The following is a 57,671-nucleotide window of genomic DNA, read 5'->3' as shown; positions in this document are numbered from 1 at the left end:
ACGTTTACAGATATTGAAGATTATTCATATATGCGCATACTCCGTGCACTGCCGCAAAAAATGAAAAAAGTAAAGCAGTTATATTATGAAGTGCAGAAAAAAACAAATTTTGAACAAGAGTATACATGGGAGATGAGAGAGAGAAAACCAACAAGAAAAAGCATCATTACACATGAGAAAAAGCCATATGCAAAATGGTATAATCGCTGCTTTAGGGAGCAAAAGCATAGTAAAGAAAATGGCTATGTGAAATATAAAACGAATCAATTTTATAATAAGTTATTAGAAATTGATTCATTTTTACGCGAAACCATTCAGAAACTAGAGAGTGCACAACAAACGCGGAGAGAAGAGAAAAAAGCAGTGCATACTATTTTACAAACGATTGAACGAAATGGATCTGTGACCGAACGAGATAAACAAAAATATCGCAACATCCACTTGTTAAAAGACACTGACCTACGCAAAATGGCAATGAAAATCCAAGAATATAAAGTGCTCTATACAATTTTGCAAAGTACACTCACATATTTTTCATATCTTCTATATACGCCGTTTTGGAGAGGGATTCGGGAAGAAGTTACACTTACAACACATTCGCTGCCTCCTGTATATCATCAATTATTACATCAACTTGAGTTCTCACTGCATCGCAATGAATTAGAACCATCGTTTTTATTTGTTTATAAGCCGACATTTTTAATTTATGAGTACTTTGCGTATTTTACTGTTATTGCAATTTTACAAGAGATTGGTTTTGTTGATTCCCTGTCAATTGCAGAGCAAATTCAATCTTATTTTTATTTAGACGGTTTACAAGATGGAACAACAATTGTGTTAGACAATAAAGATTTGCAGCTGCATGTGGCTTTTAATGATTTAATTGAAACACATCCGCTTATTGCGCTTAGTAAAAATAGTCATTTTTATAATGGAGAAGACACAAAAAAGCCGGATATCCGTATTGATTGTTATAAAAGAGGAGAAACTGCTTATGAATATCAATCATCTATTATTATTGAAGTGAAGTATAGTCCGATGTATAACATTTTTCAACCAGTTGGAAATACGAAAGCAACCGAACAGATGTACAAATATTGGTCAATTAAATATGTAGAAAAGCAGAATGGAAAACGATTATTTCATCGCCGTGCGATTTATGAAGTCATATGTGTATATCCAGGAAGCAATATGCATGCGAAAAAAATTGAAGCAGGTTGTGGTGTGTTTTTACAATTGTATCCGTATAAAACGAAAAAGGGAGAAGAGAGGCTAGCAGGGAAAAAAGAACTATTAAATATTTTTCAGCATTGGTTAGCGGAGATAAGGGAATAAAGTGAAACTTTTATTAGTAGGGACCTTATCTCCACTCATTTTTTGCTTCCTCTGAATATTGAGGTGAGGATGTCATTCCCGGTCTGTAACATGTTTCCTTTTTTTTAATATTGTCATGTCTTTTGTAAATTTTTTATATAAATATAAAAGTAATACAGGAATGATGATTCATATATGGAAACTATAAATAAAGAAATAGTTTTTCTTGCATAGCATGTTTCCTTTTTATATGATATATGGTGAAAGCGCTAACAAAAAAGTAAAGGGTGATGAGAAAGGCGGGGGAGTATGTTCCAACGTGTTCAAACAAAGGAAGAACATTTTTGGTTCGAGCAATTATGGGGAGATTTTTGTGAAGAACGAAACTTAATGTTTGTAGAACGAAATTTAACACCTTCAAGATTTTTATTGGTAGAAGAAAATCATTACATCGGAACTGTTGAATGTATAAATTATACAGTACCTGAGCAATCAAATTCTGAGTTTTTTTACCCGTTTTCTAAAAATAAATATATAAAAGATTTAAAAAACGTGTACGAAATTGGGAAATTAAGTATTGCAAAAACATCTCGCGGTCGTGGACAATTTAAACAACTTGCGACGATTTTATTTATACATGCATTAGAAGTAAAAGCAGAGTGGTATATTGCGGTTGTAACAAAGCGGATGTATATGTACTTACGTTCATTAGGATTTCCAATCGAGCCAATTGATGATTCGTTTGCTGTTAATGATAAACTGCAAGGTGTACCGGTTCGCATTCATGTTATGAAAGGATTAACTCATATGTACTCTTTAAAAGAGTTTCGTGATGTGATTCAAGGAAATGCACATGCACAAGTTTTAATCCAAGAGAACAGTAAAAAAATTATGTTAACAAGATGAAGATTGTCACAAAATTGCATCATTCCATGTGATTATCATCACATCTTCCAATAGCGATGTGTATTACGCTTACATTGTAAAGATTGCTAGAGAGGGGATGGGAATGATGTTTTGTCATCAATGTGAACAAACGCCTACCGGTGGATGTAAAGTGATTGGAGTTTGTGGTAAAGACGAAACAATTGCAAGCTTGCAAGATATTATCGTCTTTGCTTTAAAAGGAATTGCCGCATATCGCACTCATGCAGCGCAACTAGGGTACACAGATCCGTTTGTAGATGCAGTAACACATGAAGCGTTATACATGACGTTAACAAATTCAAACTTTAATGAACAAGAACATTTAGATATGGCAATGAAAGTCGGAAAAGCTGCTATTCGCGTGATGGAACTACTTGATAAGGCACATACTGAACATTTTGGAGTGCCGGAACCAGTACAAATTACACAAAATCGTGCCTATGGAAAAGCGATTGTTGTTACAGGGCATAATTTATTTGCCCTAGAAGAGTTATTAAAGCAAACAGAAGGAAAAAATATCAATATTTATACACATTCTGAAATGCTGCCAGCACACGGTTATCCACAGTTGAAAAAATATGCACATTTAAAAGGAAATATCGGAAAGGCTTGGTATGATCAGCGTCGCTTATTCGAAAAATTTTCAGGAGCTATATTAGCAACGACAAATTGTATTATGCCAATTAAAGGCACATATGCAGATCGCTTCTTTTCCTATGACGTTGCAGGGTTAGAAGGGGTACGTAAAATTGAAAATGATGATTTTACACCACTTATTGAAACGGCATTGAAGCTTTCAGATGTACAAATGGAATCAGAAGAACAATTAATAACAGGATTTCATCATGAGACGGTATTATCGCTCGCACCAGAAATTATTGATGCTGTGAAAGCTGGTAAGATTCAACGTTTCTTTGTAATTGCTGGCTGTGATGCGCCGGGAAAAGGTGGAGAATATTATCGTGAATTAGCAACATCATTACCAGCAGAAACAGTTATTTTAACGACATCTTGCGGGAAATTTCGTTTTAATGATGTAGATTATGGCGTTGTACCTGAAACGAATATACCGCGTTTTATTGATTTGGGACAATGTAATAATTCAATTTCAACAGTGAAAATTGCAGTAGCTTTAGCGGAAGCGTTCCAATGTGAAGTGAATGAGCTACCAGTCAGCATTGTACTGTCTTGGTTTGAGCAAAAGGCTGTAGCGATTTTACTTGGGTTATTTAGCCTTGGTATTCAAGATATTCGTATTGGTCCGAAAGCGCCGGAGTTTATATCACCAGGTGTACTGCAAGTGTTGCAAGAGGCATTTCGCTTAAAACTAATTACAACAGCAGAAGAAGATATGAAAGCTATGTTATCATAATAAAAAAGACGATGTTTATAAAGAACATCGTCTTTTTTATTATGATATATTAAAATCCAAAAATGCTTAAAAGCATTTTACGACGCTTCGGTTTTTCTTCCTGTTTTGCTGCTGCTACTTCTGGCGTCATATAAATTGATTCTTTTTGCTTAAGTGTCATTTCTAATTGCTCAATTCTTGCGTGCATTTCTTCCATTTCATTACGGTGTTGTAATAATTGATAATTCACCACATCATCTGCTTTTTCTTGTAATTTTTCTTCTAGCCGATCTAAGCGCAAGGAAATGTCTTTTAATTGCGTTATAAATTGTTGCATTTCATTGGATGGTGCTGCTTCAGCAGCATGATAGGAAGATGGTTCATGTTCTTGGTTTGGTACAGAGCGTTGAAATTCGAGCATTTGTTGTAAATCTTGTTCGTAAAAAACATAGTGTCCAAATTTATTCTTTTTTAATTCTAATCCAATTTGCTGTGCAAGACGGATGACAGCTTTTGGACTAGTACCTAATTTTTTTGCAATCATCGGCGTTTTATATTCCACAATAATCCCTCCCAAATCTTGTTGTTAGAAGGTTTCGTGATAGTTTGTTCGTTCCCTGCATGCTTGACAAAAGAAGTGAGAAATCGGCAAAGAAAGTGCTTTTTCACAAAAATAAAATTGTAAGAAAGAAAACATCTCGAAAATGAACAAAAGTTGTCTAATTTCAGTTGTTTCTCTTATTTGACGGAGAGTATAAGTTTCGTTATCATAAACGTAAATATCTTTATTATGTATGCATATAATGTATACAAGGAGATTGCTAGTGTAGAAACTTGTAAGATTGTTAGAGAAGTCCTTTCTTTAGAATAAAACTATTAGGAGGTGGCTTCCTTACTTACACAGTGAGTAAGGAAACGTATTTGGACATATTTAGTATAAGTATGGTGATTGTTTTAATTGCCTTAACTGCCTTCTTCGTTGCGTCTGAATTTGCAATTGTCAAAGTTAGGAGCTCACGTATCGATTATTTAATTGCAGAAGGAAATAAACGTGCAACTGCTGCAAAAACAGTCATTACAAACTTAGACGAGTATTTATCAGCGTGTCAGTTGGGAATTACAGTGACAGCACTTGGCCTTGGATGGCTAGGAGAACCGACGGTTAAACGTATGCTTGATCCGATTTTTGCAAGATTGGAAGTGCCTCCCTCGGTGGAATCCGTCTTATCTGTTTTTCTATCTTTGATGTTTATTACTTTTTTTCACGTCGTAGTAGGTGAGTTAGCTCCAAAAACATTGGCAATTCAAAAGGCGGAAGGGATTAGTTTAGCAGTTGCAAGACCGCTTATCTTTTTCTACCGACTGGCGTATCCATTTATTTGGACATTAAATGGTTCAGCACGTATTGTTACGAGAATGTTTGGACTAAAACCAATGCATAAACATGAGGTAGCACACTCTGAAGAAGAGTTACGTATGCTTGTATCAGAGAGTTATAAAAATGGTGAAATTAATCAATCAGAATATAAATATGTAAATAAGATTTTCGAATTTGATGATCGACTTGCGAAGGAAATTATGGTTCCACGCACAGAAATGGTAATTTTAGGAAAAGGGCAATCTGTTAAGGAAGCAATGAAATTGATGTCAAATGAGAAGTATACAAGATATCCTATCATTGACGGCGATAAAGATCATGTTATTGGTTTTGTAAATTTTAAAGATATTTTTACAGATTTTGTGAAACATGATGGTACAAATAAAGAAACCGTTGCACAGTATGCCCGTCCGATTATTCAAATTATTGAATCAATTGCTATTCATGATTTGTTTGTGAAAATGCAGCGTGAACGCACACATATGGCAATTTTAGTGGATGAATACGGCGGAACATCTGGACTTGTAACAGTTGAAGATATATTAGAAGAAATCGTTGGTGATATACAGGATGAATTTGATACGGATGAAAAGCCGGAGATTCAGCGCATTAGCGAAACGAAAACAATTTTAGAAGGAAAAGTGCTTGTTAGTGAAGTCAACGCATTATTAGGGCTTTCAATTGACGATGGAGACGTCGATACAATTGGCGGCTGGATTTTAACAGAACATCTTGAAATTAAACAAGGTGATATTGTCGACATTGAAAATTATAAATTTCGTATTGTTGAATTAGATGGTCATTACATTAAACAAATTGAAGTGACGAAGCAAATTGCGCCGCAGCCTGTAGAAGTAACAGAACAACATGTTTCACTCCAAGAACAAGTAAGTTCATAACCTTGCCTATATGGTGAGGTTTTTTATTTACGGTAAAGTATTTTATCCCGCTATTCGCGGGTAGTAAGACCACCACTTCAAGATTTAAAGGATAGGTGGGGGATAACTGCTGGCATGTGCCCACTGATGGAAGTTTCACTTTATAAAAATGCACCCGACTTCTAGTCAGGTGCATTTTTGTTAGTTCATCTCTTGCTTGTAAATTTCATCTTCTACATAAATATGCTCTTTCTCAACTGCTGTATCATGCGCGAGTACAAGGCCAATTGGTGTGTTTGTATCTTTATTTTGTACAATTGTAAACGGTACTTGTTTTTCATTTGCTAATTTAATGTATTTAGATAAATGTGGGTAAGCGATGCTACCGTTCACATACAATGTTAATCCTTGAGAAGAACCCATGCTTTCTTTTACTGCTGTATATACGTTTGTTTGCATGACTTGCCCAATCGTTAACGCAATTTCCACACGCTCACGCAATGTGCTTAAAAACATGTTGCGTTCTTCAGGTTTGTTTTGTTTTTGTCCATGAATGCCTTCTTGAAGATAATCTTCCACATTTTTATTTCCCATTTTTTTCACACCTTTCCTATTTCTATTGTACGAAAGAAATGAAAAGGATGCAAAAAATAATTTCACGTACTGAATTTTAAAATTTTATCAACATGAAATAACAAAATGTGACATTACTCTCTTAACGAAATTTGTTTTTTGTGTTAATATTCAAAATATATAGGGTATTTTTCGTATGGAGATGGAGGGAATGGGGGTTTTTCCAATCGATAAGGATATTAGTAAAATGTTTTGTACGTACTTAAAAAAGAATAGTCAACAATTCATAGAGAACTGGAAAACCAAAATTATTATTTCAGCAAATGATCCATTTAAAAAAGAAATCATTGAAAATGGAGAAAATTTATTAACATTAATGATGGAACTCATTATGCAAGAGAAAGAAATTGAACATATTAGATTGTTATGCGAGAAAATCGCCATTGAGCGTGCGGAGGCAGATGCAAATATTGGAGATTTTGTCTATAATGCGAATGTAGGACGGAATGAATTGTTTGAGGCAATGTGTGAATTAGATGTGAGTGCTCGTGAATTGAAACCAATCATGGGGAAAATACATACTTGTTTTGACCGTCTAATCTATTATACAGTTTTGAAATACTCAGAAATTATATCGAAAAATTTGGAAGAAAAGCAACAATTCATTAACGAAACACATAAAGAGAGATTGACAATTTTGGGACAAATGTCAGCAAGTTTCGTTCATGAGTTTCGCAATCCGCTAACTTCTATTATGGGGTTTGTGAAACTGTTACAATCAGATCAACCGCATCTTCCATATTTAGATATTATTTCGCATGAGCTTGACCAACTAAATTTTAGAATTTCTCAATTTTTACTTGTTTCCAAAAAAGAAATTTGGAATGAAGCAGAGCGGTTTTGGCTGAATGATTTATTTCATGATATTATCCAGTTCTTATATCCAAGCTTAGTGAATGCAAATGTTTCTATTGAGAAAAATCTGCCGTATCCAATACCATTTATCGGGTATCGAAGTGAAGTTAGGCAAGTGCTTTTAAATATTTTAATGAACTCCATTGACGCTCTTGAAGGAATGGAAGAAAGTAAGAAAATTGTTATTGATGTGTGTGAAGATGAAGAACTAATACATATTTTTATTAAAAATAATGGACCGATGATTCCGCCAAAAAATATTGAAACAATATTTGAACCATTTGTAACGACAAAAAAGTTAGGAACTGGAATTGGCCTATTTGTTTGTAAGCAAATTGTAGAAAAACATAAAGGGTCTATTACATGTAAGTCAACAGAAGAATGGACAGAATTTCATATTTCTTTTGAAAAATCGATATAGAATAAAGTGAAACTTCCATCAGTGGGGGAGGGGGGATTTCCCACTGATGGAAAGCCCGTTAATGCGGGATAAAAAGAAAAGTCTACACGGCGATAGCGGTGTAGACTTTTTAATTTGTTAAAAATACTGTTTCTAACTTTGGTGATTTATTTGCATAACCAAGTGCAACAATTGTATAAATTTTATTTCCCTCAATTTTCACTTCGGGAATTGTTAATACAACGTTTTTTGTTCCCGCAACTGATACTTCTATATCTGCTACGCCAGGACTTACTTGCAAGAAATCTGTTACCTGTTTAAAAGCAGCCTTTTCGAACAGTTTTTCTCCATCTTTTAAAGCTACATCTACTTCGGGGGTATCAGGAGATAAATGGACGAATCGTATTTTTGCTTGACCATATGGTAGAGGCGTATTATCAATGAGAGGTAACAGTTGAAGTTTATCAACATTACCAGCTACCGCAAGGGTATATACATGGTTTCCCATTACAGGAACGAGAGCTGAAAAGATTGGAGTTTCATCACCGGCAGGTACGATATCAATGCGGTATTGTCCTTGTGTAAGTGAAAGGTATGGACTATGCTGCTTAAACGAAATGTTTTTCACCACTTTTTGTCCATTTATGACAATATCAACAGTGGGTGCATCAGGAGAAGCGTGTAAGATTCGAACTTGAGATGGTAATGACTGTTCGCTTGAATGTGGTAGTGATATCCGGCTTTGCTCGTAAGCCTGTACAAATTGTTTCATAGCGTTATAGTGTTTCAAATATAATTCCATATATTTTTGTGGATTTATATATTTGTAATAACAGGCAAGTTGCTCATACATTGCAGCTTGCTGTGCATACTTTTCTACTTCAGATGGATTCATTTATTTTCCCTCCTCTAGTATCATTATTACAACTATATGCATGTACAAATGTCATAAGTACTTGATAACTGCTGATTATTTCTTTGAAGAGAGAGGGAAAAGTTTTGTTACAATTGATTTTTTTGGTAAAAGTTAACGAATATTTTGTGCAAAATTAGCATTTGTAAACATTAAGTTTTTGGAAATAAATGATTTATGAATGCTTTAACTGCGTTTTTCCACTGTTATTAATTTTGTCTCTTCATTAGAAAAGCTGATTGAGTGTAGTACTTGAACAATTATCGTTGAACATTGCTGAATTTATGTCAGAAGAATGTTCGGAATTTGTCTATAAGAAAATGAAAGCAATCAACAACAGTTGGGTGCACAAACTGAATTTAACTCATTTTTCACACTATCTTTTTTATCCCGCATTAACGGGCAGTAAGACCCCACCTCAAGATTCAGAGAAAATCGAAGCGCTGCCCGTAAAAGCCCGATTGGTTCAACTAACCATCAGTGGGGGATGAAAAAACCCCCACTGATGGAAGTTTCACTTTATCTTTACCAGTAATCCTATATTTAAAAATGACAGTAAACGGAATCTCTAGCTAAGCTGGAGATTTTTTTTATTTCTAGGCAAACACACATACAAAGTGAGGTTTGTCCTACATATTTTGTCAATGTAAACTATTTTAAATGGATGTAAGGAGTGAAAAATTATGTGGGGTTATGGTGGAGGATATCCAGGTTTTGGATGTGGCTACGGTGGATATGGCTACGGCGGTTGTGGCGTTGGAGGCTGTGGTTATGGCTTTGCAATCGTGGTTGTGTTATTTATTTTACTAATTATTATTGGAGCTACTTGCGTGCGCTTCTAGTTATTTAGAAAGAGCGTCATGGTGAACCGATTAATTATACATTAATCGGTTCTTTCTTTTGTAAAATCCTTATTTAACCAAAAAACATAGGGGAAATAGTTTTTTTACGAACATTAACGTTGTTATCTTGTGGATAATTCGTTAAATCCGTTGACATTCCAAATAGAACATGGTACTTTTAGTAAGGGTTTTCTAAGGAATGCAATGGGGGAATGAATACATGAATACGAACTATGATGTAATTGTTGTAGGTGCAGGTCCTGCTGGAATTTTTACTTGCTATGAAACAATTGTTAAAATGCCAGATGCAAAAGTGCTGTTAATTGATAAAGGACATGATATTTATCGTCGTAATTGTCCGATTCTTCAGAAGAAAATAACAAAATGTCCACCTGCTGCTGGAAAGAAAGATCATGCAGGATGTTTACCAGCATGCTCAATCACAAATGGTTTTGGCGGTGCAGGAGCATATTCAGATGGGAAATTTAACATTACAAGTGAATTCGGTGGTTGGATGACAGACTATTTATCTACATCGACTGTAATGGATTTAATCAAATATGTGGATGAAATTAACTTAGCACACGGTGCAACTACTTCAATTACAGATCCATTAACAGATGAAGTTCGTGATATCGAAAAACGCGCTTACGCAGCTGGATTAAAACTATTGCGTGCACAAGTTCGTCACTTAGGTACAGAGCAAAATTTAGAAATTTTAAAAAGTATTTTCGAATATTTAAAAGAGAAAATCGATATGAAATTTAAAATAGAAGTAGACGACATTATAACTGAAAAAGTGGAGAATGAACATGTCGTACGCGGCATTGTTTTAAAAGACGGAACAATGCTATCTGCGAAAAAAGTAGTAATTGTACCAGGACGTGACGGATCTGCTTGGTTAACAAAAATTATGAAAAAGCGCCGTTTAAAAATGAACGCGAACCAAGTTGATATTGGTGTTCGTGTTGAAACTTCAAACATTGTGATGGAGGAAATCAACAAGCATCTCTATGAAGGGAAATTCGTATTCAATACATCTGTCGGAACGCGAGTACGTACATTCTGTAGTAACCCATCTGGTCACGTTGTTGTTGAAAACCACTCCGGTATTATGACAGCGAATGGTCATGCGTACAAAGATCCTGCGCTTGGCAGTGATAACACGAACTTTGCGCTCTTAGTATCACATCAATTTTCAGAGCCATTCGATCAACCGAACGAATACGCACATGAAGTATCACGTCTAGCAAACCGTATTTCAATGGGCGGAGTGACGGTACAAAAGTACGGAGACATTCTAAAAGGTCGTCGTTCTACACCGAAGCGTATTCAAGAAGGTTTCCTTGAGCCGACATTAAAAGAAGCAGTACCAGGTGACTTAGGTCTTGTATTGCCATACAATACAATGAAAAGTTTAATTGAAATGACAGAAGCATTGAATCACGTCACACCAGGTATTGCATCTGAACATACATTATTTTACGGCGTAGAAGCAAAATTCTACTCCGCAAGACCAAAACTAACCGAACATTTCGAATCTGAAATTTCCGGCTTATACTTAGGCGGAGACGGTGCTGGCGTAACACGCGGATTAGCACAAGCAAGCGCTTGCGGCGTTCACATCGCTCGTCACATTATAGAACATTTAACGAGTAAAACAGAAAAAAGAGAAGAAGTTGTAGTGGGGTAATATATAATAGAAGAAAAACGATCTTATGATAGAATGAGATCGTTTTTTTATTAGTATTTCACCAACTTAACGAAATGACATGGCTGTAAAAAAGAATCAAATTAATAGAAGTCATGTGTTTGTAAGAAAGTCGCACCGTTTTGAAAAAAGTTCAATCGTTTATAAAAAAGATGAACCGAAATAACTTATTCTAAGTAGGTAGAAGGGAGTTCAGTTTCTTATTAAACAAGTGAGGTCATGTTAGTTTAAAAGAAGCATGCAATTCAATTGCTGTGAAATTAATATTTAGTTGTGTTTTGAAAGGAGGGGTATTAATGGATTCCATTCAAGAGAAATTGGATTTGCTACATAATGAAATAAAGGAAATGGGTGACATAATCGACTTAGATTGGTGTGGCAAATTGTTGTACACCTATTATGAACACTTTAATGATAATGACTTGAGATATAGAGCGGGTTCACTTATTGCTTTTTGGGGACTTCTCCTTGAGTGGAAAGATGAAAGTGGATTCCCGTTCTATACAGGTACTGAAGAATACGATTGTCACCATTTTGATAAATACCTAAAAGAGTTTCTGAAGTATTCTTCTGACATTAAGAAGCAATTCCCAAATATTTATCTTGTTACTATTGAATCGCTAATTCAGTTGGATAAAAGAGAGAATTGGGAAAGTGAATTTCCTAACATCCCAAGTGGTCTATTCGATACCGTTAGAAAAAATTTGTTTCGAAATGATGTTAAAAAGCTAAATGATGAGACTTATCAAAAGGCATTGAAAGAAGCAGGCATGCTTTATTAAACTAAAGAGGGTAATGTTCAAAAAAACTTATCCTAAGGGGAAACTTTATCGTATTTTGTAGTCGTTACAGCAAAATGAAGGTGCTATGAAAAAGAAAAACCCCGGGTTAGGGGATTAACACAAATCTGGGCTCTTTAATCGGTTCAGTATTACTGCGATGAAAAAGAAAAACCCGAATTAGGGGATTAAATGTGATTGCTATACCACCCTATGGTTCTTTGCCATAGAGTTTTTTATATTTTTTCCTAAGAAGCAATACGATTTCTATTTCAAGAATTAAAGGAAGAAATCGTTGTCTGCTGGAAGAATTTTCTTTATCGAATTTTGTCTAAATTTATTTGAAAGTATACGATATAAAGTGAAGAAGAAGGAAGGAGATTTACTAGAGGAATGTCGAAGTTTACACATTAGCAGCATGTTTTCACTTCGAATGTTATTTTAGAAGAGAGGAGTAAGAGGGATTTTTTAGTTGTTGGTTGTGTTTGTGTAGGAGGGGGATGTAGAGAGAATATTGTTTACTTACATTTTTTTGTTTCTGAAATTTCTTTCTATTTAATTTTTATGCATTTATTTTTATATTCTATAATAATGACTTTTTAATAGATTCACTGCATAGGCAGAGAGTTCTTTTTTTATGAGAGAAAAGTCGATTTTTTTCACATTTACATATGAGTCGAAGAAACGGGGGAAGCGTCATGCGCGATTACTTAATTAAACCACTTGTTGGTCAACCTTATCCGATGATTTCGCATGGAGAAGGTGTATATTTATATGATCAAAACGGTAATAAATATTTTGATGGTTCGTCAGGGGCAATTACGGCAAGTATCGGACATGGCGTAAAAGAGATCGCAGAAGTTATTAAGCAGCAAGCAGAGGAGATTGCATTTGTATATCGCTCGCAGTTTACGAGTGAGCCGGCAGAGAAGCTTGCGAAGAAGCTTAGCGATTTAAATATGGGGGATTTGAATTGGAGCTTTTTCGTTAATAGCGGTACAGAGGCAAATGAAACGGCAATGAAGATTGCGATTCAACATTTTCAAGAGCGCGGTATTCAAGGGAAAAATAAAATTTTGTCACGCTGGATGAGTTATCACGGAATTACGATGGGAGCATTATCATTGTCTGGACATCCGCTGCGTAGGCAACGCTTTGTTTCCATTTTGGAAGATTATCCGACATTGCCAGCACCGTATTGTTTCCGCTGTCCGGTACAAAAGGTGTATCCGACATGTCAACTTGCATGTGCAACAGAGTTAGAGAGAGCCATTGAACGTATTGGGGCGGAGCATATTGCGGCATTTATTGCTGAGCCGATTATCGGTGCAGCTGGCGGAGCAATTGTACCACCAAAGGATTATTATAAGGTGATTAAGGATATTTGTGAGCATTATGATATTTTATTTATTGCTGATGAAGTCATGACAGGACTTGGCCGTACTGGTACGTGGTTTGCAATGGAACATTGGGGTGTTCAGCCGGATATTATGACGCTAGGTAAAGGATTAGGAGCTGGCTATACACCGATGGCAGCAACTATGGTAAGTGATCGCGTGATGGAACCAATTCTGCGCGGTTCTCGTTCTGTAATGAGTGGGCATACATTGAGTGCAAATCCACTTTCCGCTGCGACAGCTTTAGCGGTGATTGAATATACGGAGAAGCATCGTTTACCAGAAGCGGCTGCTGAAAAAGGAGAGTATTTAATCGCAGGACTGCAAAAGGTGCAGCAAGAATCGACAATTATTGCTGATGTACGCGGGAAAGGTTTGATGATTGGAGTAGAATTGCAACCGTTTACAAAAGCATCTGAACTTATTTCTGTTGCGGCGAAAAATGGCCTTCTTTTATATCAAGCTGTATCAGGACAAGCAGGCAAGGAAGATAGTGCATTGTTAGTTGCGCCGCCGCTTACTACTACATATGAAGAGCTTGACGAATTACTTCATATTTTTGCGAAAAGTGTAGAGGAAATAGTTCAAAAAGGAGGGCATAGTATCGTATGACAACTATTACAAATACATTTGGGAAATTAAAAACAATACAAGATGTTATGCCATATTTTCATGATGAGATGACACTTATGTTTGGAGGGTTTGGAGGTATTGGTTCTCCTCCCTCTTTAATTCAAGCAATTTTAGATAAAGGAATTTCCGATTTACATTTAATCGGTAATGATACTGGTTTTCCTGATGTGGGAATTGGCCGCCTTGTGACAAATGAGCGTGTAAAGTCGTTAATTACGTCGCATATCGGTTCAAATCCAAATGCAGGACGACAATTAAATGAAGGAAGACTGCATATTGAATTTTCTCCTCAAGGTACATTAGCAGAACGAATTCGAGCTGGCGGTGTCGGGCTTGGTGGTGTTCTTGTTGATGTTGGGATGGATACGATTGTAGAAGAAGGGAAACGAACTGTTGAAATAAATGGGAAGACATATTTAATTGAGACAGCATTAACAGCTGAAGTATCCATCGTGTTTGCGAAACAAGCAGATCCTTTTGGTAATCTTGTGTTTGATAAAAGCGCACGCAATATGAATCCACACGTTGCAATGGCTGGGGATATTACGATTGTGGAGGCTGAAGAAATTGTTCCGCTTGGGGCACTGAACCCAGAAGAGATTATAACGCCTGGTGTATTTGTTGATTATATTGTTCCATCGGGAGGAGTGAATTGGAAATGGGCATGGGAGTAGAGGTTCGCAATAAAATTGCAAAGCGCGCTGCAAAGGAAATTCAAAACGGAATGATTGTTAATTTAGGGATTGGCATTCCATCTCTTGTTCCGAATCATTTGCCAGATGATATGCATGTTATGTTTCATGCGGAAAATGGCATTGTTGGTATGGGGCCGACACCAGTAAAGGGCGAAGAGGATGAAAATTTATGTAATGCGGCTGGATTGCCAACGTCGATTATTGACGGGGCTAGTTATTTTGACAGCAGCATGGCATTTGGGATGATTCGAAAAGGGTTGCTTGATATTACAATTCTCGGGTCATTGCAAGTAAGTGAAAACGGAGATTTAGCAAACTGGATTGTACCAGGTAAGCGTGTACCAGGTATTGGCGGGGCGATGGATTTAGCACAAAAGGCAAAGCGTGTTGTCGTTGTGATGAATCACGTTGATAAATATGGGAATGCGAAAATTGTTTCAGAGTGTACACTTCCGCTTACGTCAAAACGATGTGTGGATGTAATTATTACAGACATGGCAGTAATGGAAGTAACGCCAGAAGGTTTAGTGCTGCAAGAATTGATGAGTCCATACACAGTAGAAGATGTAAAAAAATGCACAGAAGCTGCTTTTCATGTGAGTCCATCTTTACTAGTAATTGAATGAAAGGGGATGTAATAATTGGAGCAATATAAAAAACAAGTGTGTGAATATATTGAAACTCATGAAAATATGAGTGTGAAATTATTAAAACGTTTAATTCAAGAGAAAAGTACGAGCGGGGATGAAAGCGGCGCGCAGGCAGTTGTGATTGAAAAATTGCGTGAACTTGGTTTAGATTTGGATATTTGGGAACCTTCATTTACGAAAATGAAAGATCATCCATATTTCGTTTCACCGCGTACAAACTTTACTGATAGTCCGAATATAGTGGCAACATTAAAGGGAAGCGGCGGCGGAAAGTCAATGATTTTAAATGGGCATATTGATGTTGTACCTGAAGGAGATTTGAACCAGTGGGAGCACCATCCATATGCAGGAGAAAAAATTGGGAATCGTATATATGGACGCGGCACAACAGATATGAAAGGCGGAAATGTTGCGCTCATGCTGGCGATGGAAGCAATTGTAGAAACGGGGATTCATTTAAAAGGAGATGTATATTTTCAAAGTGTAATAGAAGAAGAAAGCGGCGGCGCAGGTACGCTTGCGGCAATTTTACGAGGTTACGAGGCGGATGGTGTAATTATCCCAGAGCCGACAAACATGAAATTTTTCCCGAAACAACAAGGTTCAATGTGGTTTCGTTTATTCGTAAAAGGGAAAGCTGCTCATGGTGGTACGCGCTATGAAGGTGTGAGTGCCATTGAGAAAAGTATGCTTGTTGTAGAGCATATGAGAAAGCTAGAAGCAAAACGAAATGAAAGGATTACAGATCCGTTATATAAAGGAATTCCAATTCCGATTCCGATTAATATTGGAAAAATTGAAGGTGGCAGTTGGCCGAGTTCTGTTCCTGATTTCCTTACTTTAGAAGGCAGATACGGTGTTGCACCGAATGAAAGTATGGAGAGTGCAAAAATAGAGTTTGAAAATTGGGTAGAACAATTAAATAAAGTAGATCCATGGTTCATAGAGCACCCAGTAGAAGTAGAATGGTTTGGCGCACGCTGGGTTCCAGGTGAATTAGAGGAAAAGCATCCACTTATTACAACTCTGAAGGACAATTTTGTGCATATTGAAGGCACAGAGCCGATTGTTGAGGCATCGCCATGGGGAACAGATGGTGGTTTATTTACACAAATTGCGAATATTCCAACTATCGTGTTTGGTCCAGGTGAAACGAAAGTTGCCCATTATCCAGATGAATATATTGAAATTGACAAAATGATTGCAGCGGCAAAGATTATTGCATGTACATTACTAGACTGGTGCGAGGTGGACGAATGAAATATTATGAAGAATTTGCAGAGCAGACGAAGGACTATACATTAGAATGTTCGTTAGATTATTTTAATAAGCGTATTCGTGTTGATCATTATAAAGGAAATGTTGAGCAAGTAATGCGTAAAGTGGAAGAACTCGCAAACTCTCATTCTTTCACTAAATTAATTATAAAAGGAAAAAGAGAGCACGTTCCTGCGTGGCTCTCTCTTGGCTTTATGCTTGAAGCTAGTATTCCGCAATACTTCCAAGGGCATGATGCATATTTTATGGTGAAATATCGTGATGATGAACGCCGTAATAGTGTGCAGTGGGTGAAGGAAGATGAAATTATAAGTGGTGTAATTGCGAAGAGAGTAATCGAAAAGGAAATACCAGCACAGTTTGTTTTGCGAAAAGCGACGGAACAAGATGCAGAGCAGCTTGCGGACGTATTTGGAAAAGTATTCGAGGTTTATCCAACACCTTTGAACGAAGCAGACTATATCGTGAAAACGATGAAGGAAGATACGATTTATTACGTGTATGAAATGGAAGGGAAGATTATTAGCACAGCTTCAGCAGAAATGAATCTAAAAGAAGGAAATGCAGAGTTGACAAATTGCGCAACATTACCAGAGTATCGAAAGCACGGATTCATGAAAAGCTTACTTATGAAGTTAGAAGAAGAGCTGCGAGATAGATCTATTTTTTGTTCGTATACAATTGCACGGTCGCTTTCTTTTGGTATGAATGCAGCGTTTTATCAGCTTGGATATACGTACACTGGCAGATTGGCGAATAACTGTTATATTTTCGATAAGTTAGAGGATATGAACGTTTGGGTAAAAGATTTATCCCGCATTAACGGGCAGTAGAACCCCCCACCTCAAGATTGTGAGGAATCCGAAGAAGCTAGGTGGGAGATAACTGCCCGTAAAAGCCCGATTGGTTCAACTAACCATCGGTGGGGGATGAAAAAAACCCCCACCGATGGAAGTTTCACTTTATCTCGTATTTAATAGACATTACAGAATAGAAATAAAGGTTCATAAAGAATCAATTTATTCAACTTCCATAAGTTAGGGATGAAAAGCCCTTGCTGATGGGAGTTTCATTTTACCGGTAGGTGCTAAAAATTCGGCACGATATTGCTGATTTTTTAGCAAAGGAGGGAAATGCGTTGCTGGCGATTTCAACACAAGAAGTGATTGAAGCGATTTTAAGTAGTATTGATGAAGCTATTCATGCAGTAGATGAAAATGGGGTTACGATTTTTTATAACACAGTAGCAGCAAAACATGACGGATCAAATGTAGAAGATGTACTTGGTAAGTATTTATTGGAAGCGTTTCCTTCATTAACGCCAGAAACGAGTACATTACTAAAGGTACTGCAAATGAAAAAGCCAATCCTACATCAAGTGCAGCGATATCAAAATCAAGGTGGGAAAGATGTTTATACGGTAAATACAACGCTTCCGATTTTTATAGAAGGGCGCATTGCTGGCGCTGTTGAGATTGCAAAAGATTACTCTACCATTCAAAAGCTGACAGAAAGTATTGCTGATTTGCAGTCAAAAATGAGGCGATCACCAGAGAAAAAAACACAGCAGAGGCATGTAGCATTTGATACGATTATAACGAATGATAAGCGCTTTTTGCAGACGAAACAGCTTGCACACAAGGTTGCTACCACTAATGCGAACGTACTCATTTATGGTGAAACAGGAACGGGAAAAGAGCTGTTTGTTCAAGCGATACATGAAGCTTCGAAAAGAAGAAATAATCCATTTATCGCTCAAAACTGCGCTGCTTTGCCAGAATCATTACTTGAAAGTTTACTGTTTGGAACAACAAAAGGTAGTTATACAGGTGCCATAGAACGCGCAGGTTTATTTGAGCTTGCGGATGGTGGTACGTTATTTTTAGATGAATTAAATTCGATGCCTTTAGATTTACAAGCAAAAATGCTTCGGATATTGGAAGATGGTGTCATTCGCCGCATCGGTGATAACAAAACAAGAAAGGTTGATGTACGCGTTATTACAGCAATGAATCAGCCGCCGGATGAGTGCCTTCGTGAAAATAAAATTCGTACGGATTTATATTATCGATTAAATGTGTTTTCTTTATTTATTCCACCGCTTCGCGAGAGAAAAGAAGATATTTTATTGTTAGTCCCGCACTTTCTGAAGGCTTATAACATGGAATATACAAAGCATGTGATCGATATAGATGAAGATGCGAAAAAGCAATTGCTTCAGTATCATTGGCCAGGTAATGTGCGTGAATTAAAGCATATGATAGAACATGCGGTCATTGTTACAGAAGGAAAAACACTCACGTTATCTTGTTTACCACGTTCGTTTCGACAAGTGCCGCATCCGCAGAAAAAGCCGATATTACCACTGCGGGAGGCGCTTCATGAAACGGAAAAAGAATTAATTGAACAAGCAATGTTAGAAACGAAAGGAAATGTTCTGCAAGCTGCAAAGTTGTTAGGTATTCCAAGACAAACTTTGCAGTATAAATTAAATAAAAATGCGAAAGCTGCCGAATAATTGGCAGCTTTTGTGCATTTGCACCAATAAATGAGTGCTTACATATATAGAAAGTAAAGAAAATTCTGTTTTTTCTGCTAATTATTTTTATTTTGTTTTTGTATAAAATAATATTTTTATAATAAAGAAACGTGTAATAGCAAGGTTGTACTAGTAGAGATAAATAGAAATTTAGATTTAATAGTTATAATTGGCATGATTATTGCTTTAATAAATAGCGAGCGTTTGAAAAAAAGGGGGAATTGCAATGTTACACGACGTATATAAACCAGAACGTCATTGGAAAGAGATTGAATTATGGAAAGATGTTACAGAGGAGCAATGGAATGATTGGATTTGGCAATTAACAAATACAATTAAAACATTAGATGATTTAAAGAAAGTCATCAATTTAACACCGGAAGAAGAAGAAGGCGTTAAAATTTCAACAAAAACAATCCCGTTAAACATTACACCATACTATGCATCTCTTATGAATCCAGATGATCCACGTTGTCCGATTCGTATGCAATCTGTACCGATTTCAGAGGAGTTATATAAAACGAAGTATGATTTAGAAGATCCGCTTCATGAAGATGAAGATTCACCAGTTCCAGGATTAACACATCGTTATCCAGACCGTGTTCTTTTCTTAGTAACAAACCAATGTTCTATGTATTGTCGCTATTGTACACGCCGTCGTTTTAGTGGACAAATTGGAATGGGTGTTCCGAAGAAGCAATTAGACGATGCAATTGCGTATATTCGCGAAACGCCGCAAGTACGCGACGTCTTAATTTCTGGCGGTGATGGTCTTCTTATTAACGATAATATTGTAGAGTATATTTTAAAGAATTTACGTGCAATTCCGCATGTGGAAATTATCCGTATTGGAACGAGAGCTCCTGTTGTGTTTCCGCAGCGTATTACAGAAAATCTTTGCAATATTCTTAAGAAATATCATCCAGTTTGGTTAAATACACACTTTAATACTTCTATTGAGATCACGGAAGAATCAAAACTTGCTTGTGAAATGCTTGCAAATGCAGGTGTGCCACTTGGTAATCAAGCTGTTATTTTAGCAGGTATTAATGATAGCGTACCGATTATGAAAAAATTGATGCATGATTTAGTAAAAATTCGCGTGCGTCCTTACTATATTTATCAATGTGACTTATCAGAAGGAATTGGTCATTTCCGCGCACCAGTTTCCAAAGGTCTTGAAATTATTGAAGGGTTACGTGGACATACGTCTGGTTATGCAGTTCCAACATTTGTTGTAGATGCACCGGGCGGCGGTGGTAAAATTGCCGTTCAGCCAAACTACATTATTTCACAAAGTGCTGATAAAGTTGTTCTTCGTAACTTTGAAGGTGTAATTACAACGTATCCAGAGCCAGAGAATTATGTGGCAGGCAGAGCGGAAGGATACTTTAAAGAAATTTATCCAACTTACGAAGAAAAACGTTCTGATGTTGGAATCGCAGGGCTGATGAGCGATAAGAAGTTTAACCTTGTACCAGAAGGCTTGCAGCGTATGAATCGCCGTAAAGATTACGAAACAAGTACAGAACATGCTTCATTAAAAGATAAACGTGACAAGCGTGACCAGTTGAAGGATAAAAAATATCAAGCGCAAATGGCAAAACTAGATGAGAGCACGAAAACTGAGGGAGATGCAGTATGAGATGTATGTGGTGTGAAGGTGAGGAAGCAATTGAGAGTGTAAACACTGTATACTGGGAATTACCAGACGGAACAAAAACAGTTGCAATTGAAGAAACACCTTGTATCGCATGTCAAAATTGCGGAATGCATTATCAATCAGAGGATACTGTGAAAGAAATTGAAGATCAGCTCTTTTTGATTTATACGAAAGATTTGCCAAAACAAGTCACATATACAGAGCTCATGGAGCGTCCACGTTTACTAAAGCGAAATTATTTTGATTTTTAACCAGCATTTTTATGCTGGTTTTTTTCTTGTTTGCCTTGTATAATGTAGCCAAGTTAGAAAGGCAGGGAATATTGTTGAAAAAGTCATTTTATCACTATATGATGAAGCACCGTGCTTCTTTACTGAAAGATGAACTATCAGACTTGGCAGAAACAATGTATGAGGATCATAGTTTTCCAAAACAATCGGAGGATTATGATGAGATTAGTTCATATTTGGAATTAAGCGGTTCACTAGAAAGCATGGCCATTTTTGATCGTGCATGGGAATTATATATGCAAGAACGATAGAGTGAAATGTCTATCCATAGGCCGTTTTATCACTAATCATTTTCAATTTGTGTTATGTACACTCCAATAGCGGAGTGTATTTTTTTTATCCCGCATTAATGGGCAATAAGACCCCCACCTAAAGGAAGTAAAGTGAATTTTAGGAATTTTAAATATTATATTTTGGGTATACTACTTAATTAAGTAATCATCTAACTTCTAACGAACCTTCCCCTTTTAACGAAAAATGCAATTGTATATAATAAAGCCTAAAATTAATAAACCTGTACCTTTCCAACCCATACCACCAGATAAATCAACTAAATTACCATTTTCCTCTCTTTTTAATCCTTCATTAAGAGAACCTGTAGGGTTATTTTTTAATTCGTTTTGTCTTAAGCGTTCTCTTTTTTCTTTTGGTGTTTCTTTTGAACCCATGTAATAATCACCTCTAAAATTAATTCATACTTTACTTATTTATACCACTATTATACAGAGAAATAGGAAAATAGAATTTATGGATTCAAATTCTAATCCAACACCATCGTTTTAAATGATTTTATTATTCGTGAAATGTATGCCTCTTTTTTGAGGGAGCTATTTATTCTTAAAAATCCTACATATGTTACATCATCCTTTTGTCAGAAAATAAAAAATGACCTTTTACGGATAAAGGAAGAGGCCATTTTAATCAAACTTTATTATAAAACAATAGTAGGTGGAGGATAACTACCCGTAAAAGCCCGATTGGTGAGAGCTTTCCATCAGTGGGGGATGGAGAACCCCCACTGATGGAAGTTTCACTTTATAAAAAAATATTCAATTATACAAACTCATGTGATAAGCGTTTTCGTAGTGAGCCGCATATACTGTTAGCGTCACATACTTAAAATCACGACTTTAAAAGGAGAGAGAAAAATGACGAGAAAAAAGCAGCCCAAATATAATATAGGAGATATAGTCGTGATTACGTTATATGGTACAGTCGGTAAAGTCACAAATATAAAAATGCTAGATGGTGTTTATGTATATGAAGTGAATAATCACGATGGATTTTACGTAGAACATACATTGCAGCTTGTGACAGAACAAGAGGTGAAAGATGGCGAATTAGAATGGATTGAACTGCGCTATAAATTTACATTTGGCGATCTTGTTCAAGTAACAGGCTATGAAAAAGATGTATTCCGCGTTGTTGGATACCGGACGGAAGTATGGCGTTATAAAAATGATGCTTGGGAAGACACGATTTATGAATTATCACGTATTACTGATGGTGAGTGGCTAGAAGCGGATGAATCAGATTTGACGCTTATTGCGAATGCACAAACAGCAAATGCAATTTTAAAGAGGTTAAAGCAAGATAAGGCGGGAATGAATAAGCTTGATCTAGGTAAATTAAAGTCTATTAATAACTCGAAAAAAGTAAGTATAAAAACGAATCGAAAAGAAATTATCGACGGTTTATTAGATATTTTTAATGATTACAGAACATTATATGAAACATTTCAAGATGAAGAATATAAGATTGTGATGGAAGTTGTACGTAACTATTTAATCAAATTATCTGAGAAAAAATAATCTAGAAAGAGAGAAGGAATTGAAAGAGAATATAAGCTGTATATGGTATGCCTACAATCGTTAAAAATATAATAAATATAGAAATAAGCTTGTCCACCCATTCATCATCATGTATGAACTCTTCTTTTGCATGCGTCATTTCTTCTTTATATTTCATTGTGTTTTCCTCCTTTATATAGCTTGTACTACATCCTATGCAAAAGTTTCTTTGCATATAACCTACATATCTAGTATGAAAAGAAAAATGTTTTTCTATTCTTATACATAATTTCTATTTTTCTTCATAAAACAGAATTAAAGGGGTGGTGCTCATGAAGGAAATAGAAGTCGTGATTGATACGGAAGAAATTGCGGAATTTTTTTATGAGCAATTAATTGTGAGAGGGTATGTACCAAAGCGCGAAGAAATTGAAGATCTTGCAGATATTGCGTTCGATTATTTGTTAGAAAAATGTATGATTGATGAAATATTTGATGAAGATGATGAATGAAAGTAACGACGGGACAGACTCGTCGTTTTTTATATCGTATATGGCTTGTCCATGTTTATCCCGCTATTCGTGGGCAGTAAGACCCTCACCTTAAGATTCTGAGAAAAGTGAAGACGATAGGTGGGGGATGAAAAAAATCCCCACTGATGGAAGTTTCACTTTATAAAACAGCTATAACTATATCGTGTTGTATTTGGTATAATAAAAGTGAAAATTTTTTGAAGAGGTGAAGAGATGATCAAAAAAATTATTGATTCTTTGCTAGGAAATAAGCATAAGCATCGCTCTTACTCCAGTAGTGATTATCATCATAGACATCGTTCTTATTCTAGTAGCGATTATCACAAGCGTCGCCCATCTCATGAATATGGACATCACCATTATAAAAGAAAACATAAAAGCCATAGTTTTTTCTCTAGTAGCTGATGACTTTTCGTAAAATATTGACATGGTTTGATCGACCGCTGTCCATTGATACTGTCGTTGCACAGCGGTACCAAATTAAGAGTACTCTTGGTATGGGAAGTTATGGTTTTACATATCTTGTTACTGACATGCTGTCTGGTGAGAACAAAGTATTAAAACAGCTTCGAAAAAGTAAACAGAGGTATGCATCAGGAAGGGAATCGTTCACATACGAACAAGCCATTTTACAGCAGTTAGAGCACCATGCGATTCCTCGTTTCTTTCATAGTTTTATATGGAGAAAAGAATCATTTCTTGTGATGGAGGAAATGTGTGGGAAAACATTTGAGGATTTTATTTTTCGAGATGGAGAAATGTATACAGAGAAAGAAACTTTTCTTATTTTATATAAAGTGCTTCATATTGTTTCCTATTTTCATAGTCAAGGTATCGTTCATCGTGATTTACGAATTCCTAACATTTTAATGAGAGATGATGATATATCTATCATTGATTTTGGATTAGCTCGATTTATTGGTGAACATGATGAACGTGCTCAATCTTATAAAGGTGAACAAGCGTATATGCGTGAAATTCATTATCGTAGTGATTTTTATGCCTTAGGTCATTTTGTTTTGTTTTTGTTGTATTCTAGTTATGAATCTTCAAAAGAAGAGCAGCCTTGGTATAAAGAATTAACATTATCAGTAGATAGTTGTGATGTAATCATGCGGATGTTGCAAATGAAAGAACCGTATTATGAAAATGTACAAGAATTAATAGAAGATGTACGTTGTATTATAGAAAGGATGGGGAATACATGTTCCAAAAGTTTTTAGCAAGCGTTGGTATTGGTAGTGCAAAAGTTGATACTGTGTTAACACAAGAGGAGTGGCTCATTGGGGAAGAAATTACAGGGGTTGTACATATTACTGGTGGATCGGTAGAACAAGAAATTGATAGTATTTATTTAACGTTATCGACTACATATATTCGTGAAGTGGATGATAAAAAAATGAGTTCAACATATGATTTAAAGAAAGTTCGTTTAACAACTCCAATTACAATTGGAATAAACGAAAAACGAGAAATCCCATTTTCTTTTCCAATGCCGATTGAAGTACCGTTAACATTTGGTATGAAAACCGTTTGGGTACATACTGGTCTAGATATTAAACGCAGTATTGACCCGAGTGACCGTGATTATATTCAAGTACTTCCAAATATATTGTTAAAAAGTGTGTTAGATGCAGTCCAAAATCTTGGATTTCGTCTTCGTCAAGCGGAATGTGAAGAACTTCCATATCGTTTACGTGATCACGTACCATTTGCACAAGAATTTGAATTTGTTCCTGTATCTGGACAATATTACGGAAAGCTCGATGAATTAGAGATGCTTATCATACCGCGCTCGTACGATAGTCTAGAAATTGTGATGGAAGTAGATCGAAAAGCACGAGGCCTTGCTGGATTATTTGCTGAAGCTCTAGAGATGGACGAAAAAGTTTTACGTTTCACAGTGAAGCGTGAAGACATTCCAACAATGCAGCAAAAAATTAACAATTATATTTCTCGATAATGCATGCATAAAAAAGAAGTGGAGGGGGAAAATAAAACATCCCCTCCATTTCTATATAGTGAGGTTATGCAGATGAAGAGATATCGACATTTATATACGTTACTATTTGTTTTGCTCATTTGTTTTATCGTGTTGTCTTTTTCTTATCAAACACCTTTCATTGATCAGTTTGATAATGCAGTGAGTAATTATATACAAAGCTTTCGTAATGAATATCTTACTTCTTACTTTATATGGATGTCTTATATTGGATCGAAAAAGGTATATTTTCCTGTATTGTTTATTCTGCTTATGTATTTCTTGATTCGAAGACGATATATGACAGCGATCTTGTTAATGATAAATTTTTACGGTTCGCGCTATATGAACTATATGTTAAAACTATGGTATGAACGACCAAGGCCTGATATATCACAACTTGTTACTGCGACAGGTTACAGCTTTCCGAGCGGACATTCGATGAATGCTGTTGCATTTCTTGGGTTTATTGCATATATTACGATTACCGAACACCGCCTACAATTGCATCAAAAAATATTACTTATTTTCATTTCCTGTTTTCTTATTTTTTCAATTTCTATCAGTCGTATATATCTAGGTGTACATTATCCTTCTGATATTTTAGCAGGTTGGGCTGCTGGGGGAAGTTGGCTTGTTTTGTGTATCATGTTTCATCAAACATTTATCCCGCACTCAGCGGATAGCAAACCTTCTGTATCAAGATAGTAAGCAATCGCAGGAGGGAATGATGAAAGCTTCACTTTATGCAAAAAGAACCTATGTGAGCATAGGTTCTTTTTGCATTGGTTCCACATGAATATGTGTGTACCAAATATTGTGATTGTGTTGCAACTTTTCTTCAATTTCATCGGTAATACGATGACTTTCACTTACATCCATGTGTGCATCTACTTCAATTGTAATATCAACATAAGTTTGATTTCCATACATTCGTGCTCGAATGTCCACAATGTGTTCGACGCCTGCAATTGTTTTTACTGTTTCAACGTATTTTTCCATTTTGTCTGGGTCAATACCATCTGTTAGCATATGCGATGCTTCTTTAAAGATGTCCCATGCAGTTTTACAAATAATCATACCAACGATAAGTGCTGCAATTGGATCAAGAAGTGGCATTTGAAACTGTGACCCCAAAATACCAACAACTGTCCCAAGACTTACGAGAACATCAGATAAATTATCCTTCGCTGCAGCCTCTAGAGCTTTACTTTTTGTTTGCTTTGCAATTTTGCGATTATATATGTATACGCTATACATAACAGCAGCACAAAATAAAGCAACCCAAGCTGCAAGTAAATTTGGTATCATTTGTTCTTCGTTGAAAAAGGATTGAACAGCATTCACAATAACTTCTAATCCGACAGTCATCATGATAAAGGACGCGACGAGTGAAGCGATTTGTTCAGCTCGTGAATGACCATATGGGTGATCAAGATCGCGAGGCTTTCGAGAAATTTTTAATCCAATTAAAACAGCTAGTGATGCTCCAATATCGGTTAAATTATTAAGACCATCTGCACGTAGTGCGCTAGAAACAGCTATGTAGCTTATTACAATTTTAATGGTTGACAAAAAAATATATGCAGCAATGCTTAGCATTGCCCCTTTATCAGCAGCTTTGTTAGAAAGTGAATCCATGTTTTTCACTCACCTTTCTTTCAAAGATTCTCTATGTATAAGCGTACCAAATGAAAGTCGTGTGGGTCTATACAAACATTGTTGTGTACTTTTAGCTTTTTAAGGAAGAGAGAACATTGTTTCGTGAGGGCAAAAAAAGTTCGCTCATAAAAAAGACAAAAAAAAGCGCTTAGATATACCTAAGCGCTTTTTGTATGCTATTTATACCATTTTAATATACTTCTAAAAACTCAGTAACTTGCTCTTCTGTCTTTGCATTTGCACTATGTAAATGTCCAAGTTTTTCACCGTTTTGATACACTAATAAACTTGGGATTCCCATTACTTGATATTCCTCAGCGATACTTGGGAACTCATCTTTATTAATGGAATACCATTCAAATTTATTGAACTCTTCCATTACATCATCGATAAAGTTATCCATACGTACACAATCTGGGCACCATGTTGTAAAGAACTTAACTACTACCGGATTTTCTTTTACGATAAGATCGCGAAACTCTTGTTCAGACTTGATTTCTTTCATGTTTTTGACTCCTTTCAATGTAAGACGAATTTGCTAGTATTTTTATGCAAAACTCGTATTTGCAAACATTAGTGTTTTTGAAATAGATTGTTTGCAAAATCTTCTACAGCTTTTTCTTGAATACCTGGTACAACGTGAGAGTAGGTATCCAATGTGATGCCTATTCTTTTATGTCCTAATCGCTCACTGACAATCTTCGGATGAATACCTTGTTTTAGCATGAATGTTATGTGAGTGTGCCGAAGATTATTGAAGCGAATATCAGGGACTTCACTTTTCTTTATAAGCTTTTTCTACAAATGTGTCAAACTTTTGAAATTGCAGGGATGCTTGTTAGATGTGAAACAGATTAATTCGAAGTCATTATATTCCACTACTATAGCGTTCTTTGTCCGTATTAATTCGGCCAAGTTGTTCTTCTAGAGCATGTAATGTAATTTCAGGAAGAACAATTAATCGTTTTCCGGAAGAAGTCTTAGGTTCATGAAATTCTTTTATAACATGAGAAAGAGTTGGTTGCAGAAACAAAACTTCGTCTGTAGGTAGAAGAATATACAGAATTTTATCAGAAGCAATTCCGTGATCTCGAGGAAGATTACAATTCCTTGAAAAATGAGTTTAACGCCATCACTGAAACAGATTTTGAACAGCGGGCGGAAATCAAGAAGTTACACGAGCAGATTCAAATATCACATACCGAACTGGAAAATGAGCGCTCAATCCGTCTTGAATTTCAAGGTAAGTCACAAGCATTAGGGATGGCTCTCAAAGCTGTCTTGTAGGTGACCATCATGAAACTGACAAAAGAGGAACGTACAAAACTCACATACGAAATTGGAGACATTATTGAGCAGGAATGTAGACGATGCGTATATAACAAATCATCTGAAGAAAGTTTTAATGTCACTGTTTGTCCTACTTGCCCAACTGGCGTGGAATTACTCCAGTTGGGGCGGTATTCGACGTGGCCTAAAGAAGAATACGCCAGCAGGATTGACGCCGGAATTTGTTCGGAAGTTGAATGAGCAAGGCATTCCAGATATAGAGATTATCATTATGTTTGACCGTAGCGGCTCGTATGTTTCGAAATTAAAGCGGCAATGGCAGAAGGAAGGTCTTTGGGTGGGAACGACAGCTCTTGTTATTGGATACGAGTGTTAAGTTTTATAACAAAAGCGTTATTTGGTAGGGAGGTAACGAATTAGATAATTCGTTTTACTTAACACTTTCCAAAATTAATCTTCATAACATATTTTGTAGTCACTTATACGAAAGTGAGTTGAATAATAATGTTTTATCCTTATCTTAACAACCAAATGAGAATTCCTGCTGGGTATGGTGCTAGTGTAACGTCTAGTGGAGCGCAAAGTACAATTCAAGCTGTTCAACAAACATTACAAGCACAGCAACAGGCGCAACAAATGCAACAAAGTATGCAACCTTATTATCCATTGCAATATTATTACCCAATGCATATTACACAATATGGAATATCTTTTTCAACGATTCCGTATGGAACTGAATACAATTTATAGTAAATAATAATAAAAAATAATAGCTGTTAATGGAAACTTATTCATGTTAGTAAAATTTGATCCGTTTGAGGATTATCGTAATGAAGGAAAACGAAAGTGGTACAAGTTCAATAAAAAGAGTAGCTAGCAAAAGCTAACTGCTCTACAAAAGAAATATGGGGTCGCTTCGCTAAAATTAGCTGAAACTAGCTGTAGTATAAAAGGGATTTGAAATATTTTGCAGTGGAGAGAAAAGGATAAATAATTTTAGGCTGTTCCAATTTGATTTTGATCAGCTACATCTGAATCAAATGTATTCGTACCGCTTATACCGTTAAAGGTATTAAGAACAAAAGCAACGTTAGATGAACCGGATCCGTTATAAGCTTTCGTATTTTCTTTCGGAGATACATTATAGAAGTCTCCTAAGTTAAAAGAACCGTTACTATTTTGAACGACTAAGTTCCCAACAACAGACGGCATATTTTCACCTACTTTATCAGGGATTGCTTAAATCACTATATGATTCATTCTTCGAAAGGGTTCGACTGTAATTTATTCATGGAATTGCGAAGGGATTAAAACAAAAATTTCATTTGGTAGTGAAGTAAGGGGAAAGTACTGGACAAATAAATAAAGACACTCGAATTGAGCGCCTTCTCTTAGCATCAGCAGCCAAATCCACCTCCAAAACAACTACAACCGATTATGATTAATAAGATAAATAACACAATCAGTAAGGCGAAGCCGCCGCCGAAGCCACCACAACCAGCAAAACCCATGATCTATTCCTCCTTTTGGTGAGGAAAAAAACTATGAGGGCTGTTGTTATAGATATTCCAGCGGATTTACATTACATTATGTGACGTGGATCTAAAGAGTGCATGTATGTAAAGAAAGTTAATTTAGCAGCTCTAATTACAATTTGAAGAAGTTACATTGAAAAGAGCAGCTAGCAAAAGCTAACTGCTCTCAATGGAAAAGTGGCAATAGCTGCAAATACGGAGTCGCCTGTTTGTACTATGTACAGATGGAGAGATGTTATGCAGGAGGGGAAGCGTATCGTATGGAACAAATGTCATTTTTCGAGGACATCGATGAAAGAGAGATGCGTAGGTTAGTAGTAAAGGAATTGAAAAACTACAAAGCGCTACGAGTTCAGATGCAGAATAGACAGGAACGGAATGCAGCAGGATACGCTGTTCTTTTTCCAAAAATGAAAGATGATCAAATTCATGAGATTAAATTTAAACAAATTGAACGGGCATGGGCGGTAGGAACCCGCGATTAAGGTGGTAAGATTCCCTTACTTGAATTATTGAAGTTAATTAAAACAAATTAAGACATATTCTAGTGTGGCGAGTGTGAAAATAATCGCATTCGTCATACTGTTTTACATCTCATTAAGCATAGTTACATCAATGCGATGTTTAAAAGATGTAAAACCACCATCTCGGAATGACTTGCAACATTTCCTTTCGTTCTGATGAATATTTCTTTTAGTCGAAATGCAAATTAAATTAATGAAAGGAGTGGGATGGATGATTAAACAACAAGGTTATGATGAGTTAAAACTTCATGAAGGAGAAACATTGACTAAAGCTTTATTGAAGTTGAATGAGGATACTCGTCGAGAGTCTGAAGCGCAATACGTTGAGATTCATCAAGTTGTACCTCATGGAAATCATCGTTTTACAGTAATACTTAATATATATAAGTGATGGAATAAAAAAGGCATCCATAACGGGTGCTTTTTTATTTTGTCTTGTAATTCTTACTTTTAATGTCTATTGCACTAGATGCCCAAACGTAAAGGCATGCTAATGTTAATAGTGCACGTATTCAGCTAAAGTCATTGTCTATAATAATCTTTGAAATGAATAGAACTGCATTAAAAACAAACAAAGGAAAAAAGAGAATTATATCTCGTTTTAAAGATTTTAAACTTTGCATAATATTTACCTCTAATATGATATTACATTGAGGGATATAGAACAGCAAAATTGTTTTACCAAATTATAGCGTGGCGTTTTATATATATAAAGAACTGCAATTGAAGTAGAAAAGTAGTGTGAAAGGAGGAGAAATATATTGAATGGAACAACTTACAAAGTATGATGTGTCCTGATGAAAAAAGAAGAACAAAATTAAGCGGGATATACTGAGATAGTGATAAAACGGGAAGGGTTTGCTGTTATTTTAAGTGTTCATACAGATTATGAGACAAGCTATCGAATACAATAATGTAAAAGGAGAAAATAAATCATGGGATATATCATAGATATTTCAAAATGGAATAAAAATATAAATTGGGATATAGCTGCCCAGCACATTGATTTAGCAATCTGCCGTGTGCAGTATGGTTCCCGAAAAATAGACGAGATATATACAGACCATGTGGAACATTTAGAAGCACGAGGTATTCCCCATGCAGCTTATGCTTACGGATGCTATGTATCTGTGGCAGATGCTATTGTAGAGGCGAAAGATTTTATGAACCGAGTAAGCCCTAATGCTAAATTTCTTGTTCTAGATGTTGAGAATGATACTTTAACAAGCTGCGGAGCTGCTAATCTAGCAGAAGCGTCGCAGACATTTATTGATACATGTAAAGAGGATGGATGGAAAGTAGGGTTATATGTATCGCACTATATGTACGGATCTTACGGATTGCAAAATGTGAGTGCAGATTTCATATGGTTACCCCGTTATGGAACAAATGACGGAACACCACAGGTAAAACCTGATTATGCGAGTGACTTGTGGCAATACAGTGATAATGGTTATGTTGAAGGGATTGGGAAAGTTGATGTGAACCTATTAACAGGGGACAAGCTGTTAGAATGGTTTATAGGCACAGAGTCCTATCGTATTTATGTAGGGGATTTCAATTCTATTGAGTGGACTGCAGATGTATTGAGAAAAATTAAAGAAACATTACCAGGATATGGTGTTTGGGTGCAGTGTCTAGATGATGGAAATCACCGCATTGTAGTTGGTGATTTTAATTCAAAAACATGGTGCGATGAGACATTTTCGAAGTTGAAGGCAGTGTATCCGAGGTATGGAATGTGGATTTCAGAAATGTAATGAGAAAAGCTGGCTCATGAGAGTCAGCTTTTCTCATTACATTATTATTGTGCTTATAAAAACTATAAAGAAATTGGACAACTAACAGTTAAGTATGGTGTGTTTGTAAAAGCATCCATCATAAATGAGCTTTAAAGGTAGTTTTTCATATCAATATCCTCAATATTGATATGGGATTTGTGATTGATAATAATATGATGGATGTTGGGGATGTGTTTGATTTTGGTTGGGTATATGATGTATTGTATTTCGATGTTGACTTTGATGACAGTCTTTTGGAGGGCCAATTACAGTAGTAGATTGAATAGGAGCTACTGCTTGTTTCCATTGTTGTTCATCAAGACAATAAGTATGAGCCATTACGTTTGATGGAGTTAATCTTAAAATAATCCGATCCAAAAATAACTTCTGGAGTAGGAGCATTAAAAATGGCTAATAAATGTGTATTGTCTACAGTGGCAATTTCATAATGCCACCAACCTTGCGGTACATTAGTAACTTGACCTGGTTTTATTGGGAAATTAAGAATTTGATTCGTAAATGGATTAAGTAAGGAAACGACAGCTGCACCAGAAATACAATAAACGAGTTCAGCAGCATTTTGGTGTACATGAGGCTCTACAATATTATTCGCACTTAAAAAAATGTCTAGTAAAGAAGTATTATCTAATGTATTTAATTGTTTAATCCCTAACACGTTAGACAATGATGCGATCCCCACTTACGGTGAGGAAAACATTCCTGTATTCAGTGGAAAATGGATCACACGTGGATTGTATCGTACGAAAGAGAATCTTCTACTAAACGCAGATGTGAATGGTTCTTATAACATCTTAAAAAAAGCAGTTCCAAAGGCGTTTGCCGATGGAATAGAGGGGTTGTGCCATCAGGCAGCTGTGTCAACTTCACTCGTGTTAAGCATCTCTTGAAGGTGATACACGAGAAACCCCCACTTCAAGATCCGAAGGAGATAAGTGGCGGGAGTTTTCATTGTGCAGCAGTCTGTGTATCTTTACATTTAAAACAAGGAACAAAATTAAAGCGCTCTTTAGAATTGTGAATATAAAGGAGAAACAAAATAGCGGAAAAATTGATTAAAGTGAAATGATTAGTAGGTATTGATGTATATATGGTAAGTTGTTATTATCGGAATTTTCTGTTTGGTAAAGCGTAAATAATATGAGGTTAGGAGAATTAATTTGAGACAATTTAGCTTGTGTTCTGAAACTGAGAGATTAGTATTGATACCTTATCGGAAAGAAGACTTTAACAATTGGCTTATACAATTTGCAAAGTCAGTTCCTAGGAAAGGTGGCCTAAGTGATGCTGCAGAAAGTTGATGATTCAAAAGCTTTAGAAAATCAACCGGCTTGGTTACAAAGTTACATTGATTCTCCAAAAAAACAACGACAGTTATATCAACGGACGTTGATTATAGTTGTCATTTCACAAATTTTCGGTGGTGCAGGACTTGCAGCGGGCGTAACCGTCGGTGCACTTCTTGCACAAGACATGCTAGGTACAGATAGTTTTGCAGGGGTTCCGGCTGCGTTGTTCACTTTGGGTTCTGCTGGGGCAGCGCTACTTGTAGGGCGACTCTCTCAGCGTTTTGGACGACGTTTCGGACTCGCGACAGGATTTTTGACTGGCGGTATCGGCGCAATCGGAGTGGTGATTTCAGCATTAACTAATAATCTTGTACTTCTTTTTGCTTCACTACTAATCTATGGTGCTGGAACTGCTACAAATTTACAAGCACGCTATGCAGGTACAGACCTAGCAAATTCTACACAGCGAGCAACAGCAATCAGCATTGCAATGGTGTCAACCACTTTAGGTGCTGTCGCAGGGCCAAATTTGGTTGATGTAATGGGTCGATTCGCAATAATGATTAAAGTTCCTGCTCTAGCCGGTCCGTTCATTCTAGCAGCTGCAGCCTATATCCTTGCCGGTTTGGTACTTCTAGCTCTACTTCGCCCAGACCCTCTCGTTGTTGCGAAAGCAATTGCAGATGTGCAGAGAACGGACGGGAGTAATCTTTCAGATGAAAAATCAAGTAAATTAGCAATAAAAAAACGAGGAATCGTTGTTGGTGCCACAATCATGGTCTTAACTCAAATTGTCATGGTTTCAATTATGACAATGACACCTGTACATATGGGACATCATGGACATAGTTTGAAAGAGGTAGGACTGGTAATTGGTTTTCATATAGGTGCAATGTACTTACCATCTCTTATGACTGGTATCCTCGTAGATAAGATTGGACGTACTGCAATGGCAATCGCTTCTGGTGCCACTCTACTTGCTGCCGGTGTTTTGGCAGCTGTTGCACCTGCTGATTCCATGTTAGTACTCATCATCGCGCTCGCTTTGCTTGGGCTTGGTTGGAACTTTGGCTTGATTAGCGGCACTGCGCTCATCGTGGATGCAACTACTCCGTCCAATCGCGCAAAGACGCAAGGATCTGTTGATGTCTTGATTGCTTTGGCGGGGGCATCAGGGGGAGCACTATCGGGCATGGTCGTAGCTCATTCCAGTTACGCAACACTTTCATTTGCCGGAGGTATCCTTTCATTACTGCTTATCCCAGTCATTGTCTGGTCTCGTGGTAATCAAAAGAGGGCTAATAGAAGCTAATATCGGTTTAAAGTCAGAGTAAATTATCCAACTTTTGAATGAATATAAATCAGTCTCAAGATTCATTCACATATTATAGAATAAAATGTAAAATATTACATAATAAAGAAAATGCGAATGAAAAGGAGTAATTTTTAAATGGAGAATAAAGGACTGAAAATATTCATTCATGCTAGTACTTGGTTTGCACCTGTATTAGTTCCGTTTATTATATTTCTTGTTAGTTCAGATCGAGAAATTAAAAGTTTATCATTACAAGCAGTCATATTTCATTTTGTAATAGGTGTATTAATTGCTATTTCAGTATTTTTTTCTTGGGTATTAATTGGAATTCCGTTCTTAATTATTTTTGGATTAGTAGCTTTAATCACTCCAATCATCGGAATCGTTCGTGCGCTAAAAGATCGACCTTTTCAATATCCGATTGTTGGAGCATGGTTGAAATAGAATTAATAAGTATAAATGTGTGAAAAGGATAGCTTGTTGCTATCTTTTTTTTTATTGAAAATCATCTTGTGGGAGGGGAGTGACGCCGCTACTGAAAATTTAAATTCATTATCATAAAAAACAGAATAAAAATGATAATAAGTATATTAATAAAATTAATAGTTAGAATATTTAAAAATACTGAAAGTAAAATAAATTGTAATTATTAGAAGAGTCTGATATATTTAAGTAGAAAAAGCAATAGATGTAAAACTGGTGAGGATATAGTGTTCGTTCTAGCTTCTTAAAAGGGAAGTTGCGCTATTTGGATGCTATGAGGCCCTTGCCTGGTTTAGTACACATCAAAGTCTATGTGAATAGGAGGTGTTAAGTGCGAAGCTAGATACATTGTCTCTTCGAATTGTAGGAGTTTCTTCGGTGGTTGTTTGTATTGTTATGATTCAGTAATAGATTATCAAGTTTATGAGAAATTCTTTGTTTGGAACATTTCCTAATTTATCAACTCTTTTAAAACTATTAGATATGAACAATCTAAACATAGAAAACCTTGTACGCTGCTTATAAGTATTCTTTATTAGCGGATGAAATAACTAGAAGAGAATATAAGAGAAATATATTTGCGCAATATTGGAAAGGCTTACAGAAATGTAAACGAAGATCTATTTGGATGGGAGGAAGATAAAATGGGAGCTGAAAAAAATTTTTTTCCAGGACTTGATGGGGTAGTTGCAGCAGAGACGAAGATTTCTTTTCTTGATACACAAAAAGGAGAAATTGTTATTCAAGGGTATGATCTGATTGAGTTATCTAAAACGAAAAGTTATTTAGATATTGTTCATCTTTTATTAGAGGAGAAACTTCCTAATTCAGATGAAAAAGCGGCATTAGAAGAAACACTAAAGCATGAATATGAAGTTCCTACTGGTGTTTTTGATGTTTTAAAAGCATTGCCAAAACAAACGCATCCGATGGATGGGTTACGCACGGGAATTTCAGCGCTCTCTGGCTATGACAATGAAATTGATGATCGCTCATTAGATGTAAATAAAAAACGTGCTTATAAATTGTTAAGTAAAGTGCCGAATATAGTAGCTAACAGTTATCGAATTTTGAATAATGAAGAGCCAATTGAACCAATTCAAGAGTTATCTTATAGTGCGAACTTCTTCCATATGCTTACGGGCAAGAAGCCTTCTGAATTAGAAGAAAAAATATTTGATAAATCACTTGTTCTGTATAGTGAACATGAGATGCCTAATTCTACTTTTACGGCTAGAGTAATTGCGTCGACACAATCAGATTTATACGGTGCCTTAACCGGAGCAGTTGCTTCTTTAAAAGGTAATTTACATGGAGGCGCAAATGAGGCAGTAATGTACATGCTGCTAGAAGCGGGTACTGTTGAGAAATTTGAAGAATTACTGCAAAAGAAACTGTATAACAAAGAAAAAATCATGGGATTTGGACATCGCGTCTACATGAAAAAGATAGATCCTAGAGCGCTTATGATGAAAGAAGCATTAAAACAGTTATGTGATGTGAAAGGCGATTATACATTATATGAAATGTGTGAAGCTGGAGAAAAGATTATGGAGAAGGAAAAAGGAATCTATCCAAACTTAGATTATTATGCTGCTCCAGTCTATTGGATGTTAGGTATTCCAATTCAACTGTATACACCAATCTTTTTCAGTTCAAGAACGGTAGGCTTATGTGCGCATGTGATTGAGCAACATACAAATAATCGATTGTTCCGCCCACGTGTAAATTATATCGGCGAGCGACATGTGCTTAGCAAATAAAAACAACTGGGGAGTTGTTAAGGCCGCCCGCCATGTGGGTGTTTGACCGACACCCATTCTTAATAATAACGAATTTTCGACAGAAAGGGAAGAATAGCGTGATTAAAACAAATGAAATTAAACAAAAAGATGCAATTTTAGAAGAGATTACGGATTATGTATTAAATGATGAGATTACAAGTTCAGAAGCATTCAGTACAGCGCGCTATGTGTTACTTGATACGCTTGGATGTGGAATTTTAGCACTGCAATATCCAGAGTGTACGAAATTACTAGGACCAGTTGTACCAGGAACAGTTGTACCAAATGGTACACGTGTGCCGGGAACATCATTTGTACTTGATCCAGTACGTGGTGCTTTTAATATCGGATGTATGATTCGCTGGTTAGATTATAACGATACATGGCTTGCAGCAGAATGGGGACATCCGTCTGATAATTTAGGTGGTATTTTAGCTGTTGCAGATTATGTGAGCCGCGTTCGTATTTCGGAAGGAAAAGAACCATTAAAAGTAAGAGATGTACTTGAAATGATGATTAAAGCACATGAAATTCAAGGTGTACTTGCATTAGAAAATAGTTTAAACCGTGTTGGTCTTGACCATGTGTTATACGTAAAAGTAGCGACGACAGCAGTTGTTACTAAAATGCTTGGTGGCACGCGTGAAGAAATCTTTAACGCATTGTCTCATGCATGGATTGATAACTCTAGTCTTCGTACATATCGTCATGCTCCAAATACAGGTTCACGTAAGTCATGGGCAGCTGGGGATGCAACAAGCCGTGGTGTTCATCTTGCACTTACTGCATTAAAAGGTGAAATGGGTTACCCAACAGCATTATCTGCACCAGGATGGGGCTTCCAAGATGTATTGTTTAACAAGCAAGAACTAAAATTAGCAAGACCTTTAGATTCTTATGTAATGGAAAATGTATTGTTTAAAGTATCATATCCAGCAGAATTCCATGCTCAAACAGCTGCAGAATGTGCAGTGAAATTACATCCAGAAGTGAAAGAACGATTAGATGAAATTGACCGTATTACAATTACGACACATGAATCAGCGGTTCGTATTATTGATAAAGAGGGTCCATTAAATAACCCAGCTGACCGCGATCATTGCTTGCAATACATTACTGCAATCGGTTTATTAAAAGGTGACATTGTTGCAGATGATTATGAGGATGAAGTAGCTTCTGACCCTCGCGTAGATGAATTACGAAATAAGATGGTTGTTGTTGAAAATAAACAATACAGTTTAGATTACCTTGATCCGAACAAGCGCTCAATCGCCAACGCTGTTCAAATTCATTTTAAAGATGGTACAGTAACAGAAAACGTAGAATGTGAATATCCATTAGGTCACCGTTTCCGTAGAGATGAAGCAATTCCAAAAGTTGTTCAAAAGTTCTCTGCAAATATGGCTGTTCATTATTCTAATAAACAACAAGAAAAAATTCATGAAGCTTGTTTGAATGAAGAAAAATTAGAAAATATGAATGTAAATGAATTTGTAGATCTTTTCTTAATTTAAGTATAGGGGGAATAAGAATGGCTTGGGTTGTGAATAAACTGTCAACACAAGAAGAACTTGCCAATCGATTCCGAGCTTTAGTAGAAGCACCTGAAATCTTGCAAATTCCTGGTGCACATGATGCGATGGCTGCTCTTGTTGCAAAAAATACTGGATTTTCAGCTCTTTATTTATCGGGAGCTGCTTATACAGCAAGTAAGGGTTTACCAGATTTAGGTATTGTAACATCTACTGAAGTAGCTGAAAGAGCAAGAGATCTTGTTAGAGCAACGGATTTACCTCTTCTTGTCGATATTGATACAGGATTTGGTGGAGTGTTAAATGTAGCGAGAACTGCTGTAGAAATGGTGGAAGCAAATGTAGCCGCTGTCCAAATTGAAGATCAGCAACTCCCTAAAAAGTGTGGACATCTCAATGGGAAAAAACTTGTTTCCATTGAAGAAATGCAACAAAAAATTAAAGTTATAAAAGAAGTAGCACCATCGATGGTTGTTGTAGCTCGTACGGATGCTCGTGCAGTTGAAGGGTTAGATGCGTCGATTGAGAGAGCAATTGCTTACATAGAAGCAGGTGCAGATGCTATTTTCCCAGAAGCTTTGCAATCAGAAGAAGAGTTTCGTTTATTTACAAAGAAAGTAACAGTACCTTTACTTGCTAATATGACCGAATTTGGAAAAACACCGTATTATACTGCTGAAGAGTTTGCCAATATCGGTTATCAAATGGTCATATATCCAGTGACGTCTCTTCGCGTAGCAGCAAAAGCTTATGAGCGTATTTTTCATCTCATAAAAGAGGAAGGATCGCAAAAAGAAGGGCTTTCTGATATGCAAACAAGAAGTGAATTGTATGAAACAATTTCGTACCATGATTTTGAAGAGTTAGATAAGGGAATTGCAAAAACCGTCTTATCTGATGGGCAATAAATAAAATAAGAAAGCGATGATACACATCTTTAGCAAAAACACCTGCTTGATGTGAAATGAATCATCGCTTTTTTTTCATATTAAAGGGCAGTAAGAATGAGATTGATAAAAGTTTTTGGACGAAAAAGAAACGAAATCCTCGTTTATGTAGTTGCATTTTATCATAATATTTTTTCCACGGTAGAAAAGCATTAGCGTGTTAACCAGATAGGAAAAGAGGAGTATAGACATTCTAAAGGAAGGGAAATTCAGTTATGATGGCCGCAAAATATGAATCTGTTCGAAATTGGATGAAGCAGGACCCGTACTTTTTGAGGAAAGATGATACAATTCGAGAAGCATTACGACTACTAGCTGAATCAGAGAGCGCAGAACTCCCTGTTTTAGAAAATAATCATGTGATTGGGGTTGTTAAACTAATCGATTGTGTAAAGTGGTTAGAGGATCATTCAGAGTGGGATGAACCGATTGTTACTATACTGAGACATTCTTTCTATAACGTAAGGGAAGAGTTTTCATTAAGCGAGTTAGAGAATATTCCACTTTACGTTACCTGTGAGGAAAACAAAGAGCTTAAAGGAGTGTTCAGTAATAAGGAATTATTAGCCTTTCATAAAGATTTGGTTCAAGAAATCAAATGTGCACATCAAACGATAGAGTGGTTTAAACTTTGTTTTGATACTGCATACGAAGGTATTGCAATTGTGGATGAAAATGGAGTTATCCAAATGTTTAATGACACGTATAGTCGCTTTGTTGGTGTAACGAAAGAAGAAGCAATTGGGCAGCGCGCTGAAAATGTAATTGAGAATACGCGGCTTCCAGTTGTATTAAAAACAGGAGTACCAGAAAGAAATCAAGTGCACTGTCTGCAAGGACAGAATCTAGTTGTGCACCGGATGCCAATTTGGAAGCAGGGAAGAGTGATAGGTGCTGTAGGGATGCTTATTCATGAAGGGATTTCAGATATTTATAAAATACTAGAACGATTTGATCAAAAGGATAGGACAATCAAACCAACGTTTTCTAAACCGAAAAAGAAACAGATTCGATTTGAAGATATTCTTGGAGAAAGCCAAACAATTTCTGAAACGAAAAAAATGGCTCGAAAAGCAGCTGGATCAAAAGCATCAGTATTAATTACTGGGGAAAGCGGTGTTGGTAAAGAGCAATTTGCACGTGCTATACATGATACCGGTATAACAAAAGACGGTCCATTTATTAGTGTGAACTGTGCTGCTATTCCTGATAATTTACTAGAATCTGAATTGTTTGGTTATGCAGAAGGTGCTTTTACAGGTGCGAAAAAGAATGGGAAGGCAGGGAAGTTTGAACTTGCAAATCATGGAACATTATTTTTAGACGAGATTGGCGATATGTCTCTATTAACGCAAGTAAAAATTTTGCGTGTTTTACAAGAAAGGGAAATAGAAAGAATAGGTGGTACACATCCAATTCCTGTTGATTTCAGGCTAATCGCAGCGACAAATAAAGATTTAAAACAAATGGTTAGAGAAGGAACTTTTAGGGAGGATTTATATCATCGTCTTCATGTTATTCCGATTCATATTCCACCGCTTCGCTTTCGAAAACAAGATATACCACTCATTGTCGAAGAACATTTACAAAAGTTATGTCAAATGTATGGTGCCGAAGAAAAGACACTTGATAAAGAAGTATTACGCCTTATGTTCCATTATAATTGGCCGGGTAATGTCAGGGAATTAATCAATGTGTTAGAAAGGCTATTTGCACTATCAGATGATGCACATATACGGGCTAAGGATTTACCAGAAGAATTTTATTATCGGGATATGGAGCAAAAGAAATTAGTACCTATGATTCAGTCTTTACCAGCAAAACAAGAAGCGATGAAAGTAGTACGTGAAGAGGAAGAAAGAGGATTAATTGAACGCGTTTTAAAAGAAGCAAAAGGAAATAAGTCAAAAGCAGCGGCATTGTTAGGGATTTCTAGGGCGACCCTTTATAATAAATTGTCAAGATTCAAAATCTAAACAATTGTTATATCAATTGTAAAACTGTCTAGACAGTTTTACGTTTTCTTTTCATTTTGCCCTTGTTCTATCAAGTTTTTAGATTGGCATAGATTTTGCACATAAATAAAATGAAGACCGAAATGATAGGGGGATACAGATGGAGAAAACAAAGTTGCAATGGAACGAATTTTTTTCGCTGAATCAGGAGCTTAAGACAACCTTTTTTACACCTGAGGATTTTTCAGATGATGAAGATTTAATCGCAAAAACTACAGAACAATTTGTGAAACAGGAAATTGTTCCTCAAATTGAAAATATCGAGCAGCACAATTATCAAGTTTCCCGCAGGTTGTTTGAAAAGGCTGGAGAACTTGGATTGTTGAGTATAGAGGTTCCAGAAGAGTATGGTGGATTTGAATTAGGGAAAGCAGTTTCTGGACTTGTGGCGGAAAAGATGGGATATGCAGGAGCCTTTAGTGTTTCCTTTAATATTCATGCTGGAGTAGGAACGCTGCCATATATATATTACGGAACAAAAGAGCAGAAGGAAAAATACTTACCTAAAATTGCATCAGGCGAATGGATTGGAGCTTATGCTTTAACAGAACCTAATGCTGGATCTGACGCATTAAGTGCAAAAACAAGTGCTGTCTTAAATGAAGAAGGAACAGCTTGGACATTAAATGGTGAAAAACAGTGGATTACAAATGCTCATATGGCTGACGTATATGTTGTTTTTGCAAAGACAAATAAAGGAATGACAGCATTTATTGTCGAAAGAACATGTGAAGGCGTTTCGATTGGCCTAGAAGAAAAGAAAATGGGTATTAAAGGTTCTTCAACTGCGACACTGATTTTAGAGGATGTCGTCATTCCTGCTGAAAATGTACTAGGGGAAGTAGGAAAGGGACATCACGTAGCTCTTAATATTCTCAATTTTGCTAGATTGAAACTTGCTTTCGGAAATATTGGAACAGCAAAGCAAGCAATTGGCCTATCTGTTCAATACGGAAAAGAACGAAAACAGTTTCAAACAGAATTAGTTGATTTCACGATGATTCAAGAGAAAATTGCAAATATGATTATCGCTACATACGGTGCAGAGAGTGCAGCTTATCGAACAGCAGGCGTAATTGATGAAGCAATTCATGAGAGTGATGAAGGTATTATGCAGAAAATGTCTCAGTTTGCAATGGAGTGTGCGATCAACAAAGTGAATGCTTCAGAAACACTTGGAAATATTGTGGATGAAGCGGTACAAATTCATGGTGGTTATGGTTATATGCAAGAATATGAAGTAGAACGATTATATCGTGATGCTAGAATTAGCCGTATATTTGAAGGAACGAATGAAATTAACCGCTTAACAGTTGCGAAAATGTTAATGAAACAAACGAAACAACTAGGGGACCAAGTAGATAAAGACACATTTGAAAATATAGAACGAAATCATCGTTATATTTTATTATCGAAACAATTATTGAAGCAATCTTTGAAAACGCTATCTCAAACTCCTGAATTAAAAATCGAACAAGAACAAGAATATTCACGCGTGTTAGCAGACATGTTGAAAGATGTATATGTAATGGAATCGGCATTTTTACGTACAAAGAAAGCGATCAGTAAAAATGGTGAAGAAAAAGAACGTACAAAACAGTTTATAACGGATGTGCTTTGTGAAGAAGGATATCGAAAAGTAGAATCAGCAGCAATTGTTCTTCTTTCTGCAGCGGTGCAAGAAGAGCAAACTAGAAACGCCATTCTAGATGAAATTCGTCAACTGTCAGTACCTCTATACACGAACTTGTTTACGAAAAAGAGAGAAATCGCAAAAACGATTATAAATCGCGGGAAATATATTGTTTAAATAGGAGGAGAGCAGTATGAAAAAGATTGGTTTTATCGGTTTAGGTAACATGGGTCTTCCAATGTCTAAAAATTTAGTTAAATCAAATTATACGGTATATGGAGTCGATTTAAATAAAGATGCTGAAGCTTCCTTCGAGAAAGAAGGGGGAATCATCGGTTTATCAATTGGAAAATTAGCAGAAACATGTGATTTGATTTTTACAAGTTTACCGTCACCGCGAGCTGTTGAAGCTGTTTATTTTGGAGAAGAAGGTTTAATTGAGAATAGTCATTCGAATGTTGTTTTAATTGATACAAGCACAGTAGCTCCGCAACTAAATAAAAAGCTTGCAGATGCTGCGAAGGATAAAAAAGTCGATTTCTTGGCTGCACCGGTTAGCGGTGGAGTAATTGGAGCGGAAAACCGCACATTAACTTTTATGGTTGGTGGATCAAAAGAAGTATATGAAAAAGGTTTACCAGTGATGGAAGTATTGGGAGCAAATATATTTCATGTGAGTGAGCAAATTGATAGTGGTACAACTGTAAAATTGATTAATAACTTATTAATTGGTTTTTATACAGCAGGTGTTAGTGAAGCTCTGACATTAGCAAAGAAAAACAATATGGATTTAGATAAAATGTTTGATATTTTAAATGTGAGTTATGGACAAAGTAGAATTTATGAGCGCAATTATAAAAGCTTTATTGCGCCAGAAAACTATGAACCAGGATTTACTGTAAATCTACTAAAGAAAGACTTAGGATTTGCAGTTGATTTAGCAAAAGAAGGTGAGCTTCACTTACCAGTGAGTGAAATGCTTTTGAATTTGTATGATGAAGCTGATAAAGCGGGATATGGTGAAAAAGACATGGCTGCTTTATATCAAAAGGTAAGTGAACAATTAATCTCTAGTCATAAATAACAATGAATACTAGCAAATATAAAAAATAAAAAGGAGCGAATACAATGATTACAACAGAAATTAAACGCGTGAAAAATCATATTAATGGTGAATGGGTAGAATCTACTGGCACAGAAGTGGAAGCTGTTCCGAATCCTGCGACTGGGAAAATAATTGCTTATGTTCCACTTTCTCCAAAAGAAGATGTGGATCGTGCTGTTGAAGCTGCAAAAGCAGCATATGAAACATGGTCTAAAGTACCAGTTCCAAATCGCTCAAGACAGCTATATAAATATTTACAACTTTTACAAGAAAACAAAGATGAGCTTGCAAAAATCATTACATTAGAAAATGGTAAAACATTAAAAGATGCAACTGGCGAAGTGCAGCGAGGGATTGAAGCTGTAGAGCTGGCAACATCAACACCAAATTTAATGATGGGGCAAGCACTTCCAAATATTGCAGGTGGAATTGATGGTTCAATTTGGAGATACCCAATTGGAGTTGTTGCGGGTATTACACCGTTCAACTTCCCGATGATGATTCCACTATGGATGTTCCCATTAGCAATCGCTTGCGGTAATACATTTGTATTAAAAACATCTGAAAGAACGCCGCTTTTAGCAGAAAGACTAGTAGAATTATTCTATGAAGCGGGCTTCCCGAAAGGGGTTTTAAACTTAGTACAAGGTGGAAAAGATGTTGTAAATAGCATTTTAGAAAATAAAGATATTCAAGCTGTTTCATTTGTTGGATCTGAGCCAGTTGCACGCTATGTATACGAAACAGGAACAAAATATGGAAAACGAGTACAAGCACTTGCAGGAGCGAAAAACCATGCAATTGTTATGCCGGACTGCGATATTGAAAAGACAGTACAAGGTGTCATTGGTTCTGCATTTGCGAGCAGTGGAGAGCGCTGCATGGCATGCTCTGTTGTAGCGGTAGTGGATGAAATTGCTGATGAATTCATTGATGTTCTTGTATCAGAAACGCGTAAATTAAAAGTCGGTGATGGTTTCCATGAAGAAAATTATGTAGGTCCATTAATTCGTGAATCTCATAAAGAGCGTGTACTAGGCTATATTAATAGCGGTGTAGCAGATGGAGCTACTTTATTAGTAGATGGCCGTAAAATTAATGAAGAAGTTGGGGAAGGGTATTTCGTTGGAGCAACAATCTTTGATAGTGTGAATCAAGATATGAAAATTTGGCAAGATGAAATTTTTGCCCCAGTATTAAGCATTGTGAGAGTAAAGGATTTAGAAGAAGGAATTAAGCTTACAAACCAATCAAAATTTGCAAACGGTGCAGTCATTTATACGTCAAGTGGTAAACACGCACAAACATTCCGTGATAATATCGATGCAGGGATGATTGGCGTAAACGTAAACGTTCCAGCTCCAATGGCATTTTTCGCATTTGCAGGAAATAAAGCTTCTTTCTACGGTGACTTAGGTACAAATGGAAAAGATGGTGTACAATTTTATACACGTAAAAAAGTAGTGACAGAACGCTGGTTTTAAGAAGAATATAAAAAAGTGTCCATGGTATTGGACACTTTTTTTATTTGAAATAAAATGTATAAGCTTCACTTGATATAATTAGCTTCTTAAAAGGTTGAAAAAGCTGTTCACAACCTCGTCTGAAACATCTTCTAATTTCTTATATTTATATTGCGGATTTTGGTCCTTGTCAATGACAACTGAACGTACTCCTTCGAAAAAATCTTCATGTTTCATAAAATTTTTAGCAAGTACAAGATCAGTATTAAAGCAATCCTCTAACGTTTTTTCTTCTCCATCAATTAGTTGTTTTAAAGTAATCTTTAAGGAGAATGGGGATTTTGATAAAATTGTTTCTTTTGTTTTAGCTGCAAAATGGCTAGCATCTTTTTCTAATGAATGTATAATCTCTTCAACTGTGTGAAAAGAAAAGTGATTGTTAATGTCTGTTTGGAATGACGCTAGCTCACTTTCGTTAACAGGAAGCTCAGAATAGTCATTTACCAGTTGTGTCAATGTTGTATGTATGTCTTTTACAGGCCAATCTATATGTTCGACACGGTTAAGAAAAGCATTTAAGTTTTCGTTTGTCATGTAAAAATCTGCACAGTTTATATATAGTACATCAGGAGCTTTAATAACAGAAGCTGTTAATGCTAAGTAACGTCCTATATACCCTGGAGATTTATTTAAGAAATAGGCAGCCCCGACATCCGGGAAAAAGCCAATATTCATTTCTGGCATGGCCCACTTCGTCTGCTCAGTTACAATTCTATGGCTCGCTCCGGAAGTTAGTCCGACGCCTCCGCCCATAACAAAGCCATCTAAACATGCGATAATCGGTTTAGAAAACTTATAAACGAGCATATCTAATTTATATTCATCTTCAAAAAATTGCTCTGCTTTTTTCATGGCAGATTCATGTAAACGAGCCTCGTAAAGTGTCTTGATGTCACCACCAGCACAAAGTCCCTTCGTACCTGCGCCTTTTATAATGACAAGATGAATTTGATCATCAGCTTCCCAATCTTTTAACTTTTGTGTAATCGGTCCTATCATTTCATAAGAAAGTGAGTTTAGTGCTTTCGGACGATTTAACGTAATAGTGGCTACACCATTTTCGTTAGTTGAAAATAGAACTTGATCAGTCATAACATATCCTCCTTTTATGAATGTATAAAGTTAGGTTTCCGCTTCTCGATGAAAGCTTGAATGCCTTCTTTAGCGTCATCAGTTAAAAATAATTCAGAGAATTTCTCGCGCTCTCTTTTCAAGCCTTCAGATATATTTTCGTTATATCCTTGTGTAATACATTCTACGGCACGTGTGACACTAGTCATGCTTTTTCCTTCGAGAAAGGATTGAGCAATTAAGAGAGCAGTTGGTAATAATTCTTCTTGGGAAACAACCAATTGAACAAGACCGAGATTGGCTGCTTCTTTTCCGCTTATTTGTTTACTAGTTAAAATTAAGTCTAAAGCCGTTGCCATATTTGTTATTCTGCTAAGGCGTTGTGTACCGCCGAATGTTGGGAGTAATCCAAGTTTTAATTCCGGTAAACCGAGAATAGCAGTATCTGATGTAATTCTAAAATGACATCCCATAGCTAACTCTAATCCACCGCCAAGAGCAGGACCGTTTATGGCAGCAATGACTGGCTTCTTCATGGCTTCTATTTCGTCACAAAGTGCTTGTCCTGCTTTTGCCATTGCTAATCCTTTCTCTTGATCTCCTAGTGCAGAAACAAACTCTTTAATATCGGCACCAGCTACAAAAAAACGTCCGGCACCTGTTAGAATAATAGCCCTTGTTTCGTCATCCTCAGCAAGCATTGAAAAGATTGAGCGTAATTCAGCTATGCATGCAGATGATAAAGCATTTGCTGGGGCATTGTTCACCTCTACTATTGTAATAAAGTTTTGTTTTCTTATATTTGCAAATTTGGTTTCCATTATCTATATCCTCCTTTATGATCATATATTTATTTTTGCAAGAACTGTGCCAATTCAAATGCTGTATATTAGCAAGGATGGATTGGACACAAAATGTTTAAGTGTCTAAACAAATAGACATTTTATAAGAAGACAGAGCGGGAGCATCTATGGTGATAATTGTAGCAACGAATTAAAATATGTAGCGATCTCCTGAATCGTTATGAAAGATGAGCTCTTGTGTATATCTTTCTTGTTTTATTTCTTGAATCCTGCCATATTGCATGTCTTTTTTTGTTTTAAAATGAAGAGCAAATGAGTATACTGTAGAAAATAGAAGAGAAGTAGTGCGTTGTTTCGTGTTTTTTTGTATCATTATGCTAAAGTTTTTAGACTGAAAGAATATGTCTTTTAAAATAAAAAAGTGGTAAACAATCAAAAATATGTAAAGAAGGAAAGCATGAGAATTCATGAAATGAAAACTTGGCATATTTTGACGAGTTGTTTTTAGAGGATTTTCATTAGAGAAAAAGGAATATACAACTTCTAACGGATATTGTTTTGAACAGATTTTTACTAAATATATAATTTGTAATTTTTTAGAATAAAGGTTTAAATAAATATGGATAATACATTTTCTGTATTTGAATTTTTTGTTTTGTTGCTAATATGTCATATGTATTAAGTTCGCTTATAAGTTTTATTTATTATAAGTATAGAATGTCTAATGTGCCCTTAGAAAGGAAAGAAAAGAAAGGGGAGATCGGAATGTCAGGGCCTTTATTATTATCGGTCATTATTTTATCTTCTCTTATGATTGGTTTAACTTTCTATTTTCATCAAGAGGATGCACAGCATGATACTATACAAGATAAAGTACGATTTGTATTCCCGGTCCTTATCTTAACAATTGCGATTAGTTTTGCATTAAATCAAAATGATTACGTTGCGATTCTTTCGTGGCTTTTGACAACAGTATTATTATTTATTGTTTTGTACGTTGTAATGAAGGATTATTTACAAAAATAAAAGTGCCGTAAACGGCATTTTTATTTTAAATAAATATTTAATTTCACATACCGTATTAAAAATTAAAATGTTAACAAAAGCATCAGCAACATTATTTGCATCTATCTCGCTATTCGCAGATGTGAAGGGGCTCTTATAACATATTGAAAAAAAGCAGTTCTAAAGGTGTTTGTTGAAGATGGTACATGGAAAACTCTTACTTCAAGATTTAAAGGAGATAAGTGGCGGGAGTTTTCATATTCTTTTATTACTTTTCTCATACTACAAATGAGAAGTTGAAGATATATTGCAGTTATAATGTTGTAAGTAGAGGGAATGTTCATTAGGGAAGTCCTACCTTTCTTACTGATTCTCTTGTCAATCAGTAATGCCCGCTATACTATTAAAATAGAGACATAAAAAAGGGGTGTTTTCGCATGAAATTTGAAATGCATACAAAGATTATTGTAAACGAAACAGAGAAACGATTACATATAGAAGATAATATATTTCAGTTAATTTTAGAAGGATATCATTTATTTGTAGTTGATGAAATATTGCCAGTGTATAAAACAAATCAAGAACTTGTTGGAAGTGCAGTTGTAAAAAAAGTGGAATGGACAGAAGAGAAGACGATGCTTTTATATCAGCTTATTTCACTTCAATCTGTGAACTAATAAAAAGAAAGGAAGGGAAAGATGAAATTTTTTCATACAGCCGATTGGCACTTAGGAAAGCTTGTTCACGGTGTTTATATGACAGAAGATCAGCGTTATGTCTTAGAGCAATTCGTACAAGCTGTTGAAGAGGAAAAACCAGATGCCGTGATTATTGCAGGAGATTTATACGACCGCGCAATTCCACCAACAGAAGCAGTAGATTTATTAAATGAAGTATTACAAAAAATTGTGATTGAATTACAAACGCCAGTACTTGCGATAGCTGGGAATCATGATAGTCCAGACCGTATTCATTTTGGGAGCGGCTTAATGAAGAAACAAGGGCTGCATATTATTGGGCAATTTCAATATCCATATGAGCCTGTTATCATGAATGATGAATACGGAGAAGTGCATTTCCATTTGGTTCCATATGTTGATCCGAGCATTGTTCGTCATGTGATGAAAAATGATGATATTCGTAGTCATGATGATGCGATGCGTATTTTTATGAATGAGTTATCGGAAAGTATGGATAAAGAGGCGCGTCATGTTTTTATCGGACATGCTTTCGTAACAGCGTCTGGGGAAGCGGAAGAAAATACAAGTGATGCTGAGAGGCCATTATCAATTGGCGGAGCAGAATATGTAAACAGTCATTATTTTGATGCCTTCCATTATACGGCACTTGGTCATTTACACCAAGCGCATTACGTACGTAATGAAACAATTCGTTATGCGGGTTCGCCGCTCGCGTATTCGATTTCGGAAGAGCATCACAAAAAAGGATATTCCATTGTTGAATTAAATGAAACAGGAGAAATAACAATTGAGAAACGGTTATTAACACCGCAACGTAAAATGAGAACGGTTGAAGCAAAAATTGATGAATTGTTGCAACATCCTGTTTGTGAAGACTACGTATTTGTGAAATTATTAGATGAAAATCCTGTATTGCAGCCAATGGAAAAGATTCGTTCTGTTTATCCAAATGCGATGCATGTAGAGCGTGTTATGCAAAGAAAAGAGCTGGCGAATGAAAATACTACAGTCACTTCACGTCATAAAATGGATGATCTTTCCCTTGTGAAAGCTTTTTATAAAGAAATGAAAGGGACTGAGTTATCGGAAGAAAAAGAGCGTCTCTTCTTAGAAGTATTAAAGACAGTTCATGAGCGAGAGGGGGAGAGAGCATGAGACCTATCAAACTTATTATGACAGCGTTTGGTCCCTATAAGCAGCAGGAAACAATTGATTTTGAAGAATTAGGTGAACATCGAATCTTTGCGATTTCTGGAAATACAGGTGCAGGAAAAACAACGATTTTTGATGCGATTTGTTATGCGCTGTACGGAGAAGCGAGTGGAGAAGAACGCAATGATACGAGTATGCTTCGTAGTCAATTTGCTGATGATAACGTGTATACAAGCGTTGAATTATTATTTCAATTAAAAGCAAAAACCTATTGTATAAAGCGTCAACTTGGTCATAAAAAACAAGGCAACAAAACGATTACAGGTCATGCGATTGAATTTTATGAAGTCGTTAATGACGAACAAATTCCTTGTGTAGATCGTTTCCATGTGACGGATGTAAACAAAAAAGTGGAAGATTTAATTGGTCTTAGTAAGCATCAATTTAGTCAAATTGTAATGCTTCCACAAGGTGAATTCCGTAAACTATTAACATCTGAAACAGAAAATAAAGAAGAAATTTTACGCCGTATTTTTAAAACGGATCGATATAAATTAATGCGAGAGTTATTAGATCAAAAGCGTAAAGAATGGAAAGATGTTCTGCAAGAAAAGCAAAAAGAACGAGAATTGTACTTTCGTAACGTTTTCAAGCTTCCGGTGCGGGACGGTGCACTGCTTGAAATATTAGCAAATCAAGAACATGTAAATACACATCAAGTAGTAGAAGCGCTTCAACAAGAAATCGCTTTTTATGAAAAACAAGAAAAGCAATTAGAAAAACAAGAATCAATACAGCTAAAGCAATTAAAAGAAGCGGAAACAGGGTATCATGAAGCGAAGGCTTTAAATGATAGATTGCAAGATTTGCAAACAAAACAAAATCGTTATGACTCATTGCAACAGGAACGTTCTTCTATTGAAGTGAAAGAACAACAATTTAAACGTGCAGAGCAAGCAAGCCGGTTATTACCGTTTGAACAGTGGTATGATGAAGCGGTTCAAAGTGCTCAGCAAGCCGAGCAATATATGAAACAAATTGCTGCCAAACAAGAACAATTTGTATTAGCTTATGAGCGTGCGGAGCAGCAGTACGAACAAGAAAAAAACAATGAAACAGTTCGTGAAGAAACGAAGCGAAACGTACAAATGTTAGAAGAGTTAAAAGAGGTTATCGCCACATTTGCTGATAAAAAAATAAAATTAGCGGCATCAGAAAAACAAATGGAGCAATTTAAGCTTGAGGTAAGTAAATTAGAGAAACAGCAAGAATTCAGCAGTACACGAAAGCAACAGCTTTCAGGTAAGCTAAAACAGATTGAACAGGCACTTGAGCAATACCGAGCAAAAGTAGAACAGTTAAGTCGTATGCGTGAAGATGCAAAAGTATTAAAAGACGCATATCAAGTGTGGCAAGAAGTGCAAAAGTATGAGAGGGAAAGAAAAGGTGTATTAGAACGTATGAGTGCGGCTCAACAAGCGTATGAAACGTTGGAGAAATCATGGTTAAGCGAACAAGCTGGTCAGTTAGCGATTCATTTACATGATGGTAAACCTTGCCCGGTTTGTGGTAGTACCTCTCACCCAAACAAAGCAACTGAACAAGAAGTGTCTATTAATGAAGAACAGTTAAATATTCTTCGTGAACAAAAAGTACAAGCTGAAAAGCAACACGTTCAAATAGAAGAAAAATGTAATTTTTATAAAGGTCAATATGAAGAATTATGTAAAGAAGTACAGGCTCGGGGGTACGCTGTATCAGAGTTAGCAGATGCGTATCAAACGTTAATCCAACAAGGAAAACAGCTAGCTGCAGAAGTAAATGAATTAAAAGCAAGTGAAGAAGAACGTAAACAATTATCATCGCAGCTTCAAAAGCTAGAAGAAGAATTAGATATGTTGCAAGCAACTAAACGTGATATAGAAGAAAAACTGCATCGCTCTGAAATGGAATCGATTCAACTGCGAACATCGTATGAAAATGACAAAGAAAAAATTCCAGCAGAGATGCAAACATTAGAAGCGTGGCAACAAGCGTATGAAGCAAAAGCCTCTTTACTTCGTCGTCTGCAAGAATCATGGCAAAGAGCACAAGAGGAATTTCAGCGTTGCACCAGTGAAAAAATTCGTGTTGAAGAAGCATATAAAGCAGCGCAGCAACAATATACACAAGGAAATGAGAACAAAGAAGAAAAGTATGCACGTTTTATGGCAGAACTTGAAGCAAGTGGTTTTGTGAGTCAGCAAGCATACACAGAGGCTAAATTATCAGACGCAGAGCGAAAAAACTTACAACAGCACATTCAAACGTACTACTCAATGCTTGAAGTATTAACAAAACAAATTGAAGAATTAATAGAGCAGCTACAAGGAAAAGAATGGACAGAGTTAACGCAACTAGAAGAACAGTTGAAAGAACTAGAAATTCAGCTTGATATCATAAAAGAACAGCGTCAGCGTACAAAAAGTGCCAATGAATATATTTCCGATTTGCATGAAAATATTTGCCGCATTGATGAACAAATTCATGAAGAAGAAGCGGCATTCCAAGAGCTTGTTGATTTATATGAAGTTATGAAAGGTGACAATGAAAGCCGCATTTCGTTTGAGCGTTACATTTTAATAGAATATTTAGAGCAAATTGTTCAAGTAGCTAATGAACGACTTCGTAAACTATCAAACGGACAGTTTTATTTAAAACGAAGTGAACGCGTGGAAAAACGAAATCGTCAAAGTGGTTTAGGATTAGATGTGTATGATGCCTATACGGGGCAAACACGTGATGTGAAAACATTGTCCGGCGGTGAAAAATTTAACGCATCTCTATGCTTAGCGCTTGGTATGGCTGATATCATCCAATCATATGAAGGTGGTATTTCAATTGAAACGATGTTCATTGACGAAGGCTTCGGTTCATTAGATGAAGAATCGTTAACGAAAGCAGTCGATGCATTGATAGACTTACAAAAATCAGGTCGCTTTATTGGTGTAATCTCACACGTACAAGAATTGAAAAACGCTATGCCAGCAGTGCTTGAAGTAATGAAGCAGAAAGATGGATGTAGTAAGACGAGGTTTGTTGTGAAATAGATAAATATGGTTCGATTGGAGTTAATCTGTAACAGTTATATAATAAAACCTCTGTTTTTAATTTGACAGAGGTTTTATGTTTATTTACATTTCTAACAATGTTTCAAATAGCACTAATTTACTTTCAGTCGTATTACCTTTATGCAATTCTTCTACAATCTAGTTATCTCCATTCTTTTTAAATTTACTAGTTATACATTCTAGTAAGTTTGTAGTACCAAAAGATAAGGAGGCTAGTATAAGTACAAAAGCAATAAGAGTAAACTTTTTCCAAAATCCATAAGGAGCAAAAAGGCTAAAGATAAGTAAAGCTGAAAACCCAAAAATTTTAATAAATCTTGCTTGTTTAAACATGTTTATTGTTCCCCCTGGTTTAGTAAATATTCCACCATCAACTTTTCCAGCGCTAACATACGCACCAGTTTCTTGACCTGCACGTAATTTGTAACCGAATGTCCCCAATCCAAATTCGCCTCGTATTTCAATGTCATATTCACCAATAAAAGGAATAAAATCAGGAATGTCAATCTTCTTTAAAGCTAGTTCTTATTTATATAGTGTTAACTCTGACTCAGCTTTAAATAAAAATTATACCATTTTATATTTTATTAGAGATGAAAATCATGGCAGAATCTACTAAAATAGTAAAGGGGATAGAATATTGTGTAAATTTATAATGGCTGTAAATGTTGAGGGGAAGTGAATTACAATTATAAGGAGATAATAATAAATTTTTCTAACTTGTTTCATTAAGGAAAGTTCCACTTTATTTTCTAAAAATAATAAAAAGGATGATCAAAATGCAAAAGAGACCGGAAGCAAATGAATATAATCCGTATTATTCAACATACATAAACTTATTACCAGAGGGAGATATCATACATATATTAGAAGAGCAAGTGAAGGAAACGAACCTTTTATTGAAGGATATTTCTGATGATGAGGGACATCTTCGCTACGCTCCTAATAAATGGAGTATAAAAGAAGTAATCGGTCATATTGCGGATACTGAACGTATTATGGGATATCGACTGCTTTCTATAGCGAGAGGCGAGACAGCAGAACTTCCTGGATATAACGATGATATGTATGTTCTAAGAGCTGCATTTGATAAGCAATCTATGCAAGATCTTCTTGAGAATTTAACAGTTGTTCGTCAAGCTACCGTGCATTTGCTTAAAAGTTTAGATGAAGAAGCTTGGTTACAAAGAGGGATGGCAAATAATTCTGAAGTAACGGTTCGTGCATTGGCAAGCATTATTGCTGGTCATGAGCTTCATCATCGCCAAATTATAAAAGAACGTTATTTGAGTTCTGATGCTTATCCATTCAGCTGAAATATGAAATTGTAAATGAAAATTAAAAAGAGATTGATTCATAAAAAATTCTGAATCAGTCTCTTTTTAATTTTGCTGCGTATCAGTGGAATTATAAAAGTTTTTATGTCAAAATATAGTGAAACTTCCATTAGTGGGGGGCCTTACTGCCCGTTAATACGGGATAAAATTCTCATTAGATATAACTGTTAATTCATTAATGTATAGTATGTAAACATTCGTAAATGAATGGTTATAATGAAACATATAGAAGAGGGGGATACTTTGAAAGCGAGAAATTTATTTAATATTATTATTTTATTTACGCTATATACGCTGTTAATGATTTATATTGGATGGAATGGCTGGGTTTGGATTCGTACGACTTTTGGCGTTCAATCTTGGGGATATTATGCGATTCTAGTTGGATTATTTTCATACGCGTATATTCTAGATCGATTGATTAAATTTGATTCACCTCTTAGAACAATTGGTTCTTATTGGTTTGCAGTCATACAATATGCAGTCATACTATTACCAATAGCGGATGTAACAGTATACATTTTAGATTGGTTCTCTATTCCGAAAGAACAATCTATTTTTTGGACTGGAATAATCGTTCTTATTATTTTTGTTCTTATTTTTGCCTATGGAACATTTAATGCGTATAGTCCAATCGTTCGAAAATACGAGATTCACGTACCTAAAAAAGTGAATAATCGTAAGACACTTCGAATTGCAATGGCTTCAGATATGCACTTCGGTAAACTGTCTGGCTTGTCGCACCTTCAAAGATTGGTTGATCATGTAAATGATATGAAACCGGATATCATACTTTTGCCAGGAGATATTATTGACGATCATCCAGAATATTTTATAAAAAAGAATATGGGACAAGTGATGAAACAAATGCATGCTCCGCTTGGCATCTATGGGGTGCTAGGAAATCATGAATATTACGGCGGGGCTATTCCGGAGTTTTTGCAGGAAATGGATAAGATTGATGTAAATATATTATTAGATGAAGTTGTAAAAATTGAAGATTGTTTTTATATTGTAGGAAGAAGAGATAAGACGGACCGAAATCGTAAAAGTTTTGAGGAGTTAATGAGTGCTGTAGATAAGAGTTTTCCAATCATTGCAATGGATCATCAGCCCTTTGAATTAAAGCAAGCTGAAGTATCAGGTGTTGATTTATTATTGTCTGGACATACTCATAGAGGACAAATGGCGCCGAATCATATCATTACAAGAAGAATGTACGAATTAGATTGGGGATATGTACAGAAAGATTTATTTCATGCGATTGTTTCCTCAGGATTTGGATTTTGGGGACCAGCTTTAAGACTTGGGAGTCGATCAGAGATTATTCAAATAGAACTTACATTTGATTGAGTAGAAAAAACAAGGAGATTTTGTTAAACGTACTATAATTAGAAGAGGATATTATGTCTAATATAAGGGCATAGATCCTCTTTTTTCTTACATGATATACTCCATAATTAGAGATTGAAAAGATGGTCTGAATTGGAATTTTACACCGTCTTTTTATTTGTATGCTATATAATAAAAGAGAGAATATTTTGATATTTAGTTCGTTAAGAAAAGGGCTATATGCAGGAGGAGTTAATCAAATGTTAGGGTTACCCCGTGGGGAAGTTTTTTTAGTTCCTTGGACTGAGGAATGGGAAGTCGAATTTTTAAAAGAGAAACAATTAATTGAAAAACAAATTGGAGAATACATTTTGGTAATACACCATATTGGAAGTACTTCTATTCCACACTTGAGTGCAAAACCTATTATTGATATTGCGATTGAATTAAAGAATTTTGAAAATGGTGTGAAATGTATTGCTAAGTTAGAACAGTTAAATTATAGGTATAGAAAAGATGTATTACCTGAAAGATTTTATTTTAATAAGGGAGAACCGAGAACACATCAAATTCATATGTATGAAAAGGGTAATAAATATTTAATTGAACAATTGTGTTTTAGAGATTACTTAACAAATAATAAAACTGCTCGGATTGAGTATGAACAGTTAAAGATTCAACTTTCACAGGCTAATCCCAATAATAAACATAAATATGCAGATGATAAAACAAACTTTGTTAAATCTATATTGGCTAAAATAAATAATTAAAAAAAGGAGGCTATGTGTAACTATTCGCATTCCAAAATTAAACAATTTTATTTTTCGTGAAATATCGTTTTATGAAAGCAGTAAAGCAATTTTTAAACAACTTTAATAATCGCCTATCAAATTTATGGGTAGGCGATTATTGTATTTCTAAGAATAAAATACGATGCTATTTATAATGACCTAGAGGAAAAATCATTGCTGGCTTTTCAAGAAGTTACACAAAAAAGTGAATATATTTACGCATTAAATTGGCAACATGACTGTTATTGGATAAGTCCATATTTGGAATTCACGAAAGATGAATTCTGTGAATGGACAATACCTATTTTTCCAAATGGGGATTACTATTTCTTTATTCATAAAAATCTTGAATGGGCATATTTGGGACATCCTTGAGAAGGTACCATAACTGTTTTCGGGGGAGAATTTTTACAGGCTTTTGATAAACATAGACCTATAATGTTTAATACGATATTACGAAAGGGATAGCACTGGATCTTATTAAGCTAACAGGTGCTTTAATT

Annotated in this window: 58 protein-coding genes and 3 pseudogenes (1 of these 61 running past the window's edge); 47 read left to right on the top strand and 14 right to left on the bottom strand. The window is 35.8% G+C overall.

Going from position 1 to position 57,671, the window contains the following annotated elements; genetic code table 11:
• The 3 genes from ACTDJC_RS12665 to hcp all read left to right on the top strand — a co-directional run.
• A protein-coding gene (locus ACTDJC_RS12665) for a hypothetical protein (protein ID WP_253629422.1) crosses the window boundary here: on the top strand, positions 1 to 1,335 show its 3' portion. 516 nt of this gene lie to the left of the window's left edge; 1,335 of the gene's 1,851 nt are visible here — the last part of the coding sequence; the start codon falls outside the window, past its left edge; the stop codon is at positions 1,333 to 1,335.
• A gap of 288 nt (positions 1,336 to 1,623) precedes the next feature.
• Positions 1,624 to 2,220: a hypothetical protein gene (locus tag ACTDJC_RS12660; RefSeq protein ID WP_098307242.1), complete on the top strand. Its 597-nt coding sequence runs from the start codon at positions 1,624 to 1,626 to the stop codon at positions 2,218 to 2,220.
• 106 nt (positions 2,221 to 2,326) lie between these two features.
• A complete protein-coding gene (hcp, locus tag ACTDJC_RS12655; RefSeq protein ID WP_440603594.1) occupies positions 2,327 to 3,613 on the top strand; it encodes a hydroxylamine reductase in 1,287 nt (428 codons plus the stop codon).
• Between the two features lie 49 nt (positions 3,614 to 3,662).
• Here hcp and ACTDJC_RS12650 read toward each other — a convergent pair whose 3' ends face one another.
• Positions 3,663 to 4,154: a chromosome segregation protein gene (locus tag ACTDJC_RS12650; RefSeq protein WP_253629423.1), complete on the bottom strand. Its 492-nt coding sequence runs from the start codon at positions 4,152 to 4,154 to the stop codon at positions 3,663 to 3,665.
• 359 nt (positions 4,155 to 4,513) lie between these two features.
• Between ACTDJC_RS12650 and ACTDJC_RS12645 the strand changes: the two genes are divergently transcribed.
• Entirely contained in the window at positions 4,514 to 5,869 is a 1,356-nt protein-coding gene (locus ACTDJC_RS12645) for a hemolysin family protein (protein ID WP_440603593.1), read from the top strand.
• A 180-nt stretch (positions 5,870 to 6,049) separates the two neighbouring features.
• Here ACTDJC_RS12645 and ACTDJC_RS12640 read toward each other — a convergent pair whose 3' ends face one another.
• Positions 6,050 to 6,442: a YueI family protein gene (locus tag ACTDJC_RS12640; protein ID WP_230575774.1), complete on the bottom strand. Its 393-nt coding sequence runs from the start codon at positions 6,440 to 6,442 to the stop codon at positions 6,050 to 6,052.
• A gap of 175 nt (positions 6,443 to 6,617) precedes the next feature.
• Between ACTDJC_RS12640 and ACTDJC_RS12635 the strand changes: the two genes are divergently transcribed.
• The gene (locus tag ACTDJC_RS12635; RefSeq protein ID WP_098307250.1) at positions 6,618 to 7,757 is read left to right on the top strand and encodes a BA2291 family sporulation histidine kinase; all 1,140 of its coding nucleotides are present in this window, start codon (positions 6,618 to 6,620) and stop codon (positions 7,755 to 7,757) included.
• A 109-nt stretch (positions 7,758 to 7,866) separates the two neighbouring features.
• Here ACTDJC_RS12635 and ACTDJC_RS12630 read toward each other — a convergent pair whose 3' ends face one another.
• Complete coding sequence (locus tag ACTDJC_RS12630) at positions 7,867 to 8,631, bottom strand: DUF4397 domain-containing protein (protein ID WP_440603592.1); 765 nt, start codon at positions 8,629 to 8,631, stop codon at positions 7,867 to 7,869.
• A 701-nt stretch (positions 8,632 to 9,332) separates the two neighbouring features.
• On the opposite strand from ACTDJC_RS12630, the gene yjcZ reads away from it, so the two are divergent.
• From yjcZ to ACTDJC_RS12570, 12 genes are all read left to right on the top strand, one after another.
• Positions 9,333 to 9,491 carry a sporulation protein YjcZ gene (gene yjcZ, locus ACTDJC_RS12625; RefSeq protein WP_440603591.1) on the top strand — a complete coding sequence of 53 codons (159 nt, stop codon included), beginning with the start codon at positions 9,333 to 9,335 and terminating at the stop codon, positions 9,489 to 9,491.
• A 220-nt stretch (positions 9,492 to 9,711) separates the two neighbouring features.
• The gene (locus ACTDJC_RS12620) at positions 9,712 to 11,184 is read left to right on the top strand and encodes an NAD(P)/FAD-dependent oxidoreductase (RefSeq protein ID WP_098307258.1); all 1,473 of its coding nucleotides are present in this window, start codon (positions 9,712 to 9,714) and stop codon (positions 11,182 to 11,184) included.
• Positions 11,185 to 11,498: 314 nt separating this feature from the next.
• Positions 11,499 to 11,984 carry a hypothetical protein gene (locus ACTDJC_RS12615; protein ID WP_098307260.1) on the top strand — a complete coding sequence of 162 codons (486 nt, stop codon included), beginning with the start codon at positions 11,499 to 11,501 and terminating at the stop codon, positions 11,982 to 11,984.
• Positions 11,985 to 12,679: 695 nt separating this feature from the next.
• Entirely contained in the window at positions 12,680 to 13,990 is a 1,311-nt protein-coding gene (locus ACTDJC_RS12610; RefSeq protein ID WP_098307264.1) for an aspartate aminotransferase family protein, read from the top strand.
• On the top strand, positions 13,987 to 14,685 hold the full coding sequence (locus tag ACTDJC_RS12605) for a 3-oxoacid CoA-transferase subunit A (RefSeq protein WP_098307266.1): 699 nt from the start codon (positions 13,987 to 13,989) through the stop codon (positions 14,683 to 14,685). Before ACTDJC_RS12610 ends, ACTDJC_RS12605 begins: the two co-directional genes overlap by 4 nt.
• Positions 14,670 to 15,332 (top strand): CoA transferase subunit B, encoded by a 663-nt coding sequence (locus ACTDJC_RS12600; protein ID WP_098307268.1) that lies wholly within the window; start codon positions 14,670 to 14,672, stop codon positions 15,330 to 15,332. The genes ACTDJC_RS12605 and ACTDJC_RS12600 overlap by 16 nt, the downstream gene beginning before the upstream one ends.
• 15 nt (positions 15,333 to 15,347) lie before the next feature.
• Positions 15,348 to 16,616, top strand: coding sequence for a peptidase (locus tag ACTDJC_RS12595; RefSeq protein WP_440603590.1), 1,269 nt, complete (start codon positions 15,348 to 15,350; stop codon positions 16,614 to 16,616).
• Positions 16,613 to 17,467: a putative beta-lysine N-acetyltransferase gene (gene ablB, locus ACTDJC_RS12590; protein WP_440603589.1), complete on the top strand. Its 855-nt coding sequence runs from the start codon at positions 16,613 to 16,615 to the stop codon at positions 17,465 to 17,467. Before ACTDJC_RS12595 ends, ablB begins: the two co-directional genes overlap by 4 nt.
• A 305-nt stretch (positions 17,468 to 17,772) precedes the next feature.
• Entirely contained in the window at positions 17,773 to 19,152 is a 1,380-nt protein-coding gene (locus ACTDJC_RS12585) for a sigma-54 interaction domain-containing protein (protein ID WP_440603588.1), read from the top strand.
• 247 nt (positions 19,153 to 19,399) lie between these two features.
• On the top strand, positions 19,400 to 20,818 hold the full coding sequence (ablA, locus tag ACTDJC_RS12580) for a lysine 2,3-aminomutase (RefSeq protein ID WP_429714514.1): 1,419 nt from the start codon (positions 19,400 to 19,402) through the stop codon (positions 20,816 to 20,818).
• Positions 20,815 to 21,087: a YokU family protein gene (locus ACTDJC_RS12575; RefSeq protein ID WP_440603587.1), complete on the top strand. Its 273-nt coding sequence runs from the start codon at positions 20,815 to 20,817 to the stop codon at positions 21,085 to 21,087. The genes ablA and ACTDJC_RS12575 overlap by 4 nt, the downstream gene beginning before the upstream one ends.
• 74 nt (positions 21,088 to 21,161) lie before the next feature.
• Complete coding sequence (locus ACTDJC_RS12570; RefSeq protein ID WP_098307280.1) at positions 21,162 to 21,377, top strand: YozE family protein; 216 nt, start codon at positions 21,162 to 21,164, stop codon at positions 21,375 to 21,377.
• A 216-nt stretch (positions 21,378 to 21,593) separates the two neighbouring features.
• On the opposite strand, the gene ACTDJC_RS12565 is transcribed toward ACTDJC_RS12570, so the two are convergent.
• On the bottom strand, positions 21,594 to 21,794 hold the full coding sequence (locus ACTDJC_RS12565; RefSeq protein WP_440603586.1) for a DUF6366 family protein: 201 nt from the start codon (positions 21,792 to 21,794) through the stop codon (positions 21,594 to 21,596).
• Positions 21,795 to 22,274: 480 nt separating this feature from the next.
• On the opposite strand from ACTDJC_RS12565, the gene ACTDJC_RS12560 reads away from it, so the two are divergent.
• Positions 22,275 to 22,937 (top strand): hypothetical protein, encoded by a 663-nt coding sequence (locus tag ACTDJC_RS12560; protein ID WP_440603585.1) that lies wholly within the window; start codon positions 22,275 to 22,277, stop codon positions 22,935 to 22,937.
• A 1-nt stretch (position 22,938) separates the two neighbouring features.
• On the opposite strand, the gene ACTDJC_RS12555 is transcribed toward ACTDJC_RS12560, so the two are convergent.
• Positions 22,939 to 23,094: a DUF3930 family protein gene (locus ACTDJC_RS12555; protein WP_098307288.1), complete on the bottom strand. Its 156-nt coding sequence runs from the start codon at positions 23,092 to 23,094 to the stop codon at positions 22,939 to 22,941.
• A 154-nt stretch (positions 23,095 to 23,248) separates the two neighbouring features.
• Between ACTDJC_RS12555 and ACTDJC_RS12550 the strand changes: the two genes are divergently transcribed.
• The 5 genes from ACTDJC_RS12550 to ACTDJC_RS12530 all read left to right on the top strand — a co-directional run bounded on the left by ACTDJC_RS12550 (position 23,249) and on the right by ACTDJC_RS12530 (position 26,138).
• Positions 23,249 to 23,428 carry a YozD family protein gene (locus ACTDJC_RS12550; protein WP_098307290.1) on the top strand — a complete coding sequence of 60 codons (180 nt, stop codon included), beginning with the start codon at positions 23,249 to 23,251 and terminating at the stop codon, positions 23,426 to 23,428.
• A gap of 234 nt (positions 23,429 to 23,662) precedes the next feature.
• Entirely contained in the window at positions 23,663 to 23,854 is a 192-nt protein-coding gene (locus ACTDJC_RS12545) for a hypothetical protein (protein WP_098307292.1), read from the top strand.
• The gene (locus tag ACTDJC_RS12540) at positions 23,854 to 24,672 is read left to right on the top strand and encodes a serine/threonine protein kinase (protein ID WP_440603584.1); all 819 of its coding nucleotides are present in this window, start codon (positions 23,854 to 23,856) and stop codon (positions 24,670 to 24,672) included. Before ACTDJC_RS12545 ends, ACTDJC_RS12540 begins: the two co-directional genes overlap by 1 nt.
• On the top strand, positions 24,654 to 25,412 hold the full coding sequence (locus ACTDJC_RS12535; RefSeq protein WP_098307296.1) for a sporulation protein: 759 nt from the start codon (positions 24,654 to 24,656) through the stop codon (positions 25,410 to 25,412). The genes ACTDJC_RS12540 and ACTDJC_RS12535 overlap by 19 nt, the downstream gene beginning before the upstream one ends.
• 72 nt (positions 25,413 to 25,484) lie before the next feature.
• Positions 25,485 to 26,138 carry a phosphatase PAP2 family protein gene (locus ACTDJC_RS12530; RefSeq protein WP_440603583.1) on the top strand — a complete coding sequence of 218 codons (654 nt, stop codon included), beginning with the start codon at positions 25,485 to 25,487 and terminating at the stop codon, positions 26,136 to 26,138.
• Positions 26,139 to 26,189: 51 nt separating this feature from the next.
• Here the strand turns inward: ACTDJC_RS12530 and ACTDJC_RS12525 are convergent, their stop codons facing one another.
• The 3 genes and pseudogenes from ACTDJC_RS12525 to ACTDJC_RS12515 form a co-directional block, all read right to left on the bottom strand.
• Entirely contained in the window at positions 26,190 to 27,071 is an 882-nt protein-coding gene (locus tag ACTDJC_RS12525) for a cation diffusion facilitator family transporter (RefSeq protein WP_440603582.1), read from the bottom strand.
• 211 nt (positions 27,072 to 27,282) lie between these two features.
• Positions 27,283 to 27,597 carry a thioredoxin family protein gene (locus tag ACTDJC_RS12520; protein ID WP_440603581.1) on the bottom strand — a complete coding sequence of 105 codons (315 nt, stop codon included), beginning with the start codon at positions 27,595 to 27,597 and terminating at the stop codon, positions 27,283 to 27,285.
• 68 nt (positions 27,598 to 27,665) lie between these two features.
• Positions 27,666 to 28,035 (bottom strand): annotated as a pseudogene (locus ACTDJC_RS12515) (tyrosine-type recombinase/integrase).
• Positions 28,036 to 28,202: 167 nt separating this feature from the next.
• Between ACTDJC_RS12515 and ACTDJC_RS12510 the strand changes: the two are divergent.
• From ACTDJC_RS12510 to ACTDJC_RS12500, 3 genes and pseudogenes are all read left to right on the top strand, one after another.
• On the top strand, positions 28,203 to 28,379 hold the full coding sequence (locus ACTDJC_RS12510) for a hypothetical protein (RefSeq protein WP_440603580.1): 177 nt from the start codon (positions 28,203 to 28,205) through the stop codon (positions 28,377 to 28,379).
• A gap of 9 nt (positions 28,380 to 28,388) precedes the next feature.
• Positions 28,389 to 28,758, top strand: a pseudogene (locus ACTDJC_RS12505) (hypothetical protein).
• A 128-nt stretch (positions 28,759 to 28,886) separates the two neighbouring features.
• A complete protein-coding gene (locus tag ACTDJC_RS12500; RefSeq protein WP_141524982.1) occupies positions 28,887 to 29,132 on the top strand; it encodes a DUF3947 family protein in 246 nt (81 codons plus the stop codon).
• A gap of 246 nt (positions 29,133 to 29,378) precedes the next feature.
• Here the strand turns inward: ACTDJC_RS12500 and ACTDJC_RS12495 are convergent, their stop codons facing one another.
• Together ACTDJC_RS12495 and ACTDJC_RS12490 are read right to left on the bottom strand one after the other, a co-directional pair.
• Positions 29,379 to 29,594 carry a spore germination protein gene (locus ACTDJC_RS12495; protein ID WP_098307308.1) on the bottom strand — a complete coding sequence of 72 codons (216 nt, stop codon included), beginning with the start codon at positions 29,592 to 29,594 and terminating at the stop codon, positions 29,379 to 29,381.
• Between the two features lie 185 nt (positions 29,595 to 29,779).
• Positions 29,780 to 29,893: a YjcZ family sporulation protein gene (locus ACTDJC_RS12490; protein WP_090913000.1), complete on the bottom strand. Its 114-nt coding sequence runs from the start codon at positions 29,891 to 29,893 to the stop codon at positions 29,780 to 29,782.
• 233 nt (positions 29,894 to 30,126) lie between these two features.
• Here ACTDJC_RS12490 and ACTDJC_RS12485 point away from each other — a divergent pair, with 233 nt between their 5' ends.
• The 3 genes from ACTDJC_RS12485 (at position 30,127) to ACTDJC_RS12475 (ending at position 32,201) form a co-directional block, all read left to right on the top strand.
• Entirely contained in the window at positions 30,127 to 30,402 is a 276-nt protein-coding gene (locus ACTDJC_RS12485) for a hypothetical protein (RefSeq protein WP_255258102.1), read from the top strand.
• A gap of 250 nt (positions 30,403 to 30,652) precedes the next feature.
• Entirely contained in the window at positions 30,653 to 30,832 is a 180-nt protein-coding gene (locus tag ACTDJC_RS12480) for a hypothetical protein (protein ID WP_098307310.1), read from the top strand.
• 544 nt (positions 30,833 to 31,376) lie between these two features.
• Entirely contained in the window at positions 31,377 to 32,201 is an 825-nt protein-coding gene (locus ACTDJC_RS12475; RefSeq protein WP_440603579.1) for a GH25 family lysozyme, read from the top strand.
• A gap of 159 nt (positions 32,202 to 32,360) precedes the next feature.
• Here the strand turns inward: ACTDJC_RS12475 and ACTDJC_RS12470 are convergent.
• Positions 32,361 to 32,901: pseudogene (locus tag ACTDJC_RS12470) on the bottom strand (cupin domain-containing protein); the annotation flags it as partial.
• 73 nt (positions 32,902 to 32,974) lie between these two features.
• On the opposite strand from ACTDJC_RS12470, the gene ACTDJC_RS12465 reads away from it, so the two are divergent.
• From ACTDJC_RS12465 to ACTDJC_RS12420, 10 genes are all read left to right on the top strand, one after another.
• A complete protein-coding gene (locus tag ACTDJC_RS12465) occupies positions 32,975 to 33,130 on the top strand; it encodes a hypothetical protein (RefSeq protein WP_440603578.1) in 156 nt (51 codons plus the stop codon).
• Positions 33,131 to 33,524: 394 nt separating this feature from the next.
• Positions 33,525 to 34,841, top strand: coding sequence for an MFS transporter (locus ACTDJC_RS12460; RefSeq protein ID WP_253629449.1), 1,317 nt, complete (start codon positions 33,525 to 33,527; stop codon positions 34,839 to 34,841).
• 138 nt (positions 34,842 to 34,979) lie between these two features.
• Positions 34,980 to 35,288, top strand: a complete 309-nt coding sequence (locus tag ACTDJC_RS12455; RefSeq protein WP_429718587.1) for a DUF4870 domain-containing protein — start codon at positions 34,980 to 34,982, stop codon at positions 35,286 to 35,288.
• Positions 35,289 to 35,971: 683 nt separating this feature from the next.
• Positions 35,972 to 37,090, top strand: coding sequence for a citrate synthase (gene mmgD, locus ACTDJC_RS12450; protein ID WP_098307609.1), 1,119 nt, complete (start codon positions 35,972 to 35,974; stop codon positions 37,088 to 37,090).
• A gap of 98 nt (positions 37,091 to 37,188) precedes the next feature.
• Positions 37,189 to 38,625, top strand: a complete 1,437-nt coding sequence (gene prpD, locus ACTDJC_RS12445; RefSeq protein ID WP_098307325.1) for a 2-methylcitrate dehydratase — start codon at positions 37,189 to 37,191, stop codon at positions 38,623 to 38,625.
• A 17-nt stretch (positions 38,626 to 38,642) separates the two neighbouring features.
• A complete protein-coding gene (gene prpB, locus ACTDJC_RS12440; protein ID WP_098307326.1) occupies positions 38,643 to 39,551 on the top strand; it encodes a methylisocitrate lyase in 909 nt (302 codons plus the stop codon).
• A 254-nt stretch (positions 39,552 to 39,805) separates the two neighbouring features.
• Positions 39,806 to 41,566 (top strand): sigma 54-interacting transcriptional regulator, encoded by a 1,761-nt coding sequence (locus ACTDJC_RS12435; protein ID WP_440603577.1) that lies wholly within the window; start codon positions 39,806 to 39,808, stop codon positions 41,564 to 41,566.
• Positions 41,567 to 41,705: 139 nt separating this feature from the next.
• Positions 41,706 to 43,415 (top strand): acyl-CoA dehydrogenase family protein, encoded by a 1,710-nt coding sequence (locus ACTDJC_RS12430; RefSeq protein WP_098307330.1) that lies wholly within the window; start codon positions 41,706 to 41,708, stop codon positions 43,413 to 43,415.
• A gap of 16 nt (positions 43,416 to 43,431) precedes the next feature.
• Positions 43,432 to 44,322, top strand: coding sequence for an NAD(P)-dependent oxidoreductase (locus tag ACTDJC_RS12425; RefSeq protein ID WP_098307332.1), 891 nt, complete (start codon positions 43,432 to 43,434; stop codon positions 44,320 to 44,322).
• A gap of 44 nt (positions 44,323 to 44,366) precedes the next feature.
• Complete coding sequence (locus ACTDJC_RS12420) at positions 44,367 to 45,827, top strand: CoA-acylating methylmalonate-semialdehyde dehydrogenase (RefSeq protein WP_253629452.1); 1,461 nt, start codon at positions 44,367 to 44,369, stop codon at positions 45,825 to 45,827.
• Positions 45,828 to 45,905: 78 nt separating this feature from the next.
• On the opposite strand, the gene ACTDJC_RS12415 is transcribed toward ACTDJC_RS12420, so the two are convergent.
• Positions 45,906 to 46,958 carry an enoyl-CoA hydratase/isomerase family protein gene (locus ACTDJC_RS12415; RefSeq protein ID WP_098307336.1) on the bottom strand — a complete coding sequence of 351 codons (1,053 nt, stop codon included), beginning with the start codon at positions 46,956 to 46,958 and terminating at the stop codon, positions 45,906 to 45,908.
• A 14-nt stretch (positions 46,959 to 46,972) separates the two neighbouring features.
• The gene (locus ACTDJC_RS12410) at positions 46,973 to 47,758 is read right to left on the bottom strand and encodes an enoyl-CoA hydratase-related protein (protein ID WP_098307338.1); all 786 of its coding nucleotides are present in this window, start codon (positions 47,756 to 47,758) and stop codon (positions 46,973 to 46,975) included.
• Between the two features lie 747 nt (positions 47,759 to 48,505).
• Between ACTDJC_RS12410 and ACTDJC_RS12405 the strand changes: the two genes are divergently transcribed.
• The 4 genes from ACTDJC_RS12405 to ACTDJC_RS12390 all read left to right on the top strand — a co-directional run bounded on the left by ACTDJC_RS12405 (position 48,506) and on the right by ACTDJC_RS12390 (position 53,687).
• Complete coding sequence (locus tag ACTDJC_RS12405; protein WP_098307340.1) at positions 48,506 to 48,766, top strand: hypothetical protein; 261 nt, start codon at positions 48,506 to 48,508, stop codon at positions 48,764 to 48,766.
• A gap of 416 nt (positions 48,767 to 49,182) precedes the next feature.
• On the top strand, positions 49,183 to 49,422 hold the full coding sequence (locus ACTDJC_RS12400; protein ID WP_440603576.1) for a DUF2584 family protein: 240 nt from the start codon (positions 49,183 to 49,185) through the stop codon (positions 49,420 to 49,422).
• 21 nt (positions 49,423 to 49,443) lie between these two features.
• Positions 49,444 to 50,601 carry an exonuclease SbcCD subunit D gene (locus ACTDJC_RS12395; protein ID WP_440603575.1) on the top strand — a complete coding sequence of 386 codons (1,158 nt, stop codon included), beginning with the start codon at positions 49,444 to 49,446 and terminating at the stop codon, positions 50,599 to 50,601.
• Entirely contained in the window at positions 50,598 to 53,687 is a 3,090-nt protein-coding gene (locus ACTDJC_RS12390; RefSeq protein WP_440603574.1) for an AAA family ATPase, read from the top strand. The genes ACTDJC_RS12395 and ACTDJC_RS12390 overlap by 4 nt, the downstream gene beginning before the upstream one ends.
• A 159-nt stretch (positions 53,688 to 53,846) precedes the next feature.
• Here the strand turns inward: ACTDJC_RS12390 and ACTDJC_RS12385 are convergent, their stop codons facing one another.
• Positions 53,847 to 54,149 (bottom strand): hypothetical protein, encoded by a 303-nt coding sequence (locus tag ACTDJC_RS12385; RefSeq protein WP_440603573.1) that lies wholly within the window; start codon positions 54,147 to 54,149, stop codon positions 53,847 to 53,849.
• A 338-nt stretch (positions 54,150 to 54,487) separates the two neighbouring features.
• On the opposite strand from ACTDJC_RS12385, the gene ACTDJC_RS12380 reads away from it, so the two are divergent.
• From ACTDJC_RS12380 to ACTDJC_RS12365, 4 genes are all read left to right on the top strand, one after another.
• Complete coding sequence (locus ACTDJC_RS12380) at positions 54,488 to 55,024, top strand: DinB family protein (protein ID WP_440603572.1); 537 nt, start codon at positions 54,488 to 54,490, stop codon at positions 55,022 to 55,024.
• A 321-nt stretch (positions 55,025 to 55,345) separates the two neighbouring features.
• Positions 55,346 to 56,398 carry a metallophosphoesterase gene (locus tag ACTDJC_RS12375; protein ID WP_440603735.1) on the top strand — a complete coding sequence of 351 codons (1,053 nt, stop codon included), beginning with the start codon at positions 55,346 to 55,348 and terminating at the stop codon, positions 56,396 to 56,398.
• 239 nt (positions 56,399 to 56,637) lie between these two features.
• Positions 56,638 to 57,147 (top strand): GrpB family protein, encoded by a 510-nt coding sequence (locus tag ACTDJC_RS12370; protein ID WP_440603571.1) that lies wholly within the window; start codon positions 56,638 to 56,640, stop codon positions 57,145 to 57,147.
• Between the two features lie 135 nt (positions 57,148 to 57,282).
• Positions 57,283 to 57,543 (top strand): DUF2716 domain-containing protein, encoded by a 261-nt coding sequence (locus ACTDJC_RS12365; protein ID WP_440603734.1) that lies wholly within the window; start codon positions 57,283 to 57,285, stop codon positions 57,541 to 57,543.
• Positions 57,544 to 57,671: the final 128 nt, after the last annotated feature.

This window comes from Bacillus sp. GB_SG_008 (genome assembly GCF_052038115.1).
In the GTDB taxonomy this organism is placed as follows: Bacteria; Bacillota; Bacilli; order Bacillales; family Bacillaceae_G; genus Bacillus_A; species Bacillus_A rhizoplanae.
The sequence above is the reverse complement of the archived record's forward strand: the minus strand, read 5'-3'. Positions and strand labels throughout refer to the sequence as shown.

What these genes read in the sequence shown, in the direction of transcription:
- ACTDJC_RS12660 (WP_098307242.1), top strand. Translation starts at nt 1,624, where the DNA reads ATGTTCCAACGTGTTCAAACAAAGGAAGAACATTTTTGGTTCGAGCAA.
- hcp (WP_440603594.1), top strand. Translation starts at nt 2,327, where the DNA reads ATGTTTTGTCATCAATGTGAACAAACGCCTACCGGTGGATGTAAAGTG.
- ACTDJC_RS12640 (WP_230575774.1), bottom strand. Translation starts at nt 6,442, where the DNA reads ATGGGAAATAAAAATGTGGAAGATTATCTTCAAGAAGGCATTCATGGA.
- ACTDJC_RS12635 (WP_098307250.1), top strand. Translation starts at nt 6,618, where the DNA reads ATGGAGATGGAGGGAATGGGGGTTTTTCCAATCGATAAGGATATTAGT.
- ACTDJC_RS12630 (WP_440603592.1), bottom strand. Translation starts at nt 8,631, where the DNA reads ATGAATCCATCTGAAGTAGAAAAGTATGCACAGCAAGCTGCAATGTAT.
- yjcZ (WP_440603591.1), top strand. Translation starts at nt 9,333, where the DNA reads ATGTGGGGTTATGGTGGAGGATATCCAGGTTTTGGATGTGGCTACGGT.
- ACTDJC_RS12620 (WP_098307258.1), top strand. Translation starts at nt 9,712, where the DNA reads ATGAATACGAACTATGATGTAATTGTTGTAGGTGCAGGTCCTGCTGGA.
- ACTDJC_RS12615 (WP_098307260.1), top strand. Translation starts at nt 11,499, where the DNA reads ATGGATTCCATTCAAGAGAAATTGGATTTGCTACATAATGAAATAAAG.
- ACTDJC_RS12610 (WP_098307264.1), top strand. Translation starts at nt 12,680, where the DNA reads ATGCGCGATTACTTAATTAAACCACTTGTTGGTCAACCTTATCCGATG.
- ACTDJC_RS12605 (WP_098307266.1), top strand. Translation starts at nt 13,987, where the DNA reads ATGACAACTATTACAAATACATTTGGGAAATTAAAAACAATACAAGAT.
- ACTDJC_RS12600 (WP_098307268.1), top strand. Translation starts at nt 14,670, where the DNA reads ATGGGCATGGGAGTAGAGGTTCGCAATAAAATTGCAAAGCGCGCTGCA.
- ablB (WP_440603589.1), top strand. Translation starts at nt 16,613, where the DNA reads ATGAAATATTATGAAGAATTTGCAGAGCAGACGAAGGACTATACATTA.
- ablA (WP_429714514.1), top strand. Translation starts at nt 19,400, where the DNA reads ATGTTACACGACGTATATAAACCAGAACGTCATTGGAAAGAGATTGAA.
- ACTDJC_RS12575 (WP_440603587.1), top strand. Translation starts at nt 20,815, where the DNA reads ATGAGATGTATGTGGTGTGAAGGTGAGGAAGCAATTGAGAGTGTAAAC.
- ACTDJC_RS12565 (WP_440603586.1), bottom strand. Translation starts at nt 21,794, where the DNA reads ATGGGTTCAAAAGAAACACCAAAAGAAAAAAGAGAACGCTTAAGACAA.
- ACTDJC_RS12560 (WP_440603585.1), top strand. Translation starts at nt 22,275, where the DNA reads ATGACGAGAAAAAAGCAGCCCAAATATAATATAGGAGATATAGTCGTG.
- ACTDJC_RS12555 (WP_098307288.1), bottom strand. Translation starts at nt 23,094, where the DNA reads ATGAAATATAAAGAAGAAATGACGCATGCAAAAGAAGAGTTCATACAT.
- ACTDJC_RS12550 (WP_098307290.1), top strand. Translation starts at nt 23,249, where the DNA reads ATGAAGGAAATAGAAGTCGTGATTGATACGGAAGAAATTGCGGAATTT.
- ACTDJC_RS12545 (WP_098307292.1), top strand. Translation starts at nt 23,663, where the DNA reads ATGATCAAAAAAATTATTGATTCTTTGCTAGGAAATAAGCATAAGCAT.
- ACTDJC_RS12540 (WP_440603584.1), top strand. Translation starts at nt 23,854, where the DNA reads ATGACTTTTCGTAAAATATTGACATGGTTTGATCGACCGCTGTCCATT.
- ACTDJC_RS12535 (WP_098307296.1), top strand. Translation starts at nt 24,654, where the DNA reads ATGTTCCAAAAGTTTTTAGCAAGCGTTGGTATTGGTAGTGCAAAAGTT.
- ACTDJC_RS12530 (WP_440603583.1), top strand. Translation starts at nt 25,485, where the DNA reads ATGAAGAGATATCGACATTTATATACGTTACTATTTGTTTTGCTCATT.
- ACTDJC_RS12525 (WP_440603582.1), bottom strand. Translation starts at nt 27,071, where the DNA reads ATGGATTCACTTTCTAACAAAGCTGCTGATAAAGGGGCAATGCTAAGC.
- ACTDJC_RS12520 (WP_440603581.1), bottom strand. Translation starts at nt 27,597, where the DNA reads ATGAAAGAAATCAAGTCTGAACAAGAGTTTCGCGATCTTATCGTAAAA.
- ACTDJC_RS12500 (WP_141524982.1), top strand. Translation starts at nt 28,887, where the DNA reads ATGTTTTATCCTTATCTTAACAACCAAATGAGAATTCCTGCTGGGTAT.
- ACTDJC_RS12495 (WP_098307308.1), bottom strand. Translation starts at nt 29,594, where the DNA reads ATGCCGTCTGTTGTTGGGAACTTAGTCGTTCAAAATAGTAACGGTTCT.
- ACTDJC_RS12490 (WP_090913000.1), bottom strand. Translation starts at nt 29,893, where the DNA reads ATGGGTTTTGCTGGTTGTGGTGGCTTCGGCGGCGGCTTCGCCTTACTG.
- ACTDJC_RS12480 (WP_098307310.1), top strand. Translation starts at nt 30,653, where the DNA reads ATGATTAAACAACAAGGTTATGATGAGTTAAAACTTCATGAAGGAGAA.
- ACTDJC_RS12475 (WP_440603579.1), top strand. Translation starts at nt 31,377, where the DNA reads ATGGGATATATCATAGATATTTCAAAATGGAATAAAAATATAAATTGG.
- ACTDJC_RS12460 (WP_253629449.1), top strand. Translation starts at nt 33,525, where the DNA reads ATGCTGCAGAAAGTTGATGATTCAAAAGCTTTAGAAAATCAACCGGCT.
- ACTDJC_RS12455 (WP_429718587.1), top strand. Translation starts at nt 34,980, where the DNA reads ATGGAGAATAAAGGACTGAAAATATTCATTCATGCTAGTACTTGGTTT.
- mmgD (WP_098307609.1), top strand. Translation starts at nt 35,972, where the DNA reads ATGGGAGCTGAAAAAAATTTTTTTCCAGGACTTGATGGGGTAGTTGCA.
- prpB (WP_098307326.1), top strand. Translation starts at nt 38,643, where the DNA reads ATGGCTTGGGTTGTGAATAAACTGTCAACACAAGAAGAACTTGCCAAT.
- ACTDJC_RS12435 (WP_440603577.1), top strand. Translation starts at nt 39,806, where the DNA reads ATGATGGCCGCAAAATATGAATCTGTTCGAAATTGGATGAAGCAGGAC.
- ACTDJC_RS12430 (WP_098307330.1), top strand. Translation starts at nt 41,706, where the DNA reads ATGGAGAAAACAAAGTTGCAATGGAACGAATTTTTTTCGCTGAATCAG.
- ACTDJC_RS12425 (WP_098307332.1), top strand. Translation starts at nt 43,432, where the DNA reads ATGAAAAAGATTGGTTTTATCGGTTTAGGTAACATGGGTCTTCCAATG.
- ACTDJC_RS12420 (WP_253629452.1), top strand. Translation starts at nt 44,367, where the DNA reads ATGATTACAACAGAAATTAAACGCGTGAAAAATCATATTAATGGTGAA.
- ACTDJC_RS12415 (WP_098307336.1), bottom strand. Translation starts at nt 46,958, where the DNA reads ATGACTGATCAAGTTCTATTTTCAACTAACGAAAATGGTGTAGCCACT.
- ACTDJC_RS12410 (WP_098307338.1), bottom strand. Translation starts at nt 47,758, where the DNA reads ATGGAAACCAAATTTGCAAATATAAGAAAACAAAACTTTATTACAATA.
- ACTDJC_RS12405 (WP_098307340.1), top strand. Translation starts at nt 48,506, where the DNA reads ATGTCAGGGCCTTTATTATTATCGGTCATTATTTTATCTTCTCTTATG.
- ACTDJC_RS12400 (WP_440603576.1), top strand. Translation starts at nt 49,183, where the DNA reads ATGAAATTTGAAATGCATACAAAGATTATTGTAAACGAAACAGAGAAA.
- ACTDJC_RS12395 (WP_440603575.1), top strand. Translation starts at nt 49,444, where the DNA reads ATGAAATTTTTTCATACAGCCGATTGGCACTTAGGAAAGCTTGTTCAC.
- ACTDJC_RS12390 (WP_440603574.1), top strand. Translation starts at nt 50,598, where the DNA reads ATGAGACCTATCAAACTTATTATGACAGCGTTTGGTCCCTATAAGCAG.
- ACTDJC_RS12380 (WP_440603572.1), top strand. Translation starts at nt 54,488, where the DNA reads ATGCAAAAGAGACCGGAAGCAAATGAATATAATCCGTATTATTCAACA.
- ACTDJC_RS12375 (WP_440603735.1), top strand. Translation starts at nt 55,346, where the DNA reads ATGATTTATATTGGATGGAATGGCTGGGTTTGGATTCGTACGACTTTT.
- ACTDJC_RS12370 (WP_440603571.1), top strand. Translation starts at nt 56,638, where the DNA reads ATGTTAGGGTTACCCCGTGGGGAAGTTTTTTTAGTTCCTTGGACTGAG.